Consider the following 44,064-nt stretch of genomic DNA (forward strand, 5'->3'; position numbering starts at 1 on the left):
TGGCGATGACTTGAATGCAGGTCAAATGCAGGCTTTACAGCATCGCTTGAACCTTAGCTTGGCAAGCTTGGCGGAACAGTCGCTTTCACCGCATCAGGTTATGCTGTTATTGCCGCCGCAAGTGCATAAGCAGTGGCAGGGGTGGTTGGACGAGTGGCAGCGTGAAATGCCTGCTCTGCGTATTGTAGAAAGCCACGCCACCAGCGTGGCGGCTCTGCGAGTAGAGGCCCTTTCCTATTGCGAGCACTCCTGGGTATGGTTCTTACGCCCTGGTGACCGTTTGGCGGCTAATGCACTGTTTCATATGGCCAGTATTGCCGCTGATAATCCTCAAGCGCAGATGTTAGTGGCCGATGAGGATAGCCTTGACGAAAAGGGTGTCAGGCACTCGCCTCAGTTCAAGCCTGAGTGGAACGCTGATTTGCTGCTTTCGATGCCGTATATGGGTCGAGCCGTGTGTTATCAGCACAGCTTTATTCCGCGCCTTTCAGCTGATATGTGCGGTGACAATGCCAATAACCCTGATTGGCTTGATTACGTACAAACATTGGATGTGACACGCCGCGAGAATTTTTCTTATCAAATGCTTGCCCACGTGCCTCACATTGCCTACCACGGTGTTCCTGCGTCTACGATAACGCCTTACAGTTATGTAGAGGCTGTAGCCCAGCATTTAGAGGCCTGTGGGCAAATTGCAGAGGTAACGCCAGGGCTATTACCCGGCACGCAGCGCATTCGTTGGCCGATGCCTTCGCCAGAGCCCTTGGTGAGCTTGCTGGTGCCTACTCGCGATGGCGTCGATATTTTGCGCCCTTGCGTTGACGCTATTTTAGACCGTACTGACTATACCCATTTTGAACTGCTTATCCTTGATAACCAAAGCACCTGCAAAGAGACCTTGGCGTACTTGGATGAAGTGGCGGCCCGTGATTCCCGAGTAAAAGTCCTCTCATGGAATGCCCCCTTTAATTATTCATCCATCAATAATTATGGTGCCGACCATGCTCGGGGAAGTGTGATTGGTTTGATCAATAATGATGTAGAGCCGATTGATGGGCAGTGGTTAAGCGAGATGGTAGAGCAAGTTTCACGTCCGGATATTGGTTGTGTGGGTGCTAAGCTCTATTATCCTAATGACACCATTCAGCACGGTGGCGTGATTCTAGGGCTAGGTGGGTTAGCAGGGCATGCACATCGTTTTTTTCAGCGTGACGAAGATGGTTATATGGGGCGTTTGAAAGTGGCTCAGAACCTTTCTGCCGTGACGGCAGCCTGCCTGCTACTGCGTAAAGAAGTATTTGATGCCGTGAATGGTCTGAACGAAAAAGACCTTGCTGTCGCTTATAATGATGTGGATTTATGCATTAAGGCTCGTGAAGCGGGGTATCGTAACCTGTGGACTCCTTTTGCTGAGCTTTACCATCATGAATCCATTTCTCGCGGTGCCGATGACACCCCTGAAAAGCGTGCGCGTTGGCTAAGCGAATTCGCCTATATGCGCAAAACCTGGGGCGAATTGCTAGACAGTGACCCAGCCTATAACCCTAATCTTACGTTGGTTCATGAAGATTTTTCGTTGCGCTAAATACTTGGATATCTAGATATAACACTGAAAGCGTCCGTGTAATGATACTTATCAGATAACTTGTTACGTCAATTAATAATTTTATCGGATATTCAAGTAATACGTTATGTTGAAAGTAATCAAAAAACCGACCGTAACTGGTTTTATAGATCGGGTGAGTGAGGATGCGATTAGTGGTTGGAGTTTAGCCCCTTACGTGACGGTTATGGTGAATGGCCGAGCACGTTGTCGACTGTCTTGTACCCGCCAGCGTGCCGATGTGAAAGAGGCAGGACTTTCCTTGAGCGGCAAGGTGGGGTTCCATGGATCGTTGGCGCTGAGTCATGGAGATGTTGTCCGGGTGATAACTCCTAATGGAGTACCCTTGCGGCATAGCCCTTGGCTTTATAGGCATCCAAAGCAAAGTGATTGGTTACCTGTTGCCATCTCTCATCAGCACGCGGAGTACAAAGCTCTGGCTGCGCTCCCTGACCAATTCGTGGTCGAAAAATTTAAACCGCTGTTTGGGCAGTCTGCTGAGCGACAAATAGCGGGTGCTGTCCTTAAAGTGGCCGATCAGGCACCCCTCATGGCGCGTTTTGATGTGGAGCCGAAGGCACATGCAAACGTGAAGCAGCTTTATGACAAAGTAATCATTCCTTGTCGTATATCAGCGCCGCCCTTGCTGGCAGCGTTTCCTCAAGATAAGCACATGCTACAGATATTTGCGTTTCAGCCAGGCATCACTCTGGAAGACGTGGGTAATGGGTGGGAAGCTTGGGTGCCTCTGGTAATGACAGAACTTCTTGCTCTTCAACAAGCTGGCATAGCTGGGCGTAGGACTTTAAAACGCCGCACCAGCCGCTTTAAAAGCTTATTACATAAATTACTTCCATCCGTATTCGCTCAGACATTACGTGAAGGTGGTGGCAGGCTTGAATGGTCGTTTCTGGGCTTTTTGATGCGTGTCATTGCTCGCTTGCCACGTGTCTTGTCGCATGGCGATCTGCATCGTAATAACGTACTCGTTGATACTCAGCACAATCAGGTCGCGCTAATTGACTGGGATAGATGGGGGTATTTGCCGTTAGGGTTCGACGCGGCGCTTTTGTTGCGGGGGCTACCCTGGGTTGCCGTAGAAAACCTGGTTGAAAAACTTATTGAAGAAAGAGTTGACCAGCAGTTGGGCATCTTGGTGTTCACCTATCTGTTCCAGTGTTTGGACGTCGCTAATTTTATGCGTTCTCAACAGGCAGCCTTGTTGCGGGCTCGTATTTACACGTTATATAAACAGTTCAAACTGTACCCTGGTATAAGTAAATAACCCTGCCACTGCGCGCAGGGTTACGTGTCGCTTGAATGAGTGATTTTCGTAGCGCGCGGTAAGCCTAAGGCGCACCCGCGGAAGCATCACGCAGCGGTGCCGGGGTTGCACCGTGTATCATGGAACAGTGCTAAATAGGGTATTAAGGCGTAGGAGAAAAAATATCTTAATTAAGGATGTACCGTGAGTAGTCACACCACCTGGGTCGTTTTAAGCGATGGGGCGCGGCCGACCGAGGATATTTATTTCTTGGCTTCTGCTGCGCCAGGTCTTCGCCGCCACGGCGTGGCGGTCGAACGCTTCACCGCTTCTCGTTCCTTCGGGGCTAGCTGGGTACATGGCCGTTCTCTTCTGCGTCGCTACACGGGTGCTAATCTACTGCTTTGCCGCTCGCTACCGTTAGGCTGGCTGCGTTGGTTGAAGCGCCACCGTAATGCCTTTGGCTATATTACCTATTTGATCGATGATGATATTTTTGCAGCGTCCAATGACCAAACCTTACCAACCGCCTATCGCAAGCGAATGGGGGGGATTGCTAGACATCAGTCTCGCTTAGTGTCGCTGGTTGATGAAGTGGTGACCGCTAGTGAGCAATTGGCGCGCTGTTTTTTTAGTGAGCACACCAATGTTCAAGTACTTACACCGCCTTTAATTGCTCCTCTGCCTTCACTGCAGCATTTCTCACTACCGCCATCCTCCAGCACTAACTGGAAAATTGGCTTCTACGGCACCCGGGCGCATTTAGCTGACCTAGTGCATATCTCCCCGGCTATACAGTCACTTCAGACTCAGCGTGTGGATACCCAGGTAGAAATTATGCTGGGATCATACGCACCTGAAAGCTTAGTCGTGCTACCTCGTGTGAACGCGCCTTGCCCTTTACCGTGGGAGGCGTTTAAGGTTTATCAACGAGAGCACCACTGCCATATAGGCTTAGCCCCGTTGTTAGATACCCCGTTTAATCATGGCAAGTCCTTTATAAAGTTTTTTGATATTACCGCCATGGGCGGGGTAGGAATATACTCAAATCGCTACCCGTATACTGAAATTGTTCGCCACGGTAAAAATGGCTTGCTTGTCAATGATGCGCCCAGCGAATGGCGAAGCGCGTTAGAGCACTTATTAGAGAATCCTCGAGCTGCTGCAAAAATGGCCCAACAAGCCGCTGTTGATGCAAAAAATATTGGTAACGTAGAAACAGCAGTGCAGTTTTGGCTAAAACGCAGTAGTGCCGTGCCGCAATAAAATGAACAGGGAGAGGGAACCATGGAACCTATTGTTAAGGCTTTTTATGAACAGCGACCCAGCGCTAGCGTCGTTGGTGAGCGTGTTTCGTTTGGTACATCCGGCCATCGTGGCCGCTCTAGTGAGCGTACGTTTAACGCCGCGCATATTTATGCGATTACCCAGGCGGTGATCGATTATCGGCTTGAGGCGGGCTATCAGGGGCCGCTGTTTTTAGGTTTTGATACCCATGCGCTTTCTCGCCCTGCCTGGGAGTGCGCGCTGCAGGTATTAGCTGCCAACAAGGTGCCGGTGTTTGTTGAGAAAGATCACGGCTACACCGCAACGCCGCTGATTAGTCAGGCGATTTTGCATCATAATTACCCGGAGGATCAGGCGGCGCCAGGGGTGGCACTTGCGGATGGTTTAATCATCACACCTTCGCATAATCCGCCGGAAGATGGCGGCATTAAGTACAATCCGCACCACGGTGGTCCTGCGGATACTGATGCCACCGGCTGGATTGAGCTGCGCGCCAATGCTTACCTACTGCGCCAGTTAGAAGATGTGCCTACGGTGCCGGTTGATGAAGCAATTGCCCATGCCCAGGAATACGATTTCACGGCGCATTACGTTGCCAAACTGGGCAGCGTGGTGGATATCGCCGCGATTCAGGAAGCTAACCTGGCCCTAGGCGCTGATCCTATGGGGGGTACGGCGCTGCCGGTATGGCAGGCGATTGCGGCGCACTACAACCTGAATCTAGATGTAGTGAATACCACGGTTGATCCTGCGTTTGCGTTTATGCCGCCGGATCACGACGGCAAAATCCGCATGGATTGTTCAAGCCCAGCGGCAATGGCTAACTTACTCAAAATTAAAGACCGCTTCGATATAGCTTTTGGCAACGACCCTGATGCTGATCGTCACGGTATAGTTGATGCCAATGGTCTGATGAACCCTAACCACTTTTTGGCTGTGTGCATCGATTATCTGATCACACATCGCCCTGAATGGTCGGCTAGCCTGAAAATAGGTAAGACGCTGGTGTCATCCTCAATGATCGACCGAGTCGTGGCTTCCCACCAGCGCGAGCTATTTGAAGTGCCGGTGGGCTTTAAGTGGTTTGTGGAAGGACTGCACGAAGGTTGGCTGGCATTTGGTGGCGAAGAGAGCGCAGGCGCCAGTTTGCTAACGCGGGTCGGTAAGGCGTGGTCAACTGATAAAGATGGCATTGTACTGTGTTTGCTGGCCGCGGAAATTATGGCGGTCACCGGCAAAACGCCAAGTGAGTACTATCACACGCTCACCGAACGCTTTGGCGAGCCTTTTTATAAGCGCGTTGATACCGTTTGTTCACCCGAAGAGAAGGCGGCGTTTAAGAACCTGACCGCAGAGAGCGTGACCGAGAAGCAGCTTGCTGGTGATCCAATTACCGCCGTGCTAGTCAACGCTCCTGGCAATGGCGCAGCGATTGGTGGCATCAAAGTCACCACCGAAAATGGCTGGTTTGCCGCTCGACCAAGTGGCACCGAATCGCTTTACAAAGTGTATGCCGAAAGCTTCAAAGGCGAGCAGCACTTAGATGAATTGATCGAGAACGCTAAAGCGTTGTTAGCTGGTGTGTTGAAATAGGTTATTTGAGGCAGTTTCTTCCTCTGGCGGGCACCTGTAATGGTGCCCGTTATGTTTTGGCATGTGTTTCAATTTTCGTTTCAATTATTGTTTCCGTTCAGTTTTAGGGATTTATCAGGATGAAAATTGCCGTTGCAGGAACCGGCTATGTGGGGCTTTCCAATGCGATGTTGTTAGCGCAGCACCACGAAGTGGTCGCAGTGGATATTGTCCCCGAGAAAGTAGAGTTGCTGAACAATCGCCTCTCACCGATTGAAGATACTGAAATAGCGGCTTTTTTGAATCGTAATGACCTGGATTTTTCTGCAACGTTGAATGCCGAGCAGGCCTATGCTGATGCTCAATTCGTGATTATCGCCACGCCTACTGATTACGATCCTCAAACCAACTATTTCAATACCCAAAGTGTTGAAGCGGTTATTGAGCAGGTCATGCGCATTAACCCTGAGGCGGTAATGGTGATTAAATCCACCGTGCCAGTGGGGTACACCAAAGGTGCTGCAGAGCGCTTCAACACGCAAAACCTTATTTTCTCGCCTGAGTTTCTGCGGGAAGGAAAGGCGCTCTACGATAATCTTTACCCTTCGCGCATTATTGTTGGGGAACGTTCTGAGCGGGGCGAGACCTTCGCTGAACTCCTCAAACAGGGGGCGATGGCCAAAGAAATAGATGTGCTGTTGACTAACAGCACAGAGGCCGAGGCGATCAAGTTGTTTGCCAATACTTACTTGGCAATGCGGGTTGCTTACTTCAATGAACTAGATACCTATGCGGAAGCCCACGGTCTTGATACTAAGCAGATTATTCAAGGTGTTGGCCTCGACCCGCGTATTGGTAAGCATTATAACAATCCCAGCTTTGGGTATGGCGGCTATTGCCTGCCGAAGGATACCAAGCAGCTACTTGCGAACTATGCCGATGTACCGAGCAATATGGTTCAAGCGATTGTAGATGCCAACCGCACGCGTAAAGATTTTATCGCTAACGCTGTGCTGCGCCGCAATCCAACCGTGGTCGGGGTTTATCGTCTTATCATGAAAACGGGCTCGGACAACTTCCGCGCGAGCGCCATGCAGGGGGTTATGAAACGCATCAAAGCGAAAGGTGTTGAAGTAGTCGTGTACGAGCCCGTTCTGGAAGAAGATAAGTTCTTTGGCTCAACCGTTATGCGAGATTTAGCCGCATTTAAAGAGAAGTGCGATGTGATTCTGGCTAACCGCATGGTCGCTGAGCTTAGCGATGTTGAATCCAAGGTATACACCCGCGATTTGTTTGGCAGTGATTAAAAAGTAAGTAATATTTCTTCAGGTACCTGATATATTCGTCGCTGCATGAGGTTAGGACGCCATTGGAAGCCCCACATTCAAGTGCAAGCGAGATTTAGTAGCGCGTGATAAGCCTACGGCGTACCCGCGGGAGCAGCGCGCAGCGGTGCGGGGGTTGGCTTGTGTGGCATCGATAGGTTGCCACCCTGGCCTCCATGCAGAATGATTGGGTTATAAAAACCTATCGTAGCGCATCGTTATGGACGGCAAAGCGTCGTTACGACTTGCTTAAGGTGGCGAGCGGTATTTCCAGATGCTGTGGCCGGTTGAGTACATTGAGCAGCACGATGGCGCGTTCTTCGCCTTTAAGACGGGTAAAGATGGCTTCCAGGTCTTTGAAGGGGCCGTCGGTGATGGTGACTTTTTCGCCGGCACTAAAATAGCTGTGAATGCCTTCCTGTCGGTGCGGCTGGGCGCGCAGGGTTTCCACAAGCTGCGCGGGCACGGCGACGGGCCTATCGCCGAAGGTAAGCAGGCGCAGGACGCCGCGGGTGGAGCGAATCGGTCGCCAGTTGCTGACCAGTTGATCCAAATAGATAAACAGGTAGTAGGGGAACAGCGGTTCGATCACCGTGGTGAGCTTGCCCTGGCGCTTGCGTTGGCTATTCAGCACTGGGTGAAACACCTCGTAACCTTGGTTGGCGAGGTGTTCAGCGGCGCGAAATGACTCGCCCCCTTTGCACTGGATAACGTACCAGGCGGGCGTTGCTGCACTTTCCTGGTCGTTGTAACCGTCCATGCCATCATCCTTGCGTCTAAAAGTGCGTTATAAAATTATGGCAGTAGTGCGGTGAGCGCATCAAGCGTTTGGTCAATCTGTGCCTGGGTATGGTCACAAGAGAGAAAAAAGCGTAACCGTGCGCTTTTTTCGGGTACCGCTGGGTGCAGGATTGGCTGTACGTTAATTTGCTGTTCTAACAACGCGTTGGAGAGACGGGCGGCGGCTGCGGAGCTGCCGATAATCACCGGTACAACCGCGGCGCCGATGCTGTTGCCAGTGTCTAGCCCGCGGGCAGTGGCCTGTTCAAGAAAGTAGCGCGAAATAGCGTGCAGGCGCTGCACCCGTTCGGGCTCTTGCTGCATTAGCTGCAGCGCGGCTAGCGAAGGGGCGGCGACTTGGGCGGGCATGCCTACGCTGTAGAGAAATCCGGGGGCGAGGTAGCGTAGTGTTTCCACCAGCGGTTTGCTGCCTGCGATATAGCCGCCGCAGCCAGCCATGGCTTTGCTCATGGTGCCCATCCAGATATCCACGTCGCGGGGGTCGATATCGAAATACTCGCGCAGCCCCAGGCCGGTGTCACCCATCACCCCGAAGGAGTGGGCTTCATCGACCATTAGCCACGCCTGATAACGCTGCTTCAGCTCGATAAAACGCGGCAGCTCAGGGATGTCGCCATCCATGCTGTAGAGCCCTTCAATCACTACCAGTACGCGTTCAAACTGATGTCGATGACGGGCCAGCAGAGCTTCCAGCGCAGCGGGGTCGTTATGGCTAAACGACATACGCTTGGCGCCGGAAAGCTGCGCGCCGACCAGCGAACTGTTATGGATATACTCGTCGTGGAGCACTAAGTCCTTGGGCCCCAGCAGATGCCCTAGTGTCGAGACATTGGTGGCATGGCCACTGACAAACACTACCGCGTCTTCGACGTCGTAGGCATTGGCCAGAGCTTGTTCCAGCTCCTGATGAATGGGTCGTTCGCCGGAGACCACGCGACTGGCGGAGACCGAGGTGCCGTAGCGGGCCACGGCATCGCAGGCGGCCTGATTGATACGCGGGTCGCCCGAGAAGCCAAGATAGTTATAGCTGGCAAAGTTAATGCAGGTCTGTCCATTGATCACGCTGGTCGCCCCGGCGGTGCCTTCGTGCACCTTGAAAAAAGGGTCGACCAAGCCTAACTGTTCGGCGGCTTGGCGCATCATGGCAATTTGCTGATAGCCGGGCTGGGCGTCAAAACGCGTGAAGCGCTCTGGCACCGTGCGCTGCTCACTGCCTTGCCCATTGACGGAGTGAGCGGCGGCGCTGGCAGCACGCGGCGCGGTGCGCTTGCGTGCTTGTTCCAATAGTTGCTGTTTCAGTTCAGAGCGCTTGGCAGTCATGGTGTCTCAGTCGCGGGTGATGAGGAGGCAGAAGCAGGCTCAGTGGTGAACCCTTCTGCCCCGTGCTGTGCGGCCAGTGAGGCTATCGCATCCTGCGGAGCGTCTTCAACATCGTCATGCTGATGCATTTTCTGAATCAGCACGCCTGCCAGTTTGTCGAGGGTCGATGCTTCACTGAGCACCATTACTGACACCTGAACGCCTAAGCGGTTCTCGATAGCAGTCATCAGTTCAACCCCCATCAGGGAGTCAAAGCCCATATCGTAGACCGAACGGTGAATATCGAGCTTCTCCTCATCCACCAGCAGAATGCTGGCCAGTTCAGCGCGCAGCAGGTCGGTGACCGTGCTGTGCAACTCCTCAGGGGAGAGGTCGGCCAGCAGGGCGCTGATGTCGTCGTCGGCATCGGCATTGCCGTCGTCGTCGCTGGCGCGGGCAATTTCGTTAAAGCGCGGTGCTTCAGCAGTTGGTAAGAAGCGAGCAAGCGCACCCCACTCCAGTTCCAGCACGCCCAGGCTTGGCCCTGGCGTCAGCAGCATCTGTTCGAGTACTTTCAGCGCATCCTCCGAGCGCAGCGCAGAGCCGCCCAAGCGCTCCTGCAGCGCATCCCGGGTGCGGGTGTTGCGGGCCAGGAAGCCAACATCTTCAATCGCGCCCCAGCGTACGCAGGTGGCGGGTAAGCCCGCGGCACGACGATTGGCGGCAAACGCCTCCAGCCAGTGGTTGGCGGCGACATAGTTAGCCTGACCGGGGTTGCCGAACAGCGTGGTCGCCGACGAATAGAGCACGAAGAAGTCCAGCTCGATTTCGCGGGTGAGCGCATCGAGATGGCGGGCACCGTCGACTTTGGGCGCGAGCACTTTCTGAATGCGCTCGGCATCCAGATTGCGGATAAGGCCGTCATCGATCACCGTGGCGGCGTGGACGATGCCACGCAGCGGTGCGAGTTCACCCTTGGCGCGCTCCAGCACATCGGCCAGCGCAGCGCGGTCGGTAATATCGCAGGCGGCGGCGAGTACCGTAACGCCTTGCTGTTCAAACGCCGCAATGGCTGCTTGGGCCTCTTCACTGGCAGCGCCGCTGCGGCTGAGCAGAATCAGTTGCCGTGCGCCTTTGTCTACCAGCCACTGGGCCGTCCTTAACCCAAAGCCCCCCAGGCCACCGGTGACCAGATAGCTGGCCTCCGAGGACAGCTGCATCGTTGCCGTGCCCAATACTTCGTTCTGGGGTGGCGCGATGGGCTGTTCGTAAGTCACCACGACTTTGCCGATCTGGCGCGCCTGCTGCATATAGCGGAAGGCGTCGATCACCTGGGTGTGGCTGAACGAGGTAAACGGCAGCGGGCTTAAAGTACCGTCGTTAAACAGCGCCATCATTTCCCCAAACAGGCGCTGGGTGAGCGCAGGCTGCACTTTCATAAGCTGGTCGGAGTCGATACCGAAGTAGCTTAAGTTGTTGCGGAACGGGCGCAGGCCGATATGGGTGTTTTCATAGAAATCACGTTTACCCAGCTCCAGGAAGCGGCCAAACGGGCGCAGCGCGCGCAGGTTCTGGTTGATTGCTTCCCCGGCCAGCGAGTTAAGCACCACATCAACGCCTTCGCCATTAGTGTCTTCAAGGATCTCCTCGGCGAAGGTGAGCGAGCGCGAGTCGTAGAGTCGCTCGATCCCCATCAAACGCAGGAAGTCGCGCTTCTCTTCTGAACCCACCGTGGCGTAAATGTCGGCCCCCAGCCACTGGGCAATTTGCAGCGCGGCGATACCCACGCCGCCTGCGGCGCCGTGAATCAGTACTTTCTCACCGGGCTCTACCCGCGCCAGGTGTTTAAGCGCGTAGTAGACCGTAAAGAAGGTGGTTGGGATCGTCGCCGCGGCGGCAAAGCTAATGCCTTCCGGCAGGGGCGCCACGGCGTGCTGGCTGGCGATGACTTTATCGCTGAAGCTGGCGGGCCCGAAGCCGACCACGGCTTGCCCTGGGGTTAGGTGAGTAACGTTGCTACCCACGCTTTCTACTACGCCCGAAAACTCAAGACCCAGGGTTGGGCCGGCAAAGCCGTTCTCAATGGCTTCATCGGAGAGCAGGCCGAGGGTGTACATCACATCGCGGAAGTTAAGCCCAGTGGCTTTCACGCGAATGGCCACTTCGTCGGCACCGGCTTCGGGAAGCGGGCGCGGGCGCCAGGTTAACTGGCGCAGCTGGCCGGGCATGGCAAAGCCTAGCGTCATCGCTTGATGAGATCGCTTGGTTTGAGCGGCTTCCGCCTGTGTTGGGCGGGGCGCTGGCAGGGTGCGTAGCCGGGTGGCAAAGCGGTGGCCCTGGTTATCAATCAGCGCTTCGTTTTCGCCATCCGGTTGGGCAAGCAGCAGCGCCCAGGCGCTAAGCGCGGGTTCGCTCATCGCTGCCGGTACATCCAGCAGGTAGACGTTATGGCCTACCGCTTCGTTGGCCAGCGAACGGCCAAAGCCCCATAGGGCAGCATCGCCAGGGGTATCGCCTAGAGCATCGCCATCGCTAAGGCCGGAGGTAGGCGTTGCCTGCCAGAGTGTGCTAAGACCGTTGGTCACTAGCCACAGGGAGGCAGTGAGGGCTTGCTGCTCCAGGGCTAACGTCCACTGTAGGGCGTGCTCACAGCGAGCGGTTTGCGCCTCAGTGCTGCTGGCGCCGAGGCCGCGCAGATCAATCACATTGAGCGTTAGCTCGGTTTGACTGTCGAGCACCGCTTGCGTCAGCAGTTCAGCGGGGGCGGCTTGGCTAACGCTGAGCAGGGCTGAATCTCCCCGCTGCTGCAGGGCCTCAACCAGTTTGGCGGCAAGCGCTTCACTGCTGTGATCCGCGACGACTAGATGCCGACGCCGCGCCGCGCTGTCAGCGGTCTCGGCTGAAGGCGTATCGAATGGATAGTGGGCGTGGAGAAGATAGGCGCCGCTATCACTCTCTTCCAGCGCCATCGGCGTGGAAACCACAAAGCCTTGGTCGTTGAGCCAGCCGATCAGCGTCTCTTGCTCCAGAGCGGTTTGATCGATGCCGGGTGTGGCCAGCAGATCATCTAACCAGCGGCTGGGCGCAATGCCGATCAGCATGACTTGAGCACCGGGGGCCAGTTGCGCTGGCAGCGCCTCAATCAACTGACGCGTCGCGGCAGGCTGGGTGATATCCACGCTGACAAACGCCAATTGCGCTTTTTCAACGTCGGTGGGGGCAGTAAGCGCGGTGGCGTCATCTTGCCCCAGGTGTTGAATGTCCATCAGCGGGAAGCGTTCTTGCAGCTGCTCCGCCTGATGGCGCGTGCTATCGAGGGTGGTGATAACACGATAATGGGTAAGGTCGTGGTAAAGCGCCTGGGCGCTACGTTCCAGCAACCGTTCGCCCAACGCAGGCGCGCTGGGGCCCGCTTCTAGCAGTTGCAAGCGCTGCCCCACGGGGAGCTCTGCTATCAGAGCATCGATCAACTCGGCTAACGCGCCTGCCAATGCCTGCCAGCCGCTTTCACCCACCAGCACTCGGTTCAAGCGCGCCAACTGGTCGCGGCTAATGCCCAGCGCCTCAAGATCGCTGGTGCCGCTGCGAAGCGCCTGCTGGTGAAACCCTAAACGGCCCACCAGGTGAATGGGCGCAAAGTAGTCGGGGTAGTCTTGCACCAGCAGCTGCCAGATAACGTCTGGCGAGTGCTGGGCTTCATCAGTTGCCTGATCTTGGGCTTTAACCACCGCGTTTTGCTGGGCAAACGCTTCACTAAGGCTATCAAGCAGTGGCGCGACTTCATTGCCGTAACGCTGCCCGGTGCTGGCGGCGTATACGCTTGCGATATCGGCCAGACGAGCAAGCGCATCACCGGGCAGCGCCAACGGCTCTACCTGCAGCGGCGCTGGGGTGAGTTCCACATCCAGATAGCTGAAGTGCTGGTGATGGGCACGGTTGAGACGAATCGCTTTGAAGCGGGTTTTACTCAATACGGCAACGGCATTGCCTGCGGCGTCATACAGCTCAAAGTCAGCGGTAAAGGAGTGCGGCGCACGCTTGCCCATCACGGCGCGGGCGAGTACCGGCGCACCGGCCTGAGTGTTGACTTGAATGCGCCCAACGCGAACCGGCACGAAGGCGAGCTGTGCGGCAAACTCGCTGTGCTGCGCGAGCAGCGGGATAAACATCTGAAAGGCGCTATCCAGGATGCCAGGGTGAACATGCAGGGTGCTGAGCTGCGCTTGGATGTCATCCGACAGCGCGATTTCGCCAATTACCGCATCGCCTTCTATCCAGCCGTGGGAGATGGCTTGGAAAGCGGGCCCATAATGTAGGCCGATGCGCTCGGCCATTGCCAGGTGGTCTGCCAGCGTGTAGTCCGGTGCACGCTTAGGCAGCGCTGGCGCTGTGCGGTTGAGCAAAAAGCCACGGCTTTCGCGCATGGTGCGGGCCACGGCATTTAGCTGCCACTCAATTCCGGTGGTCGGCTCGCGGGAGTGGATCTCCAGGCGACCATCTGCGGGCAGGTAGGTTAACCGCATGGTGCGCCCATGGGGGCCATCCAACAGCAGCGGGGCACGGATTTCCAGTTCTTCGATATCCAGCAGCGGGTTATCCTTTAGCGGCAGCGCCGCTGCCAGGGTGAGTTCTACAAAACCTGCACCGGGGAATACCGCGCCTTCACCCACCACATGGTCGGCCAGCCAGGGCTGACGTTGAGTATCGAGCTGGCTTTCCCAAGTGTGTTCGTGCTGCGCCAGCGGGTAGCCCAGCAGCGGGTGCTGGTAATAGCGCGAAAGCAGACCTTGGCCGTCGTTGGTGCCGTGCACCCAGTGGTGGTTTCGCTGCCAGGCATAGCGGGGTAACGGCACGCGCTGTCCTTCCACTGGGAAGTAGCGGCTTTCCATGGCAAGGCCGCTTAACAACATTTGATTCAGGCTGTGCTGTAAGCCCTCTAGGCCCGGTTTGTGGCGCTCAATAGTGCCAAAGACCAATCCTGGTTGCTCCAACTGACGGAGCGACTCATTGAGATAACGGCGCAAAATAGGATGGGCACCAATCTCGACAAAGATGTTGTTGCCCTGTTCAATTAGCGCGCTAGCGGCGGCATCAAACAGCACCGGCTCACGAATGTTTTTCCACCAGTAGGTGGCATCCAGTTCAAGCCCGTCGCTTAGCGCGCCGGTCACGGTGGAGTAGTAGGGGATCTGCGTGGCCCGTGGAGTAATGTCAGCTAACGCTTGGATGACGCCTGCCTCAATACTGTCCATTGCGGGGCTGTGGAAGGCATAGTCCAGCGGCAGACGTTTGGCAAAAATATCCTGTTCGCTCAGGGCGGCTTCCAGAGCGCCCAGCTGTTGGCTGTCGCCTGCTAGCGTAATGCCTTTCGGGCTGTTAATTCCGGCCAGGCAAACCTGATTAAACTCGGGCTTTGCGAGCCACTCGGCAATATCGTCGGCGCTCATGGCCACGGCGGTCATTTCGCCTAAACCACGGGTTTTACCCTGGTAGTCGCTGCGGTAGTAAATCACTTTGACCGCATCTTCCAGGCTAAGCGCTCCGCTGGCCCAGGCGGCGGCCACTTCGCCTACGCTATGGCCTAATACTGCTTTGGGCTTAATACCTTGATCACGCAGCCACTCGGTCAGCGCCACTTGCAGTGCAAATAGCGCAGGCTGGGCGATTTCGGTCAATGCAAAGCGGTTACTATCACTTTCCTGTTCACGATTACGACCTTCAAGCTCGGCGCGTAGCGAGAAATTACCGTGCTGTTGAAAAAGTGCGTCAACGCGGTCAATAGCCTCAGCGAAAACCGGCGAATCACTAATCAGATCGCGGCCCATGGTTTCCCACTGGCAGCCGTTGCCATCGTAAACAAATACCGGGCCTAGCGCGTTGGGCAAGCGCTCCAGCGTAGTGACGCTTTTTGTTTCACCGGCGGCAAATTCACTTAATCGCGCGGCGGCTTCTTCCGCTGTTTGGGCAAACAGCAGCGCGCCATGGCTATGCCTGTCACGGTGGTTGAACAGTGTGTAGGCGATATCGTAGAAGCTGGTGCCGTCGTTTCCGCGCAAGTCGTTTTCACGCAAGTCGTTTTCACGCAAATAGCTAGCCAAAGTTTCGGCACTTTGGGTAAGCGCGGCTTCGCTGCGGGCACTAAGGCGAATCGGTAGTGGTGAGTCTGGCACCAGTGGTTCGGGTTTTGTCTGCTCGGGCGGGCTTTCCAAGATAACGTGGGCGTTGGCCCCGCCAAAACCGAAGGAGTTAACGCCGATGACCAAACGGCCCTGTTTTTTCAGCGGTTGGCCTTTGGTGACCACCGAGATGTTCCACTCATCAAATTTGATACGCGGATTGAGTTTGCGAATGCCAATCGTGGCCGGTACTTCACGGTGCTGAATGCTGTAGAGCGCCTTGGCCAGCCCCGCCACGCCAGATGCAGTTTCCAGGTGGCCCAGGTTGCTTTTTATGGAGCCAATCAGTAGCGGTGTTTTACGCTGCTGGCCCAGTGCTTCACCAATTGCGCGGGTCTCGATCGGATCGCCAACGGCGGTACCGGTACCGTGAGCTTCCAGATAGTCGATCTCGTCCGGCGAGATGCCCGCCTGCTGATAGGCGCGCTTCATCAAGTCAATCTGGGCGCTGGGGTTAGGTACCGTCAGGCCGGATTTGTGACCGTCGGTGTTGACCGCCGAACCTGCCACCACGGCAATAATGTTGTCGCCGTCGGCGACCGCCTGGTCGTAATCTTTGAGCAGGAAAATACCTGCTCCTTCCGAACGCACATAACCATCGCCCGCTTCATCAAATACCTGACAGCGGCCAGTGGGCGAGAGCATGCTGGCTTTGGAGAAAATGATAAAGCCGTAAGGGTGCAGGTGCAGGCTGATGCCGCCCGCCAGCGCCATAGGGGTTTCTCCACTGCGAATCGATTGGCAGGCCTGGTGAAAGGCCACCATGGAGGACGAACAGGCGGTATCCAGCGACATGCTGGGGCCGTGCAAGTCGAAGACATACGACAGTCGATTCGAGGCAATACTGGAGGTGTTGCCGGTAGCGGTGGAGGCGTCAATCGCTGCCATGTCGTCCGCTATCCGGTAAGAGTAGTCGAGGCTGGCAACGCCTAAAAATACCCCACACTGGCTGCCGCGCAAGGAGCTCGGCAGAATGTTGGCGTTTTCCATGGCTTCCCAAGCGAGCTCTAAGAGCATGCGCTGCTGGGGATCCATATTGGCCGCTTCGCGGGGCGAAATACCAAAAAACTCAGCGTCAAATCCGCTGATATCGCCAAGGCTGCCAGCGGCAAAAGTCACGCTGGTGCCTGGATGGCGCTTATCTGGATGCTGATAGGCGTCAAGGCTCCAGCGGTCAGCGGCCACTTCGGTTACTAAATCTTTTTCGGCTTGCAGGTCCTGCCAGAACGTTTCAGGGGTGGTGCCGGGGAAACGATGGGCGGCGCCGATAATGGCAACGCGTTTAGTCATTCTTGCTCCTGAGGTTCTGGTTCTACCTTGATCACATCGCTACTTATATCGTGTCCAAACGCCTGTTTGAATAGCTGGATGCCAAGTTCGTGTGCGGCTAGTTCAAGTGGCTCGTTATCGCTTGCTGCCCCCACCCCTGCTGTTACCCAATTCGCTGTTGACCATATCATGTAGGGGGTGCGGCCATCAGGAGGCGCAAAGTGTGCATACGCTTCAGGCAAAATTGGCACATGATCCCCATACCAGCCTAGCAGGCCTGGTCGTTTTGCAGTATTGAGTGAATTTTTAACACTGGCCAACATCTTGTCGGATTCACTTAAATGCTGCAAATAGACCGCGAAGTCACGCAGATGGTCGGGCAACGGCCAGTGCGCGTCGGGCAGCGTAGTGTCTAACGTCGCTTGGTTGGGCGCTTCTAAATGTAGCGGGCCGTGATTTTCCATGGTGATAACAAACACAAATAGCGGTCTATTATCGTCATCTTCAAGCAGTCGTCCAATCTTTCGTGCCACCGCCTGGTCGCTAACGTACTGGCCATTTTTGTCACTGCTCTGGAAAGCATTGATATCTATAAAGTGGTCGAAGCCTAATTGGGGCATTACCTTGTGACGAAAATAGAAGCTAGCCAAGTACGGATGCACACAAATCGTGCGATAGCCTGCCGATTTTAGTGCACTCGCTAAACTGGGCATTGGATGACGAGCAAGCGTGCGGTAAGGATTGAACTGGCGCACGCCCCATTGGGTGGGTGCAATGCCGGTTAATACGGCGCACTCGGTACGCACCGTGTTGGCGCCCCAGGCGGGCACGTTTAACGCGCCGTGCAGTATGGCGCTTGCGCGGGTGGCATCAAAATCGGGAAGTAACTCTGGGTTTACCTCGTTACACCAGGGGCGTGGGTCGAAAAACGACTCGCTCTGCACTAACACCACGTTGGGAAGCGGCTGCTCGTCTTTATGCGCTTTTACCTTCGCCGTTAAGGCGTGAAAGGGTGATTGCTCGGGTGTTGGCACGGGGGAGCGCATCAGCGCCACGCCGTAGGCCCACAGGCTGGCGAAAAGCCCTAGGTGGTGCATGTCATCTATGGGCCGCAAAGTAATGGCAGGCAGCCTGGGTATACTGAATGCCAGCAGCAGGGCGCCTGCTGCCATTACCCCTACTGCATGGGTCAAAAAGCGGCTAGCGCCTGCGCTGGTTACCAGCGAGCCTTCCCAATAAAAGAATGCACCAATCGCAACGGCGGCTGCGCTGCTGGCGGCGATTGCCAAGCCAACGCCGAAAAAAGGCACATATAGGCGCGGGTGCAGAATGGCATCCCAAAAGTACTCAAAATCGTGGCAGATAAACGGCTCGTTGAGGGTATGTGATTTGGCGTTGCTTGACTGCACGATGACCAGTTGCAGCGACAGAAACACCATCAGCGCAAACCAGGGGCGCTGAAGTAACAATACCAATATGCCGAAAATCAGTAGCCATGAGCCGATATGTACGCTATTGGCCGCACTACCGCGTTGCCAAAACGGGCGCGGCCGCGGGCTGAGCAGGGCTTCAAACATGCTGCTGATCAATAGCCCCGCGAGTAGCGGCCATACCAGCGCATTAATCATGGGGCGTGTCTCCTGGGTGGTTAAAGCCCAGGCGTTTGATCAACCACTGAGAAATTCCTGCGGGCAGTACCGCCAGCCACCAGGTGCCAAAATTAAGTGGAAAGGGGAAGCTGATACGCGCGCGATTGGCAGTGATGCCGCGTTTGATTACCTTGGCGGCGCGCTCCGGCGGCCACTCCCAGGGTTTGGGGCCGGGCATGGCTTCGCACATGGGGGAGGTGACATAGCCGGGCATCACCACGGTTACACCGATACCATGGGGTGCGAGCAGTCCACGTAACCCTTCGCCGTAGGCTTTAATACCCGCTTTACTGGCGCTATAGCTGGGTGTGGTGGGTAAGCCGTGCCATGCTGCAAGCGAGCTAATCAGTACCAGTTGGCCGCTACCGCGGGCCTGCATCGCGGGTACCAAGCGTTGCGCCATGGCGATAGGGGTTTTTAGGTTGATCTCCAGCAGCGCTTGCACGTCTGCCCAGGGTTCTAAGATATCAGGCCCTTGGGGGTGGGTGTTTTTGCCCGCGTTGGCGATGACGATATCCGGCACCTGATCGGCGCAAAGTCCGGCTAGCCAGCTTTGCAGGGCGTGGTCATCGGTCAGGTTAATAGTTGAGAGCGTGACCTGAGCACCTTGCTGACGGCAAGTCTCGGCAAGAGCCTCTAGCTTTTCCTGCTGCCGTCCGTGCAACACCAAATGGGTGCCGGTGGCGGCATAGGCATTTGCTAGTGCACCCCCAATCGCGCCGGTGGCGCCAGTGATCAGCACACAGCGGTTTGGAGTAGACTGACTCACAGTCGCCCTCTCAGTAGCGGCCACAGTCGCTGTCACATTTTCTGTCACATCATCTGTCACAGTAACTTCTCCAACGGCGACGGGCAGGCTTCAAGTATGCGAGCGGCGTTTTCTACGGCTAAATCGATGCCGGGCTGGCAGTAGTAACCGCCGTTAACCTGTACGGCGTGCATCACGGTCTTTTGAAAATAGCCAAATAGTTCGCTGTTAGGCGGCTGCGGCTGCTGCCAAAAATCCGCTAAGGCACCTTGGTAGGTCAGCCCATCCAAATTGTATATTGGGTCGCTAAGCGCATAGGTGGGGCAGCTCTTCTCCAGCGAGACAATGCCCACGGTGCTGTTTACGGTCACATTGCCCTTGGCGTGTTTGAGCAGTACGTTGAGATCCCCCGACTCCAGATAGACGATACGCCCTTGTAGGCCGTGGCGTTCGGCAAGCCGTTGGATGATCTTGGGGTAATTGACCAACCCCATATCCAAAGGGTGGTTCTTAATGCAAAGCTGCGTATCGCTGGGCGCGTGCTGGGCGAACGAAGCCATCACGTCATCCATCACTTCCTGCATATTGGCGTAGGGGGAGTGATCACGAATTTGCGCGTCGCTATTTAACTGCAGTGGCAGCATGAAATAAGGGCGTCCGCTTTCGATCAGCGCTTTAATGCGCGCGGCATCGCGTTTTTTCCAAACCGCTTTTAATTGAGCAAAACGCTTGAGGTAGCCCGCGTATTCGACGGGGGCAGTGATCGGCGCATGATTGCGGTAGTGCGGTGCCACCAGCGGATTGGCCAGCCCGGCCAAATGGTAGCCGACATCGTGCATTGCGCGGATTTTAAACGAGGAGCGAAAGCGCACCGGTGCCGGCGGTTCGGGCAGCGCTTTGCCGGTCTCATAAAACCAATTGGGGTCACGGGGCAGCAGCGAGTGACCGTTAACGCCTTCGCGCTCCAGGGTAATCCAGAAAGGGCGAAAGTAGCCCTCTTCAAACACGTGGGTGCGTACACCGGCTGCAGCGGCATTATCGACGGCGGGGCGGTGAATAGGGCGACGATCACCGAACACTACTTGGTCGGTAATGCCGTACTTCTGCCACAGCGCTTGAATATAGCCGGGCAGCTCGGATGTGGGGCCGCGAAACAGGTGACTTTCGCCGTGGGTGTGCTGCCAGTAGGCGATATCGCCCGCATTAAAGTTGACCTTAACGACGCGATGCCCATCATTAACCAGGCGCTTGGCTAAGCGCTGGTAAAACGGTGAGCATACGCCCTGTAAAAATAAGAATGCACGCTTTTGATCCTTCAACTCAATGCCTTCCGATCAACAAGTTACGATAACAGCGGTAGAGTTGCTGTTTCCATGTAAGGGTGTTTTTCTGTGTTCTTGCCTGTTCCAACAGGCTGACGACGGTTTCAGCATTGCATAGCTGGTGGGTCGTTGGGTCTACATAGCCGGGGTAGAGAATCAGTGTACCGGCCACCAGCGCATCCAGCGTGAGCGCGCGCGTTCGGCGTGGGCAGCTAAGCGCATCCTGCGTTAACCCCCAGCCAGCATAAAACGGCAGTCCATAGGTGCTGACTTCTCGCTGACGTAATAGTGCTTCAAACCCGGTCAATGAGCTCATTGTATGCACTGCATCAACACGCTCTAGCAGGGTGGCGATGTCGATGTCGCTGGCATCCAGATCATACAGGCGTTTGGCTTTAGTATCGAGTGCCCCGACGCGCGCCCCGGTTAATACATCGGGGTGGGCTTTATAAACGATAAAAGCCTCTGGATGCGCGCTGCGTACGGCGCTCAACAGCCCGCTATTGGTATTAATGTGCGGCGAGCCGGTGGCAATCGAGGCGTCGCTTTCTACCTGGCCGGGCACCAAAATAATGTAACGCCCTTTGGGCAGATCAACCTCTGCCGCGCCACGCACGTTGTACTTGGATAGCTTTAGGGCTACTAGCCTTTCACGTAAATGCTGGGCACGCAGCAACAGGTCGTCGCTAAAAGATGTGTTGTTGAGCAACGTCTCCAAATCGCTGGGCTGGCTGGGGTCGTAATAGATGCCCTGTGAATCAATCACTAGGGACAATGGCTGCGTAAGATCGACTCCCAAACCCACCGAGCGAATAAAGCCATCCTCCATGCGCCATAGGTTGGCCATGTGCTGGGCGTGCTGATGTTTAAAATCATCATCGATGCGGCTCGACCATACCAGTAGCCGTTCTTCAGGAGGGCTGAGGGTGGGCAGCTCGGGCTGATAATTCACCTTGGCGGCAGTGCCTAAAAAATTGCCAATAAAGCGCCGTTTCCATGAAGAGAAACCACACGCCCGCCAGTCGCCTCGATAGCGTTCCTGCTGGCGCTTTTGGTCGGCGATTAAGGCAATCGTCTCTTCCAGCGTGGCGGCCTGCCGGGTGTAAGGGTTGGCATAGCGGCAGTAGCGTAAATAGGCGGCGGCAAAAACTTCAACTAACGTGCGTTTAACGCGACGGCGGTGGCAGGGCAGTTGATCGTGGGTAAGCCCCCAGCCTGAGTAAAACGGAATGCCAAAGCAGTGCACTTGCTTACCAGCAAGCAGCGCTTCAAAGCCGAGCTGGCTGGTCACGACATAAACGTGGTCGACCTGATCAAGTAGCGCCCAGGGGTTAAGGTCTTCACCAATTACCTTACAGCGCGGGTGGTCTGCGGCGTTAAGTAGGTGGCCTTGTTTTTTCCCAGCAATGACATCCGGATGGATCTTGACCAGAATATCGGCATCTGGATGCGTGGCTAAGGCATCTTCCAGCATCTGCTGGAAGCTTTCGGAGCTGGCGCCGCCATAATGAATAGAGGCATCTCCAGCGGTTTGATCGACCACTAGCACCCTAGCCCGGCTGTTATACTTTAAGAGTTGATCGGGGGCGTGGTTATATTTTGATAGTCGATAGCGGGCGATGAGCGCCATGCAGCGCTCTGCTTGGGCTAACTCCTCAGCGTCGAAAGTGGCCGTGTTGAGCCAGTTTTCTAAATCAGATGGACGCGATGCATCGTAGTAAATTCCGGTCTCATCGACGACCATGCTGTGCGGTTGAAAACCGCTTACGCCTAATCCCAATGAGCGTAGAAAGCCATCTTCCAATGCGATATAAGCTAGCCGGCGACGCTGGGCATATTGCCTAGCGCGGACACTGGTAGGCTTTAACCCCCAACCGATTACCGCATCGGGGGGGCGTCTAAGTGAACTTATGCGGGAGAATTGGTAAAATTCGGGCAGCAGCGCAGGCAGGGCAGTCAGCTTGCGAATACCTGGAGATGTGTAACCTGCCGTTCGTTTTGCCATAAATTAAGGCCGCAGTGAGGTAACAGGATAAGGGATAGGCGGGCGAACATACGTGAATTGAGGGGGGTAATCAATCCAGGCAGTGAGTGCTCACTATTTTTTTCTATTAACAGCAACCCTTTGCACGATAAAAAAATTACCTTAAGTTTGATTCGTTCAACGCGCATGATTGCTCCTTTTTTGGTAGATTTGTCTATTCTTTGTGCCGTTGAAACTACTCCTTAGATTCTGGAGTTAAGTAAAGTATGTATAAAAAGGATAATCGGTGCGTTTCGCCTATCTGCTAAAAAATCTATTTTCTTTCAGTTCGTTAAAGGGCCGGCTTTTGCTGGGGCTTTCCTTTACTTTGCTGTTGCTGCTCGCATTGGTGCTAGGCATGGCGTGGCAAGTCGGTAAGACCATGGTGCAAGATACTAATATGTCGCACCTGCGTTATGAAGCCACTTTACTCGCCGATGAGGTCACTCAACAAATTGATATGCGCTTTCAGGCGTTAGAGCGTTTAAGCGAAATGATAGGCGCCACCGAAGATGCGAGTTGGATCAGCTACCAGTTGCGGCAAAATGATAGCCTGCTGGCTTGGTTCGAAGGGATTGTGGTCGCCAACCGTGATGGAGAGATTATTGCCGATTGGCCTGCCATTGTGGGGCGTGTTGGGCTCGAAACCGCTGAGCTTGAGTATTTTCGGATGCTGCGCGGTATCCGCCGCCCCTATGTTAGTGAGCCCTTTGTAGGGCGGGCGAGCGGTATACCCATGGTGCTAGTGGGAGTGCCGCGCTTTACGGAACAAGGTACTTTCGATGGCTTTGTTGCTGGTGTTCTTAACTTGGACTCAGGGGGCATATTTAGCCGTTTAGCCAAAGTGCGCCTGGGCGAAAAAGGCTATGCAGGTGTAGCTACCGCTTCTGGAAAAGTCTTATACCATCCGGATACATCATTGATTAATGGGGTCGTACCCAGCGAGACATTTAACCCGTTGTTAAACTTGGCCTTGGATGGTTGGGAGGGAGATGGCGTTGGGCAGCTCTTAAATGGGGAAGCAGCGCTCCAATCTTATGCCCAGATATGGCCTGCTGGGTGGGTCGTGGGTCTCTATTTACCTGTTGACCAAGCGCAGCTCCCATTAGCTGATTTTATCAGACAGCTCTGGTGGACATGGGTTGTGCTGGTTTTGCTTATGTTCCCCTTACTGTGGTGGATGTTGGGCCGAGTGCTTGCACCCTTGAGGCATTTAGAGAAGCAGATTGGCGAGGTGGGTTTAGGGCACCGTGAGAGCGTCAGCCTGGCGACTAATATGCAAGAGTTGCAGCAGGTGGCGAGCACTTTTAACCGTGTGGAAGATGAACGGCAGCTGTTACTAGGCAATCTTCAAGAGCGCGAAGCTTTTCTAGACTCGGTGCTCAATGCGGCGCCTCAGGGTATGTTTGTCGCCAACATGAAGGGCGACATTACGTATATGAACCCCGCGCTACTGGAGATGTTAGGGATCTCCATTGAAGTGCCGATGAAAATATGGCTAACGCAAATTCATACTGACGATATCGCTGGCGCGAAAGATATGTGGCTGCACAGCCTTCGCACCGGCAGTGATTTTGTCCGCCAGTTGCGTTTTTTACGCAGCGATAAAGAGCTTTTGTGGCTGGATATTCATGCCCGCGTGGTTACGCTTTCCCAAGATGGGCATACCCTCGGTTTAGTAGGGGTGGTCAAAGACATTACCGAGCGCCGTGAACAAGAAGCTATTCAGCGCTGGGAGGCGGAGCACGATCCATTAACCGGGCTGTTGAATCGCCGAGGTTTTGAGCGCCGCCTTGAAGAAGCGTTTGCCGACTTCCAAAAAACCAGCACGCCTTCAGCTCTCTTGCTGTTTGACTTGGATCACTTCAAGCCCATCAATGACGAAGGTGGCCATGCGCTAGGCGACGAAATGTTGCGCCGCATCGCCCAGGTGGTTGCCTGGGAGGTTCGCCGTAGTGACCATGTGGCGCGACAAGGGGGCGACGAGTTTGGCGTTCTGCTCCCCAGTTGCACCCTGGCACAGGCAAGGAGAATCGCAGAGTCATTACGTCAATCGGTTAGCGAAATCTCCGTTACCCATGAAGGCAAAGAGTACATGGTCACCTTGAGTATCGGTGTGACTACCTTTGATGATATTGATACCAGTGTGGTCGATGTCCTGGCGCGTGCCGATGCCGGTAGTTACAAAGCTAAGGAGCACGGCCGTGATGGGGTTGTGGTTAATATGCCCAATGATGATGTAATGGAGCTCTTTGACCAGTCTAAATAATGTCAACGAATGCTTGATCCTGTTCCATTCCATACAGTTAAGGGTGCTCTTGCCAGTCGACAAACGTCACCCAGCAGTACAGTATAAGTAGGTGCTAAACTTGTTGTTGGAAGCCCGTCATTTTAAATCAAGGCTGACCGAGATACTGTTGTGAACCTACTTGAACTGTTTGCCCGCACGCTGGATGTCACGTTGCCTGTTTTCGCGATGGTATTTTTGGGCTTGGGCCTTAAGCGCTTGAAATGGATTGATAGCGCCTTTGTCTCGACCGCTTCCGCACTGGTATTTAAAGCAACGCTCCCCACGCTGATCTTCCTGAGTTTGATAAAAGCCGACCTAAGCGTTGCGCTAGACGTATCGCTGATGGTGTTTTTCGCTGTGGCTACGCTGGGGCAGTTTTTATTGAGTTGGCTATGGGCACGATACCGTGTAGCGCATCAGGATCGTGGCATTTACGTTCAGGGGGCGTTTCGCGGCAACTGCGGGATTGTGGGCCTGGCGTTGGCGGCGGGCATGTACGGTAACTACGGGCTTTCTGCAGGCAGCTTGCTATTGGGTGTGGTGATTGTGATGTACAACGCGCTTTCGGTTGTTGTGCTGGCCTTCTACCAACCGGGGCAGTCCACCGATTGGCGCAGTCTGCTCAAGCATGTTGCCAAAAATCCGCTGATTATTTCTGTGTTTGCGGCGCTGCCCTTTACGGTACTGTCGATTCCGTTACCCAGCTGGGTGATTACCTCGGGAGACTACTTTGCCTCGTTAACACTGCCGCTGGCGTTGATATGTATTGGGGCGACGCTCTCGGTTTCGAGTATGCGCGACAGCAGTCAAGTAGCTCTCGGCGCTAGCTTGATGAAAATGGTGACGCTCCCGGTACTCTCCACTTTGGCAGCTTGGTTGATAGGGTTTTCAGGAGAACAGTTGGGCTTGCTGTTCCTGTTTTTCGCCAGCCCCACCGCCGCCGCAAGCTTTGTAATGGTGAAAGCAATAGGTGGCAATGTCGCCCTCTCAGCCAATATCATCGCCATCACCACGCTGATGGCGAGCATTACCGTTACGCTAGGCGTCTTCGCACTGCGTTTACTTGGCTGGATATAGCCATTCGGTTGGCCCTACCTAAGTCGACGCGTTATACTACGCGCCCGCAAGTTAAGACCTTAAGTCCCTGTAGCTCAGTAGGATAGAGCAGCCGCCTCCTAAGCGGCAGGTCGCAGGTTCGACTCCTGCCAGGGACGCCAACTGGGGTTCTTTACAAGTCCTGAGAATCTGAATCATGCATAATGCTTTGAAATGCATGTTTTTTACTTCCTTTCGTCCCTTCCATAACCGGCCGCTAAGTGGTTGCCAGAATGTATAGCTCTAATTGATACCTTTTTCGATGGCACGGGATTAGAACTCAGAATTTGGCCTGATGGATCGCAGATGGTATTTGCGCTACACACGCCCCAATTGCAAGTGCGCAACATGACCAGCTTGGGTATTTACCCTGAGGTGAGCCTTGCTGAAGCGCGAGAGAAGCGGGCAGATAGCATCACGAGGTATCGTTCCTGTCGAGTAGAGGTAGGACGATAACGTATGCAGCAGTATTCCGTGACCTTTAATGCAGTGCTCGGTTGGCGCTTTTAGGGGGGCGGGCGTAATACTTGATAAATAAGAAGTCTACGGTCGCTAGGATCTTAAAATTCAGCTATTTCCGTAGGTTTGCACAGTTGCATCTGAGGCTAGCTACCGTCTCATAAGTTCCTAAAAGTGAGAAGCTAGCGTCGTAGACTTGAACAGATGCACGTCAAGATAGCTACAGTCTCATAACTTTCTAAAAGTGAGAAGCTAGCGTCGTTGGTTTGCACAAATGCACGTCAAAATCGCTACAATCTCATAAGATTCTAAAAGTGAGATTCTAACCTAAGCTGTGCCTCATGAGCTGTGATGCATAGAGTTATTGAAAAATGTTGACTCTCAAAAATTGATAAATATGATGTACTATATTTGGCGTTAAAAAAAACGCGAATTTGAGAGGCAAGTGGTATGGATTTAAATTTAGACGAAGCTGTGAATTATCACTACGATAAATTTCCGCCTCAAAAAATAGATTACAGTAGGTTTGTGGACAAGCTTATAAAAGCGACTGACGCAGTTGCACGCTATGATCAAATGTTGAAAAACATGCACAATAGCGAAATACTACTGGCCCCTTTAAGGAATCAAGAAGCAGTTATTTCTTCTAGGATGGAGGGTACTGTTAGTACAATGGATGAGATCTTGCAATATGAGGCTGATCATGAAAATGAGACGGCTTATACATCAAGTGTAAGATCTGAGGTTATTGAAACAATACTTTATCAAAGGGCATTAAAAGCCGCACAAAAAGCACTTGATGATGGGTATCCAGTTTCTCAATCGTTGCTTAAAGGCATACATCAGCGCCTTTTATCATTTGGTAGAGGAGCATCAAAGTCACCAGGAGAGTTTAAGGTTGAGCAAAATTATTTGGCTGATAGGAATAAAAAGAAAATACTTTTTATTCCCGTTAGTCCAGAGCGGCTGCAGGATGGTTTAGATGTTTTGTTTAAGTATATCAATGAAGACCCCAGCCCCACTTTCGTTAAAGCAGCATTGGCGCACATAGAATTTGAGGCCTTACATCCGTTTAAGGACGGTAACGGAAGAATTGGGAGGATGTTGATAACATTGATGCTATGGAAATACGGAACTATTTCAGCACCTCATTTCTATATCAGTGGGTATTTTGAAGAAAATAAGGATGAGTACATAGATACGATGAGGAGAGTATCAGAGACAGGGGATTGGGATGAATGGTGCTCGTTCTTTCTAGAAGCGGTAGAGCAACAGGCAATAAGGAATTTAACTATTGCTGAAAATATAAGAAATTTATATGAAGAAATGAAGGTTTTATTTGCTGAGTTGTTATCTTCGAAATGGAGCGTCACTGCTCTAGATTTTGTGTTCACAAATCCTGTTTTTCGCAATAATAAGTTTACTTCACAGAGTGGCATTCCGGCTGCTACTGCTGCAAGGTTTACTAGAATTATGCTGGATAACGATATCATACGTACAGTCGAAGAAGCATCAGGGCGGCGGCCAGCAATGTATTCCTTTGAACCTTTGCTGAAGCTAGTCCGGGTTTAAGTGATATTTATTGTAGTAATAGAAAATAATGATTTTATGTTACGCCGAGCGGTGCTGGCGAGGGGATGGTTAGGCTTCAAGCTTGATGGGATTATAGGAGGACTTGCCCGGATGGGTAATCAGGCTACACGCTAATCTTGCTGTGGTGGGCAATCCAAAGGCCCCCAGGTCTACACCTTAAAACGCCCAAGTTATGCCGTGTATGAAGGGGAAGCCTTCGTGGATGGGAGTCCATAGATGATATAGCCGATCAGAAGTACCAAGAGAACCCAACACTGACTTCTTCGGAATAGTTGTCGCTTTCAATGCCAATGCGTGCATCCAGGGCTTTTCCTAACGCCATGCGGTGCTGCAGATGCCACCGAGTGTGGCGACCATCCTCTCCCTGTAGCGAATCGACATGCGTTGCTTGTAAAAGGGTTCGATGACCAGAAGCCCAATCACTCAGCACACCCATTTGTACTGCGGGCGCAAGAGGGCCTGTCTGATGACGCTCGGTGCGCAGCTGTCCGCCCAGCATACCAAAAGGTAAGTGGCGACCAAGTTGGTGTGATTTTCCAGCCAGAAGTAGGGCCTGTCCTTCCAAGCAGCCATTGCAGCTGAGCTTTGAACGTTCAATGCCACCAGAGGCGTGCCAGGCCACACTAGGTAATGCTGGCAACGGTAAGCTGCGAGCATGCAAATTGGTGACATGGAACAGCGCTAAGCGGCGCAGACGGAGAGTATTATCTGTTAAGGCAAGCTCAGTTCGTCCAATTTCTAATGCGGCGTTAGGCATGCGAGAGGTATTGCTGTCGAGAAGATCATACTGGAGTGGTCTCAGTGTGAGGCGCGCAGCGTCTCCTAGATGACTATTATGAATACCTTCCAGACGTACAAGGGCTGGCGGGGTCGCTTCGTGTAGAGCCACTAACTCAGAGGGTGGCAGCGACTGGCCTCCTGAAGGAAGGGCTAGACGAGCCTGAAGCAGGCGCCGTTCGGCCTCTGTCACGTCAGGCCCATCGCCTGTTTGCTTCAGAAATGCTAAATGGCTTAGTAGAGTGTCTAGAACTGACGCTTGGCTTTTTGAAGGCAACTGACCAAGTGCCTCCGCATCAAGATTTAGATGCTCTATGTCGGGCCAAGTGCTCTGGATGGCTCGTTGCTCTTCAGACGTAAGTGCTTGGTAGCGCCATTCAGTCTGCAAGCGACGGGAAGGCACATGCTCGGCATTTTTAAGCAGCGGTTGCCCGTCGATACTGGCCTCGCTCATTGCGCGCACCAAGGTTTCTGGCGCCACCCAAGGTGCATGTCCTGGGGTTAGATCTTCTTCTACCACTAGCTCGAGAGTACGAGCGATGCGTGAAGCGCAGTTCTGAGTGAGAAATAGATAGTCAAAGTCCTGCCCAATGACCTCGAACAGATGAGCGACGAGTAGTGCTCGCTTTGCGGGTGGCAGATCAAGTCGGTAGTGCCAGAGGTCGCGCATCTCGCGCTCTGAATAGACAGTATTATTGCGGTAGAAAGGTGCGTGAGAGTAGCGCGCTTCATAACCTCCGAAGACACCCTTACCCATATAAGCCACAATTCCTTCACCGTCGGGCACTTCGGCGCCAAAGTTGAGACTGGTATCTAGGAGCCGGGACAACGAAACATCAGTCGCTTCTTTGCTTTCCTGCTCAAGATGAAGCATCAGGTGGCCGAAGAAAGAAGCTGGATTGCCCAGGTAGCCCGAGGCAAACATTAGGCCTACCTCTGAGTCACCGTGCTGTGCTTGCCATGCTTCCCAGTCAGGGCATGATGCCTCAGGCCAGTGTTCGCCCGTCATTTGAGACAGCCAGAGCGCCCGGGCAGGAAAGAGGCAGCGTGCATGCAGCTCGTCTTTTTGAGGGCGTGCACGCAGCGCAGCAAGCGTCGCTAAGAATTCTGCCTCTGGATTGAACGGGCCATCCTCTGACAAAAAAAATGCTTCATCCAGCACCGCGCTACGCGGCTGGCTGAACATGCTTACTCGGTCAAAATGCAGTAGCGAACGCCATTGCGGGTGATTGAAAAGCGCTGGTTCAGCGGCCTGGGCAGCCCCTGTTTGAAGGCATAGGCATGCTGAAAGCGCCATCAAAAGGCGTCGCATAGCAAAAATATCCTTACTTGAAATGAAGAAAACGGAAGGAGCAACAACGGTGGGGCCGGGAAGTAACCACCGGCCCCGAAATCAGACGGTGCTTAACTAGCGGAGCAGTTAATGGCGGCCTGATTTAAACTGCTATAGAACTCAAAGGCTTTGTCAGCGTGAGCCTGTTCAGCGTAACTCGTGGTAGCTGTAGTGGCTTGCAGGTTAGCACGCAACTGGCTGACCACACCCTGCTGGGCGTCAGTGCTACAGTTCATCAATCCAAGCGCGGCGGCTAAGTGCTCACCCTCACCCATAGCAGTTTCTAAGGCTAGCTGGTCGTAGGTAGCGTCGATGAACTGAGCCACCTTAACTTCTTTACTGCTGCAAGTGTCCGGTGAAAGCGTAGCGGATGTCACTGCGGTACTACCAGAGTCCCAGATGACGTTAGAAATTGCGGCGGCAGTGGTATTGTCATCAAAAATAGTCGCACCAATACCGCAATGCTGCCAAGGGTTGATGTCAGCGCTTTGGGTGTTTGCAACTACCGTAGTGCTGCCTAAAACCAATAGGCAGCCAGTTAGAGTAGCTGCAGACAGAGTGAACAACTTCATGTTTTTCGTTCCCTTTTTTCTAGTGTTTCGGCCTCGGTTTAGTACGCTATTAGGAGGGCCGACGTCTCCCAATGACGGTCAAAAAGCGTTGACTGATATTTGGCAAGCTCAAAAGATGAACAGCTAGAAGCCAATCCATTGATATGCAAGGACTAAAAACTAAATTGTTTGGATAAGTATACCTTTCTTCGGCCTAACTGTTAAGCAATCTTAAGTTATATTGTGCAACGCTTGCTTACGATGCTAAGAAGCGCGTTTGCGCGGCATGCCTATTCAGGCGGTGCGTTTCCCATGCTTTCTATTTAGTTTATCTAGCGTTTCCATAGCTAATTGGCGAAGTTCCCTGAGGGTATCAGCGGCGCTTGAGTAGTGTGCTTTGCTAATCAAGGCTAGTAAGATAGCTGTATAGACAAACGGCCTTAATCGCAAAGGAGCTTCATGACTAGTCCTCCTCTCTACCAGCAGATCCGTCAACATCTGCTGGATAAGATTCAGTGTGGTGATTGGCAACTGAATCATCAGATACCTACGGAAGAGCGGCTGGCGAAAGACTTTGGCGTGAGCCGGATGACGGCCAATAAAGCCATTAGAGATTTAGTGCAGCAAGGGTACCTCGTGCGTCAATCCGGAGTCGGTACCTTCGTTACCGACCGTAAGGTTGAGTCCTCTCTGGTGGAGGTATACAACATTGCCGAAGAAGTGCTTTCGCGTGGGCATCGTTACAGCAATAAGGTGATCACCCAAGAGGCGATTGAGGCCGATGATGAAGTGGCGCTGCGGTTAGGCGTGCGGCTGGGGAGTCGGGTGTTTCATACTCTCTTGGTGCATCATGAGAATGACGTTCCAATTCAGCTTGAGAACCGCTACGTTAACCCGCGCTGGGTGCCTGATTATCTGGACACCGATTTTTCACGCCATACGCCGAATGAGGTGCTGGTCGCCGCCTGCCCCATGACGGATATGGAGCACATCGTTGAAGCGGTGCTAGTGGATGAGCAAACGGCTAAATGGCTAAGTATTGATACCCAGACGCCCTGTTTGAGCATGGTGCGGCGTACCTGGTCTGATGAGCATTTGATTAGCTATGCGCGCCTGATCCACCCTGGCGATCGCTATAAGTTACGCTCTTCCCTGCAACGAAAAACCGCTTAAATCGACGTTAAGAATCCAGTGAAAAATCCAGCGAGGTCGGTTCCTTCGACCTCGTGATTGGTCGTTAATGCGGGTATTCAACTGATCAATGACTGAACCAGGTAGCCCGCGGGCACCGCAAGTAGCAAGCTCAAGGCAACGCGGATGAACCACACGATTAGCATGCGGCCTACCGAAAGCGGAATAGTGGTAGAGAGAATGCAGGGGATCGACGCAGAGAAGAACAGCACGGCGGAGACTGACACCACGCCTGCAGCGAAACGGGCGACGAATTCGGCCTCGGCCATCAGCAATGCTGGTAGGAACATCTCCGCAAGCCCAGAAGCAGATGCCTGGGCCAGCGCCGCGGCGTCGTCTAGCCCCCAAATGGCGACAAAGGGATAAAACAACCATCCCAACCACTCAAATAACGGCGTGTACTTGGCGATGAGTAGCCCAATTAAGCCTACCGACATGATCGACGGCAGGATGCTGATGGCCATTATCAACCCTTCTTTAAAGTTGAGCGCTACGCTGCGGTGAAGGCTGGGCGCGTTGGCGGCAACCTCCGTTCCTGCTTGCCAGGCGGTGCTCAAGCGTTTCCCCGCGATTGCCTCCGGTTCTCCGTCACGCTTCTGGTCATCCATGCTTGCCAGAGGCGGCAGCCGCACCGTGATAGCCGTGACGATGAACGTAATCACCAGGGTGAGCCAGAAGTACAAATTCCAGATGCTCATCAGATCCAGCGTACGCGCCACGATGATCATGAACGTTGCCGATACCGTGGAAAAACCGGTGGCAATGATGGCGGCTTCCCGCGCTGAATACTGTCCCGCTTGATAAACCCTGTTGGTAATCAATAGCCCGATCGAGTAACTACCCACAAAAGAAGCAACGGCATCGATTGCCGAGCGCCCAGGGGTTCGCCATATGGGCCGCATTACCGGCTGAACCAGTACGCCAATCAACTCCAGCAATCCATAGCTGATCAACAGTGCCAGGAAAATGGCCCCAATCGGCACGATTAAACCTACCGGTATCACCAGTTTCTCGAACAAGAAGGGCAGCATGTCCGGTTCGTGCAGAAACGCTGGGCCCCAACCCGTTAACGCCATTACGGCGACAACGACCCCCATGATTTTCAGCACCGTGAAGATGCTTTCGGTCACTGTTCGCCGCCAATAGCCTTTAAGCAGGGGGTAGGCGGCGCCCGCAACGATCATAACTAACGCATAGATACCGCTGTATTCGCCCATCAATGAGCGCAGTCCTGTAACCATATGGTCAAGCAGGATAGTGCTTCGCCCACCTAGCTCAATGGGAACAAAAAAGATCAGGATGCCCAGAGCGCTAGGCACAAACAGTTTAAAGATAGTGGCAGCGCTAGCTCGCTGCTTGGTGGGCGGGTCTATGGGGTGCATGGCGAGGCCTCTAATTGTGTGGTTATCGTTCTGATGACTTGGGCTTGTTTTATGTATATACAATAAGCTAACCCCATACAGCATTTGCGTATAGCACCTAGCAGTAGACATTAGTCTAGTAGGGTGGGTGTTATATGATCTTTTGTTTGATGAGTTATTAACATAATTAATTGTTATTTATGGTTTTTAACTACTTTACGATGATTTTTTAGACATTTCTTGGTGCTTGTTTGCTTAGTTCACGGCTTGACGAAGGAAACCGGCATGGGCTTAATTGTATATACATTATGTTTGCTCCAAGGAGACCTCCATGGCTAATAACAAACGGCGCTATATCTGGCGCGATATCAGTGTCTTCGATGGGCTGAAAACGTTGCCGGAGCCCATGGCCGTCATTACTCAAGATGCGCGTGTTGTCACTATGACGCCTATGGATGGCTTCGATGAGTCACAGGCTGAGGGTTGCCACGATATGGGGCGGGGCGGCGTCATGACGCCCGGTCTGGTGGATTGCCATACCCATCTGGTGTTTGGCGGCGCACGCGCTGATGAGTTCGAGGCGCGTTTGGAAGGCGCCAGTTATGAATACATTGCGCGGCGTGGCGGAGGCATTCTGAGTACCGTTTTTGCGACCCGGGAAGCGAGTGAACAAGCACTCTTCAATGCCGCCTTGCCACGCCTTGAAGCGCTGATTAAGGATGGCGTTACCACGGTCGAGATCAAGTCAGGCTATGGCTTGGACGTGGCTAATGAACTGAAGATGCTGCGGGTTGCTCGACGTCTAGGTGAAGCGTTTCCAGTGCGGATTTTGACGACACTGTTAGGCGCCCATGCCTTACCGCCGGAGTATGCGAACGATAGCGACGGCTATATCGATCTGGTCTGCAATGAAATGATTCCTGCCGCAGCGGCGGAAGGGTTGGCTGATGCCGTCGATGTCTTTTGTGAAAAGATCGCCTTTTCAGTAGCGCAATGTGAGCGGGTTTTTAAAGCAGCGCAGGTTCATGGCTTACCCATCAAAGCGCATGCCGAGCAACTCTCAAACTTGGGGGGCGCTGCGATGGCTGCCCGCCACGGCGCACTGTCTGCTGACCATATTGAGTATCTTGATGACGCCGGTATTGCTGCCATGCGCGAAGCAGGCAGCGTGGCCGTCATTCTCCCCGGTGCTTTCCACACCCTGCGTGAAACCCAGCAGCCGCCCATTGCGGGGCTGCGCGAAGCGGGCGTGCCGATGGCGGTAGCGACCGATGCCAACCCTGGCAGCTCGCCAATATTTATGCCCACATTAATGCTCAACCTGGCCTGCACGCTGTTTCGCATGACGCCCCAGGAAGCGTTGGCAGGCATGACCGCCAATGGGGCTGCCGCGCTAGGGTTGAAAGGCGAGGGACAGCTTCATGAAGGCGCGGTGGCTGACCTGTGCATCTGGGATATTGAGACACCCGCTGAACTGGCCTACGCGGTGCAGCCAGGCCGCCTACGGCAGCGCGTCTATCAGGGGGAGTTAACCCATGGCCGCTGATACGTCTATTGATATGTCGCTCTGGCAGGGGCGCACGGATCCTGAACCCGATAGTGACCGTTGGCATCAGCGTATTGAGCCGCTAGCCAACAACGCCGCACCAGGGTGTGCATTGCTAGGGTTCGAAAGTGATGCAGGTGTTGCGCGTAACCAGGGCCGCACTGGCGCTGCTGAAGGCCCAAATGCGTTACGCCGTGCGTTGGCGCCGTTGGCCTGGCATCGCACTGCGCCTGTTTACGATGCTGGCAATGTGCGCTGTGTTGATGATGGGTTAGAGGCAGCCCAACATGCGCTGGCTGATCGCCTGACGGCATTATTAACCGCTGGCCATCTGCCTATTGTGTTGGGTGGTGGGCATGAAGTGGCCTACGCCAGCTGGCTGGGTCTGGCGCAGTTTTTTATGCCAGAAGCGTCAGCTTCAAAAGAGACTGGGCCAGAAGGTCTCGCGCCGCGGATTGGCATCATCAACTTGGACGCACACTTCGATTTGCGTGATCCAGCGCATATCCGTTCCTCAGGCACCCCCTTCGCCCAGATTGCCGATCAGTGCCAAAAGCACGGCTGGTCGTTTCGCTACGCCTGCCTGGGGGTAAGCCGCGCTGCTAATACGCGCGCCTTGTTTAAGCGCGCCAACGCGCTCGGAACATTGATTCGTGAAGATCGCGAGATTGATGCGCTAAGCCTGGATTCTATCGTCAGAGACGTGCAGCGCTTCATCGCCAAATGCGACCACCTTTATCTGACCATCGACCTGGACGTGCTGCCTGCTGCCGAAGCCCCTGGCGTGAGTGCACCCGCCGCACGTGGTGTTTCGCTTGCCTTGATAGAGCCGCTTGTTGTAGCGGTACGTGACAGCGGCAAGCTTCGCCTCGCGGACTTGGCAGAGCTTAACCCCAGCCTGGATATCGACGGCCGTACCGCCAGAGCGGCGGCGCGGCTCGTGCATTTGCTGACCTTAGATAACTGAATTTCGAAAGCGAGCCCCGGATGACTGACAGGGCACACCTCTAGACCAACGAATAACGAACAGAAACACAAGGAATGACGCCATGCCAACCAACGATAAACGTCACGATGCTTCACGTAAGATCATTGCGCCGACCGGTACTGAACTCAGCTGTAAAAGCTGGCTGACCGAAGCGCCGCTTCGCATGCTGATGAACAACCTTCATCCGGATGTGGCTGAAAGCCCAGAGGATTTAGTGGTTTATGGTGGCATCGGCCGCGCTGCCCGTGACTGGGTGTGCTACGACAAAATCGTCGAAACGCTGCAGCGCTTGGAAGATACCCAGACGCTGCTGGTGCAGTCGGGTAAACCCGTTGGTGTCTTCGAAACCCATAAGGATGCGCCCCGGGTGCTGATCGCCAACTCCAATCTGGTGCCCGCCTGGGCTAACTGGGAGCACTTCAACGAACTGGATCGCAAGGGTCTAATGATGTACGGCCAGATGACGGCGGGTTCTTGGATTTACATCGGCTCCCAGGGCATTGTGCAAGGTACCTATGAAACCTTTGTTGAGGCGGGTCGTCAGCATTACGACGGTGAACTCAAGGGGCGCTGGATTCTGACCGCGGGGCTTGGTGGTATGGGCGGCGCCCAGCCGCTGGCGGCGACGCTGGCCGGTGCCTGCTCGCTGAATATTGAGTGTCGGCAGGCGAGCCTCGACTTCCGCCTGCGTACCCGCTATCTGGATGAGCAGGCTGACAACCTGGATGACGCCCTGGCGCGTATTGAGCGCTATACCGCCGAAGGCAAGGCTATCTCTATCGGCCTGTGCGGTAACGCCGCCGATGTGCTGCCGGAGCTGATCAAGCGCGGCATCAAGCCGGATATGGTCACGGATCAGACCAGCGCCCACGACCCGTTACACGGCTACCTGCCTTCCGGCTGGACATGGGAGGAGTACGTGGCCCGCGGCAAGTCCGAGCCTGAAACCACCGTGAAAGCGGCCAAACAATCGATGGCGGTGCATGTGCAAGCGATGCTCGACTTCCAGAAAATGGGCGTACCCACCTTTGATTACGGCAATAACATTCGCCAGATGGCAATGGAGGAGGGGGTTGCCAACGCCTTTGATTTTCCAGGCTTCGTGCCCGCCTATATCCGTCCACTCTTTTGCCAGGGCATCGGCCCCTTCCGCTGGGTGGCGCTCTCTGGGGATCCCGAGGACATTTATAAGACCGACCAGAAGGTCAAAGAGCTCATCCCAGACGACCCGCACCTGCATAACTGGCTCGACATGGCGCGCGAGCGCATCAGCTTCCAGGGGCTGCCAGCACGCATTTGCTGGGTGGGGCTTAAAGACCGTGCCCGCCTGGGGCAGGCCTTCAACGAAATGGTCAAGAGTGGCGAATTAAAAGCACCGATCGTTATCGGTCGCGACCACCTCGATTCGGGATCTGTTGCGAGCCCCAACCGTGAAACCGAAGCGATGATGGATGGTTCTGACGCTGTCTCCGACTGGCCACTGCTCAACGCGCTGCTCAACACCGCAGGCGGTGCCACTTGGGTGTCGCTACACCATGGCGGCGGGGTAGGTATGGGCTATTCCCAGCACTCTGGCGTGGTGATTGTGTGTGACGGCAGCGATGATGCCCACACCCGCCTAGGCCGTGTACTACGCAACGACCCGGGCACCGGCGTGATGCGCCATGCGGACGCAGGCTATGACATCGCCAAGCAGTGCGCCCAGGAAAACGGTCTTGATTTGCCGATGCTTAATCCGTAAAGCCCGCACACTTGCAACAGCTAAAATAGTAACAGTTAAAACAGCAATAACTAAAATAGACAGCAACGAAGAAGGTGGGGTGACCACCTTCCTGTTTCTAAAGGCGATCAAATGAAACATCTAGAAATTCAACCTGGCAAAATGACCCTTGCCCAGGCCCGCCAGATCCATCAAGCGCATGTGCCTGTTACGTTACCGGAAAGCGCCAATGCGGATATCCAGCGAAGTGTTGATTGCGTTAACCGGGTTGTCAGTGAGAACCGCACGGTTTACGGCATTAATACGGGGTTCGGCTTGTTGGCCCAGACCCGTATTGCCAACGAAGACCTTGAATCGCTACAGAGCTCCCTGGTGCTCTCTCATGCCACTGGCGTGGGGGTGGCGATAGATGACGCCCTGGTGCGTTTGATTATGGTGCTCAAGGTCAATAGTCTGGCGAGGGGCTTCTCCGGTATCCGCCGTGAGGTATTGGATGCCCTGGTGGCACTGATCAATGCCGAGGTGTATCCGCATATTCCTCTGAAAGGATCAGTAGGGGCATCCGGTGATTTGGCGCCCCTGGCGCATATGAGCGTTGTACTGCTGGGCGAGGGCAAAGCACGCTATAAGGGGGAGTGGATTTCCGCCGAAAAGGCGTTGGAAATAGCTGGGCTGGCGCCCATCACTCTGGCTCCCAAAGAGGGCCTGGCGCTGCTTAATGGCACCCAGGTATCCACCGCCTATGCCTTGCGGGGCCTGTTCGATGCTGAAGACCTGTTTGCGGCGGCGACGGTATGCGGTTCGCTAACCGTAGAAGCCACCCTGGGGTCACGTTCGCCCTTCGACGCCCGCATTCATGAGGTGCGTGGCCAGCGTGGCCAAATTGACGCGGCCGCCGCTTATCGCCATCTGCTCGGTGAAAGCAGTGCCGTCGGCGACTCCCATGCCAACTGCGATAAAGTCCAGGATCCCTACTCACTGCGCTGCCAGCCACAGGTGATGGGCGCTGTGTTAACGCAGATCCGCCAGGCAGCCGAGGTGCTGGCGGTGGAAATCAACGCGGTCTCTGATAACCCGCTGGTATTTGCCGAACAGGATGACATTATTTCCGGCGGTAATTTTCATGCTGAACCGGTGGCCATGGCCGCTGACAACCTGGCGTTAGCCATCGCCGAGATCGGTTCACTTGCCGAGCGGCGTGTCTCGTTGATGATGGACAAGCACATGTCTCAACTACCGCCATTTCTGGTCGAGAACGGCGGGGTCAACTCCGGGTTTATGATCGCCCAGGTCACCGCCGCCGCCCTGGCAAGTGAAAATAAAGCCTTGGCGCACCCGCACAGTGTCGACAGCCTGCCTACCTCGGCTAACCAGGAAGACCATGTCTCCATGGCGCCTGCTGCCGGTAAGCGGCTGTGGGAAATGGCCGAGAACGTGTGCGGCATCTTGGCCATCGAATGGCTGGGGGCGTGCCAGGGATTGGACATGCGCGAGGGCTTGACCACTACCCAGCCGCTAGAGCAAGCCAGGCATCTACTGCGTGCCCGAGTCACCCACTACACACAGGATCGCTTCTTCGCGCCGGATATCGAAGCCGCTAGCGACCTGATACGCGAGCGCACGTTAACCCCGCTGGCTCACCCGCATACGCTGCCAAGCCAGCATTAAGGCGTTTCATGCTTCCCTATGGCGCTAGGCTGTGACGACCCCAGGCCATAGGGAACGCACTATTTACCATCTAACAACAAAGTAGGCTTTTCATGAATGCTATCGTTCTGGCTATCCTGGTGATGGTCGGCTTGAGTCTTGCGCGCGTTTCAGTTGTGTTTGCGCTTATCGTCGCCACACTGGTAGGTGGGTTGTATGCGGGCATGCCTATTGGCGAGATCCTTGACGCCTTTAATGAGGGATTGGGTAATGGCGCCACCATCGCGCTCTCTTATGCGGTGTTAGGCGCCTTTGCCGTCGCTTTATCCCGTTCTGGTATCACCGAGCTGCTGGCCAGCCGGGCCATTAGACGCTTCCAGCTAGACGAGTCCGGGGGTAGCCGCCGCACGGTGACCTATACGTTGCTGGCGGCGCTGTTAGCCGCGGCGGTCAGCTCGCAGAACCTGATTCCTGTCCATATCGCTTTTATTCCAGTGCTGGTACCGCCGCTGCTAAAGCTGATGAATCATCTGAAGCTTGACCGGCGACTGGTGGCTTGTGTGATTACCTTCGGTATCACGGCGCCTTACATGCTACTGCCCGTGGGTTTTGGGGCGATTTTCCTGAATGACATACTGCTCGCCAACCTCAACGAAAGTGGCGCGGCGCTGGGATTGGAAGTGACCCGTCAAATGGTGCCACTGGCAATGGCGATTCCCATTGGTGGCATGGCATTAGGTTTGGCGGTGGCCGTGTTTTGGAGCTATCGAAAGGGGCGTGACTACCAAGATCGTGAGTTGGCCCATGGGGATAAATCGCCCCAGGAAGCTGCGCTTTATCTTGCCGGGTGGCAAAAGGCCATGTTGGTTATTTCCCTAATAGGTACGGTCACCGTGCAGCTGATGACGGGCTCTATGGTGCTGGGCGGTATCTTCGGGTTTGCCTTGCTCTCCATGAGTGGCGTTTTCCGCTGGCATGAGCAGGACGGTATCTTTACCGAGGGGATGCGCATGATGGCCCTGGTCGGCTTTATCATGATCTCAGCGGCAGGTTTTGCCAGTGTGATGCAGGCTAGTGGCGAGGTGGAAGGGCTGGTGGCGAGTTCTGCCGAGCTTATCGGTGACAATAAAGGCCTGGCCGCGTTGATTATGCTGCTGGTAGGGCTGTTTATTACCATGGGCATTGGCTCTTCGTTTTCGACCATTCCCATTATTGCTTCGCTCTATGTGCCTTTGGCTTTGAGCTTTGGCTTTTCACCCATGGCGACAGTAGCACTGGTGGGCACGGCCGCCGCCCTGGGCGACGCTGGCTCACCCGCGTCAGACTCCACCCTGGGCCCCACCGCAGGCCTCAATGCCGATGGGCAGCATGACCATATCTGGGATAGCGTGGTGCCTACCTTCCTGCACTACAACATCCCGCTGATTGTGTTTGGCTGGGTTGCTGCCATGGTGCTTTAAATTAGTTGAAGGGCTCCGCCCGTATTTCGATTGCGACGGCAGCATCACTTAACCATTCGCTAGCAAAGAGCGAGGATATTTCCTAACACCTTGGGCAGGGAAGCCCAGTGGTTTAATCGGATCTACTTTTCTCATATCAAGATTTTGTTGTAACCTGTTAAGTATAAAAAATATTTACATCCTCTATGTTTGTTTTTAAGCCTTCCTCATGAATAAGGTGGGCTAAGGGCTGCCTCTTTTCATGCACTGCTTCTTTATTGCTGCTAAATGGCACTGGGTGAGTGTCGGCGCGGTTATGGGGCGCTCAAATAAATGCCAAAATGGAACTTCAAACTGAAGCTGGCTCAACAGTGAGCCTTACGTCAGCGCAAGGTTAGGAGACAATGAAGATAAACTATAACCCTACCGGTAAATGGTCGGTAGAGGCGGTAAAAGAAAGATACTCAAAACTGAGCTTGTCGCTAGGAAGCGTGGATGGCTTTGAACCGTTCTGCAAAACATACACAAACCGGAGAGGTTTTACCTGGGTTTATAACATTATGGACTCAGTGGTGGATGGTGTTCGGTTAGGTGATAAAGCCTGCGTGCAGCTTGCTATTGACTATATCCGAGACAATGAAATGTACTCTAAAACGGGTTATATTCGTGCGCGCATGGCTAGAGCACTCAAATCTGCGGATCTTTCAGATAGCCAAAAAAAAGAATTGGCCCTGATATTTTTACACCAGTTAGAAACAGGCGTCTTATATCAGGAATATCGGGAGTACTGTCGACTGTTTAGAAAAATAGGCGTTGAGCCTTATCGAAGAGAGATAAAAAGGTATGGCAAAGCGCGCAGACAGTATATCAAGCGTGCAGCGAACAGATTGCTGGCCTAAATCAGCATCGCTGTTGATATAAGCCTTAGAGCGTAAAAAGCATAAGGGGCAGGCGGCTAGCTGCAAGCGGCTATAGATCTTCTATCTACAATATTGCCAGTCCTACGCCCTGTGCCGGCCGCGACTCACGGCTTGCTATCGCCATTCCGCCTTCAGACACTATTATTTTCGCCTCGAAAGGGACACCACCTATGACAAAGGAAGATCTGAAACTTCAACTGCTCGCAGCACCCTCGTTCCTATTGATCGGTATAGGTTTATTTATCCTTTGGGGATCGAACCCTGGCGACGTCCATCCAGCTTTGGCCAACCCAAGTATTGCCTATGGGCTTTTCGTGCTTAGTGGTATGGGCGCTTTGCTATCGCTGGTGAAAGGATTACGGATCTTTATGGCGCGGAGATGAATTGCCCAATTTCCTTTTTCTGAAATGTAGTGGGGGAGGTTGGAGAGTGATGGTTACACCGGAGTGATGAGCGCCCCGCTTTGTGCGAGGCGTTGGGGTGTTAGTCAGGGGTTAAGGTGGGCGGAGGAAGGGCGGCCAGCCTTAAACGAGAGTTTACAGGGCTTCATTGGCGTTGACACCCGCGGGTGCGCCGTAGGCTCACCACGCGCTACGAAACCCACCGACTTAGCTTCGTGCACATACCCGTAGCGCGCGGTAACGAAGAACGCGAGTTCAACGAGCGTTCGCAGGCACCCGCGGATGGCGGCGGAACGACGCCCAGTGGCACCCAATCAACACTGCCTGCAAGAGCCAAACCTCGGCACCACTACAAATGAAGTATGTACCGAGCCTGGACGATTTGGATAGCGCCCAAGCCTTACCTCAGCCATTCGCTAGCTTATGGCCAACGCCCCGCCTTTGTGCGGGGCGTTGTCGTATTAGGAAGGGGAAGGAGGGCGAAAGGGTGGCCAGCCTTAAGCGAGCGTTTACAGGGCTTCATGCTGCGATGTTGCCAACCAACCAACCAACCAACCAACCAGCCCCACACCGGCCGCGACCCACGCCGCGCCATCGTCACCCCGCCCCGCCCGCGCGCTAAATGTAGTGGTTTTTATGCACCTCTGAACACACCGCTAAGCCGCGCCACTGCTGGGCGGGCTGATGGAAAATGGGTGCATGAAAATCATGCAAATTCATGCGGGGTTATGCAGTTTTTGGTACCTGCTTTAGATAGAAAAGCGTTGAATATAGGGAATATCTTATTCATAGTAAAATCTTGCATTCCTGAGTAGGCTTAAGAAAGCCTGAGCAGACTTAAAGCAGAGCATTTTGTAGGCCAGATGCTTAGACTCAAGCCTCTGTTTGGCTATGCGTGAAGTATTAATCCCGATATAGCTCTTCAAGGTAACTATTATTTTTAGAATGATTTAATATTAGGGGGCGTTAATGTTTGAAGCTATTGATGCGTTAGATATATACAATAAAAATATAAATATTCTTGTAGGCGCAGGCGCTTCAGCAGACTTATTTCCAACATTGTCTTTGAAAGTTAAAGGTGCAAAAGGCGAGCTAGAGACTATCGAGACTTTATCTCATAAGTTTGAGAGTTATGCTAACATGCGTACAGCATTGTTTATGCATTATTATAATAACTGTATTTACCCTGTGCAAGATTTTAGTCCTGAGTTTGTTGTTGAAGATAAAGAGGAAAAAAATCTAAATAACTACGAGGCTTTTATCAAAACTTTGATTGGGTTGATGGATAAAAGGAAAGATTTAAGTCGTAAAGTTAATGTGTTTACGACCAACTATGATGGATGCTTGACACATAGTGCGGACTCGCTTTTGCAGGGAGGTGTGCATGATTTTATTGTCAATGATGGAACTTCAGGTTTTCATAAAAAACACTTGAATGCTAAGAATTTTAATACGTTTCAATGCCAAACAGGGGTGTTTGAAAGATCCAGTTATGGTATTCCTCAGATAAATATTATTCATGTTCATGGTTCGGTGTATTGGTCAAAAAATAAAGATAAAATTGAAGTTGATTATTCAAAGGATTTTAATAATTTTTTGAGCTTTGACGAAGTTGAAAAAATTAAAGAGTTCTCTAACTACATTTGTACAAAGGGTAACCAGACCGACCATATACCAAGCGTATCATTTTCACCCCAAGAGATTGATGATTTTTGGAGTAAGTATAATCAATTGCCAATCGTTAATCCTACTAAATGGAAATTCAACGAAACTGTTTTTGAGGAACATTATTATCAAATGCTTAGATTGCTCAGCTATGAACTTGAGAAACCTAATTCTATATTAATTACTTTTGGTTTTTCTTTTGCTGATGAGCATATTTTACGATTGATTCAAAGATCTTTATCTAACCCTTTCTTACAAACCTTTATATGTTGTTACGAAAATGAAGCTGCGGTTAAATTAAGGCAGGAGTTCGGGTTGTGGAAAAATGTTAAAATAATTTCACCTCCAGAAGGGGAGGTTTTAGACTTTTCTAACTTTAATAAATATATTTTTTCTCTAAACCCTGAAAACTATGAGAGCACTGAAAGTCTGGGTGATTTATGAGTATTGTTGTTGGCGAAGTTATAGCTGTGACTGGTACTAAGATTTCTCTCCGAATATTTGAGGACTCTAGTCAAGAAACAATCTTCTATAATGGAGTGAAATATAGAGGGGTTTCTTTAAGAGAGCATATATCAATTCAGCGTGGATTTATTGATATTGTATGTTTAGTTGAAGGGGAATATCTCGATGAGCGAAAATTTGTAGAAGAAAGTGATAAAACCGTTTATGTCCGTAAAGTTGATGTTAAACCAATAGGCTTTATTGTCAATAATCAGTTTTTTGAAGGGGCGGTCTCCAACTCTAAGT

28 protein-coding genes, 1 tRNA gene and 1 pseudogene (1 of these 30 cut by a window edge) are annotated in these 44,064 nt (G+C 53.5%); 20 read left to right on the forward strand and 10 right to left on the reverse strand.

Features of this window, described 5'->3' with window-relative positions; genetic code table 11:
• From J7J49_RS07295 to J7J49_RS07315, 5 genes are all read left to right on the forward strand, one after another.
• On the forward strand, positions 1 to 1,585 hold the 3' portion of the coding sequence (locus J7J49_RS07295) for a glycosyltransferase family 2 protein (RefSeq protein WP_353048350.1). The gene continues 605 nt to the left of window position 1, outside the view; the window shows 1,585 of its 2,190 coding nt (coding positions 606-2,190); its start codon lies beyond the left edge, outside the window; it ends in the stop codon at positions 1,583 to 1,585.
• 106 nt (positions 1,586 to 1,691) lie between these two features.
• Positions 1,692 to 2,888, forward strand: coding sequence for an aminoglycoside phosphotransferase family protein (locus tag J7J49_RS07300; protein WP_215091409.1), 1,197 nt, complete (start codon positions 1,692 to 1,694; stop codon positions 2,886 to 2,888).
• Between the two features lie 183 nt (positions 2,889 to 3,071).
• Positions 3,072 to 4,133 carry a glycosyltransferase family protein gene (locus J7J49_RS07305; RefSeq protein WP_215091411.1) on the forward strand — a complete coding sequence of 354 codons (1,062 nt, stop codon included), beginning with the start codon at positions 3,072 to 3,074 and terminating at the stop codon, positions 4,131 to 4,133.
• Positions 4,134 to 4,154: 21 nt separating this feature from the next.
• Entirely contained in the window at positions 4,155 to 5,747 is a 1,593-nt protein-coding gene (pgm, locus tag J7J49_RS07310) for a phosphoglucomutase (alpha-D-glucose-1,6-bisphosphate-dependent) (protein WP_215091413.1), read from the forward strand.
• A 119-nt stretch (positions 5,748 to 5,866) separates the two neighbouring features.
• On the forward strand, positions 5,867 to 7,033 hold the full coding sequence (locus tag J7J49_RS07315; RefSeq protein ID WP_215091415.1) for a nucleotide sugar dehydrogenase: 1,167 nt from the start codon (positions 5,867 to 5,869) through the stop codon (positions 7,031 to 7,033).
• 256 nt (positions 7,034 to 7,289) lie between these two features.
• On the opposite strand, the gene rfaH is transcribed toward J7J49_RS07315, so the two are convergent.
• The 7 genes from rfaH to J7J49_RS07350 are packed head-to-tail and all read right to left on the reverse strand — an operon-like array spanning position 7,290 to position 22,320.
• On the reverse strand, positions 7,290 to 7,811 hold the full coding sequence (rfaH, locus tag J7J49_RS07320; protein WP_064236409.1) for a transcription/translation regulatory transformer protein RfaH: 522 nt from the start codon (positions 7,809 to 7,811) through the stop codon (positions 7,290 to 7,292).
• Between the two features lie 35 nt (positions 7,812 to 7,846).
• Complete coding sequence (locus J7J49_RS07325) at positions 7,847 to 9,172, reverse strand: aminotransferase class I/II-fold pyridoxal phosphate-dependent enzyme (RefSeq protein WP_215091417.1); 1,326 nt, start codon at positions 9,170 to 9,172, stop codon at positions 7,847 to 7,849.
• A complete protein-coding gene (locus J7J49_RS07330) occupies positions 9,169 to 16,617 on the reverse strand; it encodes a type I polyketide synthase (RefSeq protein ID WP_215091419.1) in 7,449 nt (2,482 codons plus the stop codon). Before J7J49_RS07330 ends, J7J49_RS07325 begins: the two co-directional genes overlap by 4 nt.
• Positions 16,614 to 18,224: an LTA synthase family protein gene (locus tag J7J49_RS07335; protein ID WP_215091421.1), complete on the reverse strand. Its 1,611-nt coding sequence runs from the start codon at positions 18,222 to 18,224 to the stop codon at positions 16,614 to 16,616. Before J7J49_RS07335 ends, J7J49_RS07330 begins: the two co-directional genes overlap by 4 nt.
• The gene (locus tag J7J49_RS07340; RefSeq protein WP_215091423.1) at positions 18,217 to 19,014 is read right to left on the reverse strand and encodes an SDR family NAD(P)-dependent oxidoreductase; all 798 of its coding nucleotides are present in this window, start codon (positions 19,012 to 19,014) and stop codon (positions 18,217 to 18,219) included. The genes J7J49_RS07335 and J7J49_RS07340 overlap by 8 nt, the downstream gene beginning before the upstream one ends.
• A gap of 56 nt (positions 19,015 to 19,070) precedes the next feature.
• Positions 19,071 to 20,312: a capsule polysaccharide biogenesis protein gene (locus J7J49_RS07345; protein ID WP_215091425.1), complete on the reverse strand. Its 1,242-nt coding sequence runs from the start codon at positions 20,310 to 20,312 to the stop codon at positions 19,071 to 19,073.
• A 1-nt stretch (position 20,313) separates the two neighbouring features.
• Positions 20,314 to 22,320 carry a capsule polysaccharide biogenesis protein gene (locus tag J7J49_RS07350; protein ID WP_215091427.1) on the reverse strand — a complete coding sequence of 669 codons (2,007 nt, stop codon included), beginning with the start codon at positions 22,318 to 22,320 and terminating at the stop codon, positions 20,314 to 20,316.
• 376 nt (positions 22,321 to 22,696) lie between these two features.
• Here J7J49_RS07350 and J7J49_RS07355 point away from each other — a divergent pair, with 376 nt between their 5' ends.
• The 5 genes from J7J49_RS07355 (at position 22,697) to J7J49_RS07370 (ending at position 27,754) form a co-directional block, all read left to right on the forward strand.
• Positions 22,697 to 24,607, forward strand: coding sequence for a sensor domain-containing diguanylate cyclase (locus J7J49_RS07355; RefSeq protein WP_251048183.1), 1,911 nt, complete (start codon positions 22,697 to 22,699; stop codon positions 24,605 to 24,607).
• A 150-nt stretch (positions 24,608 to 24,757) separates the two neighbouring features.
• Complete coding sequence (locus J7J49_RS07360) at positions 24,758 to 25,705, forward strand: AEC family transporter (RefSeq protein WP_215091430.1); 948 nt, start codon at positions 24,758 to 24,760, stop codon at positions 25,703 to 25,705.
• A 63-nt stretch (positions 25,706 to 25,768) separates the two neighbouring features.
• A tRNA-Arg gene (locus J7J49_RS07365) sits at positions 25,769 to 25,845 on the forward strand.
• Between the two features lie 103 nt (positions 25,846 to 25,948).
• Entirely contained in the window at positions 25,949 to 26,179 is a 231-nt protein-coding gene (locus tag J7J49_RS22780; protein ID WP_353048351.1) for an Arm DNA-binding domain-containing protein, read from the forward strand.
• Between the two features lie 453 nt (positions 26,180 to 26,632).
• Complete coding sequence (locus tag J7J49_RS07370) at positions 26,633 to 27,754, forward strand: Fic family protein (protein ID WP_215091432.1); 1,122 nt, start codon at positions 26,633 to 26,635, stop codon at positions 27,752 to 27,754.
• 250 nt (positions 27,755 to 28,004) lie between these two features.
• Here the strand turns inward: J7J49_RS07370 and J7J49_RS07375 are convergent, their stop codons facing one another.
• Positions 28,005 to 29,864, reverse strand: coding sequence for an Lnb N-terminal periplasmic domain-containing protein (locus tag J7J49_RS07375; protein WP_215091434.1), 1,860 nt, complete (start codon positions 29,862 to 29,864; stop codon positions 28,005 to 28,007).
• Between the two features lie 92 nt (positions 29,865 to 29,956).
• Complete coding sequence (locus tag J7J49_RS07380; protein ID WP_215091436.1) at positions 29,957 to 30,457, reverse strand: DUF3015 family protein; 501 nt, start codon at positions 30,455 to 30,457, stop codon at positions 29,957 to 29,959.
• A 438-nt stretch (positions 30,458 to 30,895) separates the two neighbouring features.
• On the opposite strand from J7J49_RS07380, the gene hutC reads away from it, so the two are divergent.
• The gene (gene hutC, locus J7J49_RS07385) at positions 30,896 to 31,609 is read left to right on the forward strand and encodes a histidine utilization transcriptional repressor HutC (protein WP_215091439.1); all 714 of its coding nucleotides are present in this window, start codon (positions 30,896 to 30,898) and stop codon (positions 31,607 to 31,609) included.
• Positions 31,610 to 31,686: 77 nt separating this feature from the next.
• On the opposite strand, the gene J7J49_RS07390 is transcribed toward hutC, so the two are convergent.
• Positions 31,687 to 33,009, reverse strand: a complete 1,323-nt coding sequence (locus J7J49_RS07390; RefSeq protein WP_215091441.1) for a YjiH family protein — start codon at positions 33,007 to 33,009, stop codon at positions 31,687 to 31,689.
• 310 nt (positions 33,010 to 33,319) lie between these two features.
• On the opposite strand from J7J49_RS07390, the gene hutI reads away from it, so the two are divergent.
• From hutI to J7J49_RS07435, 9 genes and pseudogenes are all read left to right on the forward strand, one after another.
• Positions 33,320 to 34,534 (forward strand): imidazolonepropionase, encoded by a 1,215-nt coding sequence (gene hutI, locus J7J49_RS07395; protein ID WP_215091443.1) that lies wholly within the window; start codon positions 33,320 to 33,322, stop codon positions 34,532 to 34,534.
• On the forward strand, positions 34,524 to 35,501 hold the full coding sequence (gene hutG / locus J7J49_RS07400) for a formimidoylglutamase (RefSeq protein WP_215091446.1): 978 nt from the start codon (positions 34,524 to 34,526) through the stop codon (positions 35,499 to 35,501). Before hutI ends, hutG begins: the two co-directional genes overlap by 11 nt.
• 82 nt (positions 35,502 to 35,583) lie before the next feature.
• Positions 35,584 to 37,263 carry a urocanate hydratase gene (gene hutU, locus J7J49_RS07405; RefSeq protein ID WP_215091448.1) on the forward strand — a complete coding sequence of 560 codons (1,680 nt, stop codon included), beginning with the start codon at positions 35,584 to 35,586 and terminating at the stop codon, positions 37,261 to 37,263.
• A gap of 111 nt (positions 37,264 to 37,374) precedes the next feature.
• Positions 37,375 to 38,910: a histidine ammonia-lyase gene (gene hutH / locus J7J49_RS07410; protein WP_215091450.1), complete on the forward strand. Its 1,536-nt coding sequence runs from the start codon at positions 37,375 to 37,377 to the stop codon at positions 38,908 to 38,910.
• Positions 38,911 to 39,002: 92 nt separating this feature from the next.
• A complete protein-coding gene (locus tag J7J49_RS07415) occupies positions 39,003 to 40,349 on the forward strand; it encodes a Na+/H+ antiporter family protein (protein WP_215091452.1) in 1,347 nt (448 codons plus the stop codon).
• A 383-nt stretch (positions 40,350 to 40,732) separates the two neighbouring features.
• Positions 40,733 to 41,227, forward strand: a complete 495-nt coding sequence (locus J7J49_RS07420) for a hypothetical protein (RefSeq protein ID WP_064236424.1) — start codon at positions 40,733 to 40,735, stop codon at positions 41,225 to 41,227.
• A 191-nt stretch (positions 41,228 to 41,418) separates the two neighbouring features.
• A complete protein-coding gene (locus J7J49_RS07425; RefSeq protein ID WP_215091453.1) occupies positions 41,419 to 41,631 on the forward strand; it encodes a hypothetical protein in 213 nt (70 codons plus the stop codon).
• Positions 41,632 to 42,618: 987 nt separating this feature from the next.
• Positions 42,619 to 43,758 carry an SIR2 family protein gene (locus J7J49_RS07430; protein ID WP_215091455.1) on the forward strand — a complete coding sequence of 380 codons (1,140 nt, stop codon included), beginning with the start codon at positions 42,619 to 42,621 and terminating at the stop codon, positions 43,756 to 43,758.
• Positions 43,755 to 44,064: pseudogene (locus J7J49_RS07435) on the forward strand (ATP-binding protein); the annotation flags it as partial. The gene J7J49_RS07430 and the pseudogene J7J49_RS07435, both read left to right, overlap by 4 nt.

Source organism: Halomonas sp. ISL-56 (assembly GCF_018612805.1).
Lineage (GTDB): Bacteria > Pseudomonadota > Gammaproteobacteria > Pseudomonadales > Halomonadaceae > Vreelandella.

Coding starts and splice junctions, on each gene's coding strand:
- J7J49_RS07355 (WP_251048183.1), top strand. CDS start 22,697: ATGGCGTGGCAAGTCGGTAAGACCATGGTGCAAGATACTAATATGTCG.
- hutI (WP_215091443.1), top strand. CDS start 33,320: ATGGCTAATAACAAACGGCGCTATATCTGGCGCGATATCAGTGTCTTC.
- J7J49_RS07325 (WP_215091417.1), bottom strand. CDS start 9,172: ATGACTGCCAAGCGCTCTGAACTGAAACAGCAACTATTGGAACAAGCA.
- J7J49_RS07380 (WP_215091436.1), bottom strand. CDS start 30,457: ATGAAGTTGTTCACTCTGTCTGCAGCTACTCTAACTGGCTGCCTATTG.
- J7J49_RS07300 (WP_215091409.1), top strand. CDS start 1,692: ATGTTGAAAGTAATCAAAAAACCGACCGTAACTGGTTTTATAGATCGG.
- hutH (WP_215091450.1), top strand. CDS start 37,375: ATGAAACATCTAGAAATTCAACCTGGCAAAATGACCCTTGCCCAGGCC.
- J7J49_RS07420 (WP_064236424.1), top strand. CDS start 40,733: ATGAAGATAAACTATAACCCTACCGGTAAATGGTCGGTAGAGGCGGTA.
- J7J49_RS07315 (WP_215091415.1), top strand. CDS start 5,867: ATGAAAATTGCCGTTGCAGGAACCGGCTATGTGGGGCTTTCCAATGCG.
- hutG (WP_215091446.1), top strand. CDS start 34,524: ATGGCCGCTGATACGTCTATTGATATGTCGCTCTGGCAGGGGCGCACG.
- J7J49_RS07415 (WP_215091452.1), top strand. CDS start 39,003: ATGAATGCTATCGTTCTGGCTATCCTGGTGATGGTCGGCTTGAGTCTT.
- J7J49_RS07330 (WP_215091419.1), bottom strand. CDS start 16,617: ATGACTAAACGCGTTGCCATTATCGGCGCCGCCCATCGTTTCCCCGGC.
- hutC (WP_215091439.1), top strand. CDS start 30,896: ATGACTAGTCCTCCTCTCTACCAGCAGATCCGTCAACATCTGCTGGAT.
- J7J49_RS07350 (WP_215091427.1), bottom strand. CDS start 22,320: ATGGCAAAACGAACGGCAGGTTACACATCTCCAGGTATTCGCAAGCTG.
- J7J49_RS07375 (WP_215091434.1), bottom strand. CDS start 29,864: ATGCGACGCCTTTTGATGGCGCTTTCAGCATGCCTATGCCTTCAAACA.
- hutU (WP_215091448.1), top strand. CDS start 35,584: ATGCCAACCAACGATAAACGTCACGATGCTTCACGTAAGATCATTGCG.
- J7J49_RS07390 (WP_215091441.1), bottom strand. CDS start 33,009: ATGCACCCCATAGACCCGCCCACCAAGCAGCGAGCTAGCGCTGCCACT.
- J7J49_RS07425 (WP_215091453.1), top strand. CDS start 41,419: ATGACAAAGGAAGATCTGAAACTTCAACTGCTCGCAGCACCCTCGTTC.
- pgm (WP_215091413.1), top strand. CDS start 4,155: ATGGAACCTATTGTTAAGGCTTTTTATGAACAGCGACCCAGCGCTAGC.
- rfaH (WP_064236409.1), bottom strand. CDS start 7,811: ATGGACGGTTACAACGACCAGGAAAGTGCAGCAACGCCCGCCTGGTAC.
- J7J49_RS07430 (WP_215091455.1), top strand. CDS start 42,619: ATGTTTGAAGCTATTGATGCGTTAGATATATACAATAAAAATATAAAT.
- J7J49_RS07370 (WP_215091432.1), top strand. CDS start 26,633: ATGGATTTAAATTTAGACGAAGCTGTGAATTATCACTACGATAAATTT.
- J7J49_RS07335 (WP_215091421.1), bottom strand. CDS start 18,224: ATGATTAATGCGCTGGTATGGCCGCTACTCGCGGGGCTATTGATCAGC.